The sequence below is a fragment of the Streptomyces sp. NPDC058459 genome (genome assembly GCF_042721685.1).
GTDB lineage: Bacteria > Actinomycetota > Actinomycetes > Streptomycetales > Streptomycetaceae > Streptomyces.
In genome coordinates this window covers 1-55,070 of record NZ_JBHXLV010000006.1, presented here as the reverse complement: position 1 = coordinate 55,070, position 55,070 = coordinate 1, and the positions used below count along the sequence as shown (strand labels likewise).

55 protein-coding genes, 1 tRNA gene and 2 pseudogenes are annotated in these 55,070 nt (G+C 72.9%); 24 read left to right on the top strand and 34 right to left on the bottom strand.

All coding sequences use genetic code 11. The features are described 5' to 3' along the window. Positions 1-117: 117 nt before the first annotated feature. Positions 118-489: a GntR family transcriptional regulator gene (locus ACFWN1_RS02765; protein WP_384357441.1), complete on the top strand. Its 372-nt coding sequence runs from the start codon at positions 118-120 to the stop codon at positions 487-489. A gap of 10 nt (positions 490-499) precedes the next feature. Here ACFWN1_RS02765 and ACFWN1_RS02760 read toward each other — a convergent pair whose 3' ends face one another. Continuing rightward, entirely contained in the window at positions 500-1,270 is a 771-nt protein-coding gene (locus ACFWN1_RS02760; RefSeq protein ID WP_384357439.1) for a DUF72 domain-containing protein, read from the bottom strand. A gap of 63 nt (positions 1,271-1,333) precedes the next feature. Further along, positions 1,334-2,452: a DUF5925 domain-containing protein gene (locus ACFWN1_RS02755; protein WP_384357437.1), complete on the bottom strand. Its 1,119-nt coding sequence runs from the start codon at positions 2,450-2,452 to the stop codon at positions 1,334-1,336. A gap of 110 nt (positions 2,453-2,562) precedes the next feature. Here ACFWN1_RS02755 and ACFWN1_RS02750 point away from each other — a divergent pair, with 110 nt between their 5' ends. Further along, positions 2,563-3,978, top strand: a complete 1,416-nt coding sequence (locus tag ACFWN1_RS02750; RefSeq protein WP_384357435.1) for a xylan 1,4-beta-xylosidase — start codon at positions 2,563-2,565, stop codon at positions 3,976-3,978. Between the two features lie 15 nt (positions 3,979-3,993). Here the strand turns inward: ACFWN1_RS02750 and ACFWN1_RS02745 are convergent, their stop codons facing one another. The 5 genes from ACFWN1_RS02745 to ACFWN1_RS02725 all read right to left on the bottom strand — a co-directional run bounded on the left by ACFWN1_RS02745 (position 3,994) and on the right by ACFWN1_RS02725 (position 10,919). Then, positions 3,994-7,491 carry a lipopolysaccharide biosynthesis protein gene (locus tag ACFWN1_RS02745; protein ID WP_384357433.1) on the bottom strand — a complete coding sequence of 1,166 codons (3,498 nt, stop codon included), beginning with the start codon at positions 7,489-7,491 and terminating at the stop codon, positions 3,994-3,996. After that, positions 7,484-8,284: a polysaccharide deacetylase family protein gene (locus ACFWN1_RS02740; RefSeq protein WP_384357431.1), complete on the bottom strand. Its 801-nt coding sequence runs from the start codon at positions 8,282-8,284 to the stop codon at positions 7,484-7,486. The genes ACFWN1_RS02745 and ACFWN1_RS02740 overlap by 8 nt, the downstream gene beginning before the upstream one ends. Continuing rightward, positions 8,281-9,282 (bottom strand): glycosyltransferase family 2 protein, encoded by a 1,002-nt coding sequence (locus ACFWN1_RS02735; protein ID WP_384357429.1) that lies wholly within the window; start codon positions 9,280-9,282, stop codon positions 8,281-8,283. The genes ACFWN1_RS02740 and ACFWN1_RS02735 overlap by 4 nt, the downstream gene beginning before the upstream one ends. Further along, on the bottom strand, positions 9,279-10,097 hold the full coding sequence (locus ACFWN1_RS02730; protein WP_384357427.1) for a glycosyltransferase family 2 protein: 819 nt from the start codon (positions 10,095-10,097) through the stop codon (positions 9,279-9,281). The genes ACFWN1_RS02735 and ACFWN1_RS02730 overlap by 4 nt, the downstream gene beginning before the upstream one ends. 375 nt (positions 10,098-10,472) lie before the next feature. Further along, positions 10,473-10,919 (bottom strand): hypothetical protein, encoded by a 447-nt coding sequence (locus tag ACFWN1_RS02725; protein ID WP_384357425.1) that lies wholly within the window; start codon positions 10,917-10,919, stop codon positions 10,473-10,475. A gap of 276 nt (positions 10,920-11,195) precedes the next feature. On the opposite strand from ACFWN1_RS02725, the gene ACFWN1_RS02720 reads away from it, so the two are divergent. Continuing rightward, positions 11,196-11,990: an SGNH/GDSL hydrolase family protein gene (locus ACFWN1_RS02720; protein WP_384357423.1), complete on the top strand. Its 795-nt coding sequence runs from the start codon at positions 11,196-11,198 to the stop codon at positions 11,988-11,990. Between the two features lie 88 nt (positions 11,991-12,078). On the opposite strand, the gene ACFWN1_RS02715 is transcribed toward ACFWN1_RS02720, so the two are convergent. The 4 genes from ACFWN1_RS02715 to ACFWN1_RS02700 form a co-directional block, all read right to left on the bottom strand. After that, a complete protein-coding gene (locus tag ACFWN1_RS02715) occupies positions 12,079-12,249 on the bottom strand; it encodes a hypothetical protein (RefSeq protein WP_384357421.1) in 171 nt (56 codons plus the stop codon). Positions 12,250-12,460: 211 nt separating this feature from the next. Then, entirely contained in the window at positions 12,461-14,182 is a 1,722-nt protein-coding gene (locus ACFWN1_RS02710) for a nickel transporter (RefSeq protein ID WP_384357419.1), read from the bottom strand. Next, complete coding sequence (locus ACFWN1_RS02705; RefSeq protein WP_384357417.1) at positions 14,179-15,558, bottom strand: tetratricopeptide repeat protein; 1,380 nt, start codon at positions 15,556-15,558, stop codon at positions 14,179-14,181. Before ACFWN1_RS02705 ends, ACFWN1_RS02710 begins: the two co-directional genes overlap by 4 nt. Positions 15,559-15,659: 101 nt before the next feature. Further along, positions 15,660-17,195: a DUF4331 domain-containing protein gene (locus tag ACFWN1_RS02700; protein ID WP_384357415.1), complete on the bottom strand. Its 1,536-nt coding sequence runs from the start codon at positions 17,193-17,195 to the stop codon at positions 15,660-15,662. Between the two features lie 156 nt (positions 17,196-17,351). On the opposite strand from ACFWN1_RS02700, the gene ACFWN1_RS02695 reads away from it, so the two are divergent. The 3 genes from ACFWN1_RS02695 (at position 17,352) to ACFWN1_RS02685 (ending at position 19,158) form a co-directional block, all read left to right on the top strand. Further along, entirely contained in the window at positions 17,352-17,942 is a 591-nt protein-coding gene (locus ACFWN1_RS02695) for a sigma-70 family RNA polymerase sigma factor (protein WP_384357413.1), read from the top strand. Next, positions 17,939-18,760 carry an anti-sigma factor domain-containing protein gene (locus ACFWN1_RS02690; protein ID WP_384357411.1) on the top strand — a complete coding sequence of 274 codons (822 nt, stop codon included), beginning with the start codon at positions 17,939-17,941 and terminating at the stop codon, positions 18,758-18,760. Before ACFWN1_RS02695 ends, ACFWN1_RS02690 begins: the two co-directional genes overlap by 4 nt. Before the next feature lie 128 nt (positions 18,761-18,888). Beyond that, positions 18,889-19,158 carry a hypothetical protein gene (locus ACFWN1_RS02685; protein WP_384357409.1) on the top strand — a complete coding sequence of 90 codons (270 nt, stop codon included), beginning with the start codon at positions 18,889-18,891 and terminating at the stop codon, positions 19,156-19,158. 73 nt (positions 19,159-19,231) lie between these two features. Here ACFWN1_RS02685 and ACFWN1_RS02680 read toward each other — a convergent pair. The 4 genes and pseudogenes from ACFWN1_RS02680 to hmgA all read right to left on the bottom strand — a co-directional run. Next, positions 19,232-19,446 (bottom strand): annotated as a pseudogene (locus ACFWN1_RS02680) (CoA transferase); the annotation flags it as partial. 67 nt (positions 19,447-19,513) lie between these two features. Continuing rightward, positions 19,514-20,665, bottom strand: a complete 1,152-nt coding sequence (locus ACFWN1_RS02675; protein ID WP_384357471.1) for a type ISP restriction/modification enzyme — start codon at positions 20,663-20,665, stop codon at positions 19,514-19,516. A 44-nt stretch (positions 20,666-20,709) separates the two neighbouring features. Continuing rightward, the gene (locus ACFWN1_RS02670; protein ID WP_384357407.1) at positions 20,710-21,459 is read right to left on the bottom strand and encodes a GntR family transcriptional regulator; all 750 of its coding nucleotides are present in this window, start codon (positions 21,457-21,459) and stop codon (positions 20,710-20,712) included. An 82-nt stretch (positions 21,460-21,541) separates the two neighbouring features. Next, positions 21,542-22,855 (bottom strand): homogentisate 1,2-dioxygenase, encoded by a 1,314-nt coding sequence (hmgA, locus tag ACFWN1_RS02665; RefSeq protein ID WP_384357405.1) that lies wholly within the window; start codon positions 22,853-22,855, stop codon positions 21,542-21,544. A 171-nt stretch (positions 22,856-23,026) separates the two neighbouring features. Between hmgA and ACFWN1_RS02660 the strand changes: the two genes are divergently transcribed. The 3 genes from ACFWN1_RS02660 (at position 23,027) to ACFWN1_RS02650 (ending at position 27,167) form a co-directional block, all read left to right on the top strand. Then, entirely contained in the window at positions 23,027-23,635 is a 609-nt protein-coding gene (locus ACFWN1_RS02660) for a TetR family transcriptional regulator (RefSeq protein ID WP_384357403.1), read from the top strand. 103 nt (positions 23,636-23,738) lie between these two features. Next, a complete protein-coding gene (locus ACFWN1_RS02655; RefSeq protein WP_384357401.1) occupies positions 23,739-26,006 on the top strand; it encodes a molybdopterin oxidoreductase family protein in 2,268 nt (755 codons plus the stop codon). A 78-nt stretch (positions 26,007-26,084) separates the two neighbouring features. Next, complete coding sequence (locus ACFWN1_RS02650; protein ID WP_384357399.1) at positions 26,085-27,167, top strand: Zn-dependent alcohol dehydrogenase; 1,083 nt, start codon at positions 26,085-26,087, stop codon at positions 27,165-27,167. A gap of 61 nt (positions 27,168-27,228) precedes the next feature. Here ACFWN1_RS02650 and ACFWN1_RS02645 read toward each other — a convergent pair whose 3' ends face one another. From ACFWN1_RS02645 to ACFWN1_RS02635, 3 genes are all read right to left on the bottom strand, one after another. After that, on the bottom strand, positions 27,229-28,161 hold the full coding sequence (locus ACFWN1_RS02645) for a DMT family transporter (protein ID WP_384357397.1): 933 nt from the start codon (positions 28,159-28,161) through the stop codon (positions 27,229-27,231). A 96-nt stretch (positions 28,162-28,257) separates the two neighbouring features. Next, on the bottom strand, positions 28,258-28,971 hold the full coding sequence (locus ACFWN1_RS02640) for an ArsR/SmtB family transcription factor (RefSeq protein ID WP_384357395.1): 714 nt from the start codon (positions 28,969-28,971) through the stop codon (positions 28,258-28,260). Between the two features lie 40 nt (positions 28,972-29,011). Beyond that, positions 29,012-29,653 carry a TetR/AcrR family transcriptional regulator gene (locus tag ACFWN1_RS02635; RefSeq protein ID WP_384357393.1) on the bottom strand — a complete coding sequence of 214 codons (642 nt, stop codon included), beginning with the start codon at positions 29,651-29,653 and terminating at the stop codon, positions 29,012-29,014. Positions 29,654-29,758: 105 nt separating this feature from the next. Here ACFWN1_RS02635 and ACFWN1_RS02630 point away from each other — a divergent pair, with 105 nt between their 5' ends. The 3 genes from ACFWN1_RS02630 (at position 29,759) to ACFWN1_RS02620 (ending at position 31,981) form a co-directional block, all read left to right on the top strand. Then, the gene (locus ACFWN1_RS02630; protein ID WP_384357469.1) at positions 29,759-30,910 is read left to right on the top strand and encodes an acyl-CoA dehydrogenase family protein; all 1,152 of its coding nucleotides are present in this window, start codon (positions 29,759-29,761) and stop codon (positions 30,908-30,910) included. A gap of 77 nt (positions 30,911-30,987) precedes the next feature. After that, positions 30,988-31,296 (top strand): YiaA/YiaB family inner membrane protein, encoded by a 309-nt coding sequence (locus ACFWN1_RS02625; protein ID WP_384357391.1) that lies wholly within the window; start codon positions 30,988-30,990, stop codon positions 31,294-31,296. Between the two features lie 61 nt (positions 31,297-31,357). Then, complete coding sequence (locus ACFWN1_RS02620; RefSeq protein WP_384357389.1) at positions 31,358-31,981, top strand: TetR/AcrR family transcriptional regulator; 624 nt, start codon at positions 31,358-31,360, stop codon at positions 31,979-31,981. A 22-nt stretch (positions 31,982-32,003) separates the two neighbouring features. Here ACFWN1_RS02620 and ACFWN1_RS02615 read toward each other — a convergent pair whose 3' ends face one another. Further along, a complete protein-coding gene (locus tag ACFWN1_RS02615) occupies positions 32,004-32,465 on the bottom strand; it encodes a MaoC family dehydratase (protein WP_384357387.1) in 462 nt (153 codons plus the stop codon). A 106-nt stretch (positions 32,466-32,571) separates the two neighbouring features. On the opposite strand from ACFWN1_RS02615, the gene soxR reads away from it, so the two are divergent. Both soxR and ACFWN1_RS02605 read left to right on the top strand, forming a co-directional pair. Continuing rightward, on the top strand, positions 32,572-33,048 hold the full coding sequence (gene soxR / locus ACFWN1_RS02610; protein WP_384357385.1) for a redox-sensitive transcriptional activator SoxR: 477 nt from the start codon (positions 32,572-32,574) through the stop codon (positions 33,046-33,048). Positions 33,049-33,157: 109 nt separating this feature from the next. Further along, entirely contained in the window at positions 33,158-33,301 is a 144-nt protein-coding gene (locus tag ACFWN1_RS02605; RefSeq protein WP_384357383.1) for a hypothetical protein, read from the top strand. On the opposite strand, the gene ACFWN1_RS02600 is transcribed toward ACFWN1_RS02605, so the two are convergent. Then, positions 33,286-34,008, bottom strand: a complete 723-nt coding sequence (locus ACFWN1_RS02600) for a 3-keto-5-aminohexanoate cleavage protein (RefSeq protein WP_384357381.1) — start codon at positions 34,006-34,008, stop codon at positions 33,286-33,288. The genes ACFWN1_RS02605 and ACFWN1_RS02600 overlap by 16 nt on opposite strands. A gap of 24 nt (positions 34,009-34,032) precedes the next feature. Next, positions 34,033-34,635, bottom strand: coding sequence for a hypothetical protein (locus ACFWN1_RS02595; RefSeq protein ID WP_384357378.1), 603 nt, complete (start codon positions 34,633-34,635; stop codon positions 34,033-34,035). Between the two features lie 256 nt (positions 34,636-34,891). On the opposite strand from ACFWN1_RS02595, the gene ACFWN1_RS02590 reads away from it, so the two are divergent. Next, the gene (locus ACFWN1_RS02590; RefSeq protein WP_384357376.1) at positions 34,892-37,684 is read left to right on the top strand and encodes a penicillin acylase family protein; all 2,793 of its coding nucleotides are present in this window, start codon (positions 34,892-34,894) and stop codon (positions 37,682-37,684) included. 42 nt (positions 37,685-37,726) lie between these two features. Here ACFWN1_RS02590 and ACFWN1_RS02585 read toward each other — a convergent pair whose 3' ends face one another. Beyond that, complete coding sequence (locus ACFWN1_RS02585; RefSeq protein ID WP_384357373.1) at positions 37,727-38,968, bottom strand: exo-beta-N-acetylmuramidase NamZ domain-containing protein; 1,242 nt, start codon at positions 38,966-38,968, stop codon at positions 37,727-37,729. Positions 38,969-39,154: 186 nt separating this feature from the next. Here ACFWN1_RS02585 and ACFWN1_RS02580 point away from each other — a divergent pair, with 186 nt between their 5' ends. Together ACFWN1_RS02580 and ACFWN1_RS02575 are read left to right on the top strand one after the other, a co-directional pair. Beyond that, a complete protein-coding gene (locus tag ACFWN1_RS02580; protein WP_384357371.1) occupies positions 39,155-39,925 on the top strand; it encodes an SDR family oxidoreductase in 771 nt (256 codons plus the stop codon). 113 nt (positions 39,926-40,038) lie between these two features. Beyond that, complete coding sequence (locus tag ACFWN1_RS02575; protein WP_384357369.1) at positions 40,039-40,632, top strand: TetR/AcrR family transcriptional regulator; 594 nt, start codon at positions 40,039-40,041, stop codon at positions 40,630-40,632. 52 nt (positions 40,633-40,684) lie between these two features. On the opposite strand, the gene ACFWN1_RS02570 is transcribed toward ACFWN1_RS02575, so the two are convergent. Both ACFWN1_RS02570 and ACFWN1_RS02565 read right to left on the bottom strand, forming a co-directional pair. After that, a complete protein-coding gene (locus ACFWN1_RS02570; RefSeq protein ID WP_384357367.1) occupies positions 40,685-41,899 on the bottom strand; it encodes an acyl-CoA dehydrogenase family protein in 1,215 nt (404 codons plus the stop codon). A gap of 6 nt (positions 41,900-41,905) precedes the next feature. Beyond that, positions 41,906-42,928, bottom strand: coding sequence for a phosphotransferase family protein (locus ACFWN1_RS02565; RefSeq protein WP_384357365.1), 1,023 nt, complete (start codon positions 42,926-42,928; stop codon positions 41,906-41,908). A 180-nt stretch (positions 42,929-43,108) separates the two neighbouring features. Here ACFWN1_RS02565 and ACFWN1_RS02560 point away from each other — a divergent pair, with 180 nt between their 5' ends. Continuing rightward, entirely contained in the window at positions 43,109-44,065 is a 957-nt protein-coding gene (locus ACFWN1_RS02560) for an NADP-dependent oxidoreductase (RefSeq protein ID WP_384357363.1), read from the top strand. Positions 44,066-44,096: 31 nt separating this feature from the next. Here ACFWN1_RS02560 and ACFWN1_RS02555 read toward each other — a convergent pair whose 3' ends face one another. The 4 genes from ACFWN1_RS02555 to ACFWN1_RS02540 are packed head-to-tail and all read right to left on the bottom strand — an operon-like array spanning position 44,097 to position 46,283. Beyond that, positions 44,097-44,420, bottom strand: a complete 324-nt coding sequence (locus ACFWN1_RS02555; protein ID WP_384357361.1) for a DUF202 domain-containing protein — start codon at positions 44,418-44,420, stop codon at positions 44,097-44,099. After that, positions 44,408-44,794: a YidH family protein gene (locus tag ACFWN1_RS02550; RefSeq protein ID WP_384357359.1), complete on the bottom strand. Its 387-nt coding sequence runs from the start codon at positions 44,792-44,794 to the stop codon at positions 44,408-44,410. The genes ACFWN1_RS02555 and ACFWN1_RS02550 overlap by 13 nt, the downstream gene beginning before the upstream one ends. A gap of 21 nt (positions 44,795-44,815) precedes the next feature. Next, positions 44,816-45,337: an NUDIX domain-containing protein gene (locus ACFWN1_RS02545; RefSeq protein WP_384357357.1), complete on the bottom strand. Its 522-nt coding sequence runs from the start codon at positions 45,335-45,337 to the stop codon at positions 44,816-44,818. Between the two features lie 34 nt (positions 45,338-45,371). Then, entirely contained in the window at positions 45,372-46,283 is a 912-nt protein-coding gene (locus tag ACFWN1_RS02540; RefSeq protein WP_384357355.1) for a DMT family transporter, read from the bottom strand. A 327-nt stretch (positions 46,284-46,610) separates the two neighbouring features. Between ACFWN1_RS02540 and ACFWN1_RS02535 the strand changes: the two genes are divergently transcribed. From ACFWN1_RS02535 to ACFWN1_RS02525, 3 genes are read left to right on the top strand one after another with little or no spacing between them, the layout of a single operon-like run. Then, a complete protein-coding gene (locus tag ACFWN1_RS02535) occupies positions 46,611-47,585 on the top strand; it encodes a hypothetical protein (RefSeq protein ID WP_384357467.1) in 975 nt (324 codons plus the stop codon). Positions 47,586-47,634: 49 nt separating this feature from the next. Then, on the top strand, positions 47,635-48,381 hold the full coding sequence (locus ACFWN1_RS02530; RefSeq protein ID WP_384357353.1) for a molybdopterin-dependent oxidoreductase: 747 nt from the start codon (positions 47,635-47,637) through the stop codon (positions 48,379-48,381). Beyond that, positions 48,365-48,991, top strand: a complete 627-nt coding sequence (locus tag ACFWN1_RS02525; RefSeq protein WP_384357351.1) for a cytochrome b/b6 domain-containing protein — start codon at positions 48,365-48,367, stop codon at positions 48,989-48,991. The genes ACFWN1_RS02530 and ACFWN1_RS02525 overlap by 17 nt, the downstream gene beginning before the upstream one ends. 69 nt (positions 48,992-49,060) lie before the next feature. Here the strand turns inward: ACFWN1_RS02525 and ACFWN1_RS02520 are convergent. The 3 genes and pseudogenes from ACFWN1_RS02520 to ACFWN1_RS02510 all read right to left on the bottom strand — a co-directional run. Then, positions 49,061-49,171, bottom strand: a pseudogene (locus ACFWN1_RS02520) (gluconate 5-dehydrogenase); the annotation flags it as partial. Positions 49,172-49,238: 67 nt separating this feature from the next. Further along, complete coding sequence (locus ACFWN1_RS02515) at positions 49,239-50,636, bottom strand: GntP family permease (protein WP_384357349.1); 1,398 nt, start codon at positions 50,634-50,636, stop codon at positions 49,239-49,241. A 111-nt stretch (positions 50,637-50,747) separates the two neighbouring features. Beyond that, positions 50,748-51,266 carry a gluconokinase gene (locus ACFWN1_RS02510; protein ID WP_384357465.1) on the bottom strand — a complete coding sequence of 173 codons (519 nt, stop codon included), beginning with the start codon at positions 51,264-51,266 and terminating at the stop codon, positions 50,748-50,750. A gap of 141 nt (positions 51,267-51,407) precedes the next feature. Between ACFWN1_RS02510 and ACFWN1_RS02505 the strand changes: the two genes are divergently transcribed. After that, on the top strand, positions 51,408-52,109 hold the full coding sequence (locus ACFWN1_RS02505) for a FadR/GntR family transcriptional regulator (protein WP_384357347.1): 702 nt from the start codon (positions 51,408-51,410) through the stop codon (positions 52,107-52,109). Positions 52,110-52,112: 3 nt separating this feature from the next. On the opposite strand, the gene ACFWN1_RS02500 is transcribed toward ACFWN1_RS02505, so the two are convergent. The 3 genes from ACFWN1_RS02500 to ACFWN1_RS02490 all read right to left on the bottom strand — a co-directional run bounded on the left by ACFWN1_RS02500 (position 52,113) and on the right by ACFWN1_RS02490 (position 53,129). Beyond that, a complete protein-coding gene (locus ACFWN1_RS02500; RefSeq protein ID WP_384357345.1) occupies positions 52,113-52,526 on the bottom strand; it encodes a YchJ family protein in 414 nt (137 codons plus the stop codon). A gap of 34 nt (positions 52,527-52,560) precedes the next feature. Continuing rightward, on the bottom strand, positions 52,561-52,746 hold the full coding sequence (locus ACFWN1_RS02495) for a hypothetical protein (RefSeq protein WP_384357343.1): 186 nt from the start codon (positions 52,744-52,746) through the stop codon (positions 52,561-52,563). A gap of 295 nt (positions 52,747-53,041) precedes the next feature. Continuing rightward, positions 53,042-53,129: transfer RNA gene (locus ACFWN1_RS02490), tRNA-Leu, on the bottom strand. Positions 53,130-53,317: 188 nt separating this feature from the next. On the opposite strand from ACFWN1_RS02490, the gene ACFWN1_RS02485 reads away from it, so the two are divergent. Next, positions 53,318-54,643, top strand: a complete 1,326-nt coding sequence (locus ACFWN1_RS02485; protein ID WP_384357341.1) for a M20/M25/M40 family metallo-hydrolase — start codon at positions 53,318-53,320, stop codon at positions 54,641-54,643. 147 nt (positions 54,644-54,790) lie between these two features. Next, entirely contained in the window at positions 54,791-55,024 is a 234-nt protein-coding gene (gene chpH, locus ACFWN1_RS02480) for a chaplin ChpH (protein ID WP_350903157.1), read from the top strand. Positions 55,025-55,070 lie beyond the last annotated feature (46 nt).

Here is a 55,070-nt window from a genome sequence, read left to right as displayed (position 1 = left end):
CGGTGCCGCCGCCGTGCCTCTCATTTTCCAGCCCCCCGTCTCCGCCCACCCTCCGCCGCCCGTTTCCACCTCCCCGTCCACGCCTCCGCTTCCCGCCCGGTGCGGGAGAATCGGCCTGTGAGCCTGAAGATCCACATTGATGACAGCGCGCCGCCGTACGAGCAGGTCCGGGCGCAGATCTCCGAGCAGGCGCGGTCGGGCGCCCTCCCGGCCGGGTACCGGCTGCCCACCGTGCGCGGACTCGCGGAGTCCCTCGGCCTCGCCGTGAACACCGTCGCCAAGGCGTACCGGGCGCTGGAGGCGGACGGCGTGATCGAGACCCGGGGACGCAACGGCACGTTCGTGGCCGCCGCCGGTCCCGCCGCGACCCGAGAGGCGAGCACGGCCGCGCAGGCGTACGCGGAGCGCGCCCGGCGCCTCGGCCTGGACCACGACGAGGCGCTGGCCACCGTCCACGACGCGCTGCGCGCGGCCTACGGCACCGACTGAGGGCCGGCGCTCACCGCCGTGCCCACGGCTCCGGCGTCCGGGTCACCTCCAGCCCCGCCCGCCGTGCCAGGTTCCCGAACTCCGCCGCGTCCTTCACCGCCGCGCCCCCCGGGTCGTTGTTGAAGTAGGCGTACACGTCCTGCCCGTCCGGCCAGGCCGAGGAGACGCGCTCCACCCAGGACTCCAGCGCCTGGGTGCCGTAGCGCGGCCACGGCTTGGCCCGGCCCCGGTGGAAGCGGACGTACCCCCACTCGGCGGTGCGCCACAGCGGGCCGGCCGGGCGGCCCAGCTCGTCCGCCCAGCACAAGGCGGCCTTCCGGGCCTTGAGCACCCCGCGGGTCTTCGAGGTCCACCAGGAGTCGTGACGCGGCTCGACCACCACCCGCGTCCCGGCCGGGAAGCAGGCCAGACACGCGTCCAGCAGCGGCGGGTCCGCGCGCAGGGTCGGCGGGAGCTGGAGCAGGACGGGCCCCAGGTGGGGGCCCAGCCCCTCGGCGTGGCTCATCAGCCGGTGCACCGGCTCCTCGGGGTCCCGCATCCGCTTGATGTGGGTCAGATAGCGACTCGCCTTCACCGCCACCACGAAACCCTCGGGCAGCCGCTCCCGCCACGCCTCGAAGTTCTCGCGCGACGGCAGCCGGTAGAACGCGTTGTTCAGCTCCACCGTGGCGAACTGCTTCGCGTACTCCTCCAGCCACAGCCGCACCGGCACGCCCGCCGGGTACAGCACGTCCCGCCAGCTCCGGTACTGCCACCCCGACGTACCGACGAACAGGGTCATACCCCTATGAAAACATCCGGGCGCGGGCCGAACCCGGTCTGTCCGGTCCACACTCCGCCCGGTTCAGAGATACAGCCCCGCGTCCGCCCCGTCCCGCGCGCCCGGCACCGAGGTCGGCGTCGTGCCCCGGCGCAGCGCGTACAGTTCGGCCAGCGTCGAGCCCTCCCGGCCCAGCTCGCTCTCCAGCTCCGCCGCCTGGTCGCCGAGCCAGCTCACCGCCTCCGGGCGGGTCAGCGGGCCCACCTCGATCCGCGCCAGACAGCGGCCGGGCCGGACCACGGCCGGGTGCAGCCGCTCCAGGTCCTCGTTGGTGGTGACCCCCACCAGCACATTGCGGCCCTGGCCGAGCAGCCCGTCGGTCAGGTTCAGCAGCCGGGACAGCGCCTGGCCCGCGGTGTGCCGGGCCTCGCCCCTGATCAGCTCGTCGCAGTCCTCCAGCAGGAGCAGCCGCCAGCGGGCCTTGCCCGTGCCGTCCTCCTCGCCGATGGCGATGTCCATCAGATAGCCCACGTCGGAGAAGAGCCGCTCCGGGTCCAGTACGCAGTCCACCTGGCACCACTCGCGCCAGGACCGGGCCAGGGTGCGCAGCGCGGAGGTCTTGCCGGTGCCCGGCGGGCCGTGCAGCAGCAGGAGCCGGCCCGCGATGTCCTCCGGTGTGGTCTTCATCAGGCGGTCCATCGCCCCCGCCACCGGCGCCGTGTAGTTCGCGCGCACCTCCTCCCAGGTGCCGGCCGCGATCTGGCGGGTGGTGCGGTGCGGGCCGCGCCGGGGCGAGACGTACCAGAACCCCATCGTGACGTCGTCCGGCTGCGGGGCGGGCTCGTCGGCCGCGCCGTCGGTGGCCCGCCCGAGGACCTCCGTGGCCAGCTCGGCGGTGGTCGCGGTCACCGTGACGTCCGCGCCCCGGTTCCAGCGGGAGACCAGCAGGGTCCAGCCTTCGCCCTCCGCGAGGGTCGCGCTGCGGTCCTCGTCCCGGGCCACCCGCAGCACCCGGGCGCCGTCGGGCAGCAGGGTCGCCCCGGAACGGACCCGGTCGATGTTGGCCGCGTGCGCGTACGGCTGCTCACCCGTGGCGAAACGGCCCAGGAACAGCGCGTCGACGACGTCGGAGGGCGAGTCGGAGTCGTCGACGTTCAGCCGGATCGGCAGCGCGTCGTACGGGTTCCGCGGGTTCTGGGACATGCCGCCATGATCGGGCACCGGCGCACCGCGCGCACGGCAATTCCGCCGCTTGTCCCCAGGTGTTCCCAACTCGCGCCCGACGCCGGGATTCCACCGTTACTGTGAACCTGATGAGACGTCATCGGTGGTGTACGGGGGCACGGCGGTGGCGGCTGACCGCCCTGCTCGGCGTGGGCGTGACCGCGCTGGCCCTGCTGGTGACCCTGCTGAACACGCTCCCCGGGCGCGGCGCCGACATAAGCGGCACCTCCCGCGACGGCGCCCAGGCGCACGGCACGCCCGCCGCTCCCGCCGGGCCCGTCCGCCCCGAGGTGGGCTGGGGTTTCACCCACACCCAGTACAGCGCCGACCAGGGCGGCGGCAGCGACCGGGTGGCGCGGCTGCTGAAGGCGGACGGCGGGCTCCCGCAGGACCAGGCCGTCATGGGCTGGGGCGCCGACAACCCCGAACCGGTGAAGGGGCACTACGACTTCGGCGCCCTGGACCGCAGGGTCGACTTCATCCGTGCCTCCGGCGGCACCCCCGTGATCACCCTGTGCTGTGCCCCGGACTGGATGAAGGGCGGCCGGTCCGGCGTCGGCACCACCGACTGGAGCAAGGACTCGCTGGAGCGCGCGCCCGACCCGGCGCACTACCAGGACTTCGCCGACCTCGCCGGCACCGTCGCCCACCGCTACCCCGACGTACGGCACTTCGTCGTATGGAACGAGTTCAAGGGGTTCTGGAACGAAGGGGAGGGCCGCTGGGACTACGAGGGGTACACCAAGCTGTACAACCTGGTGCGGGCGGCGCTGAAGAAGGCCGACCCGGACAACCTCGTCGGGGGCCCCTACCTGCCCATGGACAGCGTCGACCCCCGCGCCGACCACGCCTCCGCCCAGGTGCGCGGGCCCTGGGGAGCCATGGACCAGCGCGTGCTGGACGCCTTCGACCACTGGAACGCCCACAAGTCCGGCGCCGACTTCGTCGTGGTCGACGGCTCCAGCTACACCGACGACGACGAGCTGCTCCCCGACGAGTTCGCCGCCACCGCCAAGTTCACGGCCGTGGGTGAGTGGGTGCGCGAGCGCACGCACGGCCTCCCGCTGTGGTGGGCCGAGTACTACGTGGAGCCCGCCGACTCCCAGGACCGCCGCGGGAGCTGGTCCGAGGACCGCCGGATCGCCGTGCACGCCGCCGGCCTGATTGCCATGGCCGAGGGCGGCGCCGGGTCCGGCTTCTACTGGAACCCGGAGAACAAGACCGGCGCCGACTGCCCCGGCTGCCTGTGGACCCCGGCCGGTGACACCGACGGCGGCCGGAAGCTGCCCATGTACGACCTGGTCTCCCGCTTCGGCCGGGCGTTCCCGCCCGGCACCCGGTACCAGAGGGTGTCCGTCGCCGCCGACGACCGGCCGAACCTCCGCGTCCTGGCGAGCCGGGACACCGTCCTGGTGGTGAACACCCTGGACCGCCCGGTCAGCGCCCGCGTAGACGGCAGACGGTTCGAGCTGCGCGGCTACGAGGTGAGGTGGCTCGACCGCTGAGCCGCTCCACCCCCATCAGCTCAAGGTGAGGAACCGCTGCACCAGCGAGGCCAGCACCACCGCCAGCAGCGGCAGCGCGAACCAGAACGAGCCCTGCAGCCGGCGCAGCCGCCCCACGCTCGGCCGGCCCGCCACCCGGATCACCTCACGCCCGGCCAGCAGCAGGATCAGCACCCCGGCGGCCAGCGCCCCCATCACCGACCACGGCGTCCAGGTGATCCGCGGCCCGACCGGACCGGGGTCCGGCTCGGGCACCGGCGCCGACCCGCCCCCGCGCAGCGCGTACACGGCCGCGTCCTCGTTCACCAGCACCTTGGACAGCTCGCGTCGGCCGTCCAGCGTCCGGTTCAGCCGGGACTCCCACGTCGCCGGATAGCCCGCGTCCAGCTCCAGATAGCGGACCTGGCTCTCGTTGACGATCAGATACGAGTTCGGCCCCGCGTCCTTGAGCGCCTTCACCAGCCCGGACACCAGCACCGGGTCACCGGGCGCGAGCGTCGGCACATAGCTCACCCGCTCCATGTCCCGCGCCCCCCAGGGGAGTGCCGGAGTCACGTCGTTCACCGTGTCCGTGGTCAGCCACAGCAGCCGTACCGTCGGCTTGTCATGGGCGTACACCCAGTCCATCGCCGCGACCTCGCCGGGCCGGGTCCGCTCGAACGGCTCGTTGCCCCAGCGGGCCACCAGGAACCCGCCGATCAGCAGCAGCCCCGCCAGCAGTGCGGCCGGCGCGGCCAGGCCCACCCGGTCCCGCTGCCGTTCCTCCAGGGTCACCCCGGTACGCGGGAACAGAGCGAGCGCGCCCAGCAGGGCGGCACCCGGCAGCGCGAACATGAAGACCCGCAGCGCCATCTCACCGCCGTACGACTGCATGCCGAAGCCCAGGAACGGGACGAACGCCAGGACCGGCAACGAGCGTTCGCGGTAGCCGTGCGCGCGCCGCCGCCACCAGCCCCAGCAGGCCAGCGCCAGCACCGAACCGGCCAGCAGCACCCGCGTGTACAGCACCAGCTTATGGGTCGAACTCCCGCCCTCGATACGGCCGGAGACCGAGGTCGACACATTGCCGCCGACCCCGCCGAGCCCGCCGAACAGCTCGTCGAAGTGCCCCGACCAGTACGGCTCGGCCATGAAGCCGACCCACACCGCCACCACCACCGCGAACAGCAGCGGCAGCCCGCGCAGTTCGCACCGGCCGAGCAGCACCAGCGCCGTGAGCACCCCCAGCATCACGAACGGGGTCAGCTGATGCGCCGGGACACACGCTAGGAACAGGGCGATCAACACCAGCAGCAGCACCACCCGTTGGCGCCGGTCCGTGGGCTCCACCTCGGCCTCGCCGGGCCGCGACCGGGTCCAGATCATGCGCGGGGCCCGGAACCACACCAGCAGGACCGCCGTGAACACCAGGTACAGCAGATAGGTGAAGCCCTGCGGGGAGAAGTAGTCCTGGCCGACCCAGCCGCTCAGCGCGAACAGCCACACCCCGGTCCAGCGGGCCCGCCAGCTCGCGCGCAGCGACCGGGTCAGCAGGAACATCGGTGCCAGATAGGCGAGTTGGATGGCCGTCGGCCACCAGCGGATCACCTCGGTGAAGTCGGACACCCCGCACGCCTTCGCGGCGAACGCGGTCACCGCGAAGAAGCCGGGCCAGCTCCAGCGGGCGTCCAGATCGGGCACGGTCGAGCCGGTGCGGTCGAGATGGTCCAGGAAGCCCAGGTGCTGCCAGGCCGTGGGGAACCTCGGCGCGCTCTCGATCACGGCGGGCAGCGCGTGCAGCGAGACCACCGTCGCCACCAGGGTGAGCAGCAGCAGCACCCGGTGTTCCCGGCGCGCCCACAGCAGCGCGGCGAACACCGTCACCAGCAGCGCGGCTCCGGCCAGCGTCGGCGCCGGCAGCACCGAGATGAGGCCGAGGCCGCCCATCCCGTCCAGGTCGGCATCGGTCAGGCGCAGCGCGGGGACCCAGTAGAGAAGCAGCGCGGCGACGAGGAGGCAGCCGAGGACCGGACCGGGGCGGGTCAGGGTGCGGCGGGGCGCGGGGCTCTTCGCGGGCGGCGGCTCCTCCGCCGGCGGGACCGCGGCCGAGGACACCTGCTCCGCCCCCTTGACCCAGGACGGCGCCGGCCGGGCCGCCTCGCGTGGGCCCAGGTCGGCCAGGTCGCCGTCCGGGGCCGGGGTCACCGGGCCGGGCCGGATGATCTGCCACAGGCGGGGCGCCGCGACGGCCACGATCACCGCCAGGCTGGAGATCTCCGCGACCCCGGCCCCGGTCAGCCCCATCCGGGGCAGGAGCAGCAGCGTCAGACCCAGCACCAGGACACACAACAGCCCCTGGAGCCAGGCGAGTCCGGCGGTCCGGCTCTGTGCCCGGAGCACCGCGAAATACGTCTCCATCACCACCCGCAGCACTGCGCCGACCGCGAACCAGCGCAGCAGCGGGGTCGCCGCGTCCGCGTACCCCGCACCGAACACGCCGAGTATCCAGGGGGCGCCGACGAAGAGGACGCCCGCGACCGGCAGCATGATCCGGGCCATCCGCTTCAGCGCCGCCCGGGTGTTGGCGGCCAGCCGCGCCGGGTCGTGCGAGCCCTCCACGGTGAGCGAGGCGCCCATGTTGATGGCGAGCAGATTGGTGGTGCCGCCGATGGTGGTGGTGATGTAGAAGTACGCGTTGTCCTCGGCGCTGACCTGCGCGGCGATGATCACCGGGACGAGGTAGACCACCCCGAGCGAGAACAGCGAGCCGGTGTAGTCGCCCGCCAGGAACCGGCCGATCTCCCGCAGCGTCGGCGGACGCGAGCGCCCCTCGGTGGCGGCCGTGTGCCGGGGGACCAGCCGCCGGAACACCAGCCAGCCCAGCGGGAGCACCGAGGTGGCGATGGCCGCGCCCCAGGACACGAACACCCCGGCGGCCGGCACCGCCACCGCCAACGCCACCAGCAGCCCCAGCTTCACCGCCGAGAACACGGTGTTGCCCACCGGCACCCAGGGCGCGCTGCGCAGCCCGGTCAGCACCCCGTCCTGGAGGGTGAGCACGTTCCATGCCACCACCGCCGCGACGAAACCGAGCCCGCCCACCGGCCCGTGCAGGAACCGGTACGAAGGCCCCCACACGTCCAGCGTCAGCAGGAACACCCCCGCCGCCACCGCCACCACCAGCGAACTTCCGGCATAGACACGGAAGATGAGCCGGGCCGTGGCACGCCCCGCGACCGGGATGAACCGGGCCAGGGCGCCCGTCAGGGTCACCGCGGTCAGCCCCGCCAGGAGCTTCATCGCGGCGATGGCGGCCGAGCCCTGCCCCACCGCCGACTCCGAGTAGTAGCGCGCCGCCGCCAGCCAGAAGCCGAGACCGAGGACGGCGGAGATGCCGGTGTTCAGCATCAGCGCGTAGGCGTTGCGGAACAACGGGCTGCCGCCGGACGCGCGGCCCAGTACGGGCAGTCGCGGGCGGCGCCCCGGCGCGGACACGGCCGGGGCGGCCTCTTGGGCGGTGGTCGTGTCAGACACGGGAGCGAAGGGCCTTCCGGCAGACCTGGCGTGCTCTGCGCACGAGTGCGTATCCCTTGGTCAGCGCCCGGTCCTTCGCGAAGTCCCGGGCGACGAAACGGCTTTGGAGCAGCCGCTCGAACTCTTTCACGCCCGTGACCCGCCGTACGGTGACCCGTCTGAGCGCGTACGGACCCTGCGCGCGCCAGGCCAGCGTGTTGCCGACCGCCAGCGCCTGGGTGTACCCCGCCGTGCGCACGGCCTGGCGGACCTGACGGCTGGAGTAGCCGTAGGGGTAGGCGAACGACACCGGGTGCGCGCCCAGTTCGTCGGTGAGGATGCCGGTGCTGTGCGCCAGCTCGGCGGCCAGCGCGGTGTCGTCCAGCTGGTCGAGCTGGGGGTGGCTGTGGCTGTGGCCGCCGATCTCCACACCGCCGGCGGCCAGTTCGCGCACCTGGTCCCAGTCGAGCATGGCGTCCGGGCCGCCGCCGGTGTCGTGAGGACCCCTGATCCAGCCGGTGGAGGTGAACAGGGTGGCTGGGAAGCCGTGCTTGGCGAGCACCGGCAACGCGTGCCGGTGGACGCCCTCGTAGCCGTCGTCGAAGGTGATCAGCACCGGCCGGGCGGGCAGCGGGCGCCGGTGGCGCCAGTGCGCCGCGAGCGTCGCGGTGGTGAGCGGGGTCAGGCCCAGGTCGCCGATGAGCGCCATCTGCTCCGCGAACGCCCGCGGCGCGACCGACAGCGCGCGGGTCGCTCCGTTGGGCGCGGCCGCCACCGAGTGGTACATCAGGATCGGTACCGGCGTCCCGGTCATCCGCCCACCTCCACCGGCGGCACCGCGAACCGGGTCCCGCCGCGCCGGGCGCGCACGCTGCCGACGGCATAGCCGCCGGCCGCGCCGAGCACGCCCGCCACGATCGCGCCCGCGCGCCCCGCGCCGCCCGGCCGGGCGAACAGCGCGTCCCGCAGCCCGCGCACGATCCCGGCGGGCAACACCCGTGTGGCGTAGCGGCGTTCGGACTCCAGCCCCTTCGCCGCGCCCACACTCCGGGCCACCAGAGCCTTGGACAGGCCCTCGGCGTACGTCCGGGTGCGGAAGTAGGCGAACCGCTCACGGGCCTCGGGCACCCGGTGGTGGATCACCGCGCGGTCGTCGATGAGGAGCACGGCGTCGGGGCGGGCCCGGCTGAGGCGGATGCACAGCTCCGTCTCCTCGCAGCCCAGCGGGCGCCGGTCGCCGTCCCGGCCGATCCCGGTGGCGAACCCCCCCGCCACCTCGAACGCGGCACGCCGGAAGGAGGCGTTGCCGCCCAGCACGTTGCGCACCCGGACCCGGCCGGGCGGCAGGCCACGGTAGGTGCAGCCCACCACCCAGTCGAACTCCTCCGGGAACCAGGCCGGCCGCCGCCCCGACGCCCACACGGGCTCGGTCCGGCCGCCGACCGCCAGCACACGCGGGTCGGCGTACCCCTCGGCGAAACGGCGCAGCCAGTCCCGTTCGGCCACGGCGTCGTCGTCGAGGAAGGCGATCACCTCGCCCCCCGACGCGGCGACCCCGGTGTTGCGGCCCGCTGACAGGCCCCGCGGACCGGCGTTGGGCAGCACCCGGACCGGGCCGCCCGGTTCCTTGTACTGGGCTTCCTTGTACTCGGCGGCCAGCCGGTCCAGCAGGGCGGCGTTGTGGTCCACCACCAGCAGGGTCTCCAGCGCCGGATGGGACTGGGCGCCCACCGAGGCGACCGCCGCGAGGATGTCCTCCCAGCGGTCCTCGGTGTACACACAGATCACGACGGAGATGTCCGGCGCGGTCAAGACGCCGCTCCCCGCCGGGAGTCGGTCAGCGGTGAGCGCCTTCCCCGGCGCAGCGCACGGCGGTTGGAGCGCTCCTGGAGGATCACTCTGAGCACCCGCAGCCCGTCCCGCACGGCGCGCAGATTGCTCGTGCCGTGGATGCGGAGGTACTCGTGGCTGGGGATCTCCTGCACCTTCAGCCCGGCCTTGACCACTCTGATGTTCATCAGCGTCTCGACCTCGAAGCCGGTGCAGTCCAGGTCGATCTTGTCCAGGCAGTGCCGCCAGAAGGCGTTGTAGCCGTAGCAGAGGTCGGTGTAGCGGGCGCCGAACTTGCGGTTGACGACCGTGCACAGCGCCCAGTTGCCCAGCTTGCGGATGAAGGTCATGTCGTCGGTGCCGCCGCCGTTGGCGAAGCGGGAGCCCTTGGCGAAGTCGGCGCCGGAGACCAGCGCGGAGACGTAGGAGACGATCTCGGTGCCGTCGGCCGAGCCGTCCGCGTCGACCATCACGATGATGTCGCCGGAGGCCGCCTCGAACCCGCTGATCAGGGCGTCCCCCTTGCCCTTGCCGCGCTGGGCGACGACCTTCACTCCCGGCCACAGCGAGCGGGCCACCTCCACGGTGTCGTCGCTGGAGTTTCCGTCGACCAGGACCACTTCGTGGACCCAGTCCGGCAGCGTCTTGAAGACGTACGGCAGGTTCTCCGCCTCGTTCATGGCGGGGATGACCACGCTCACCGGCGGCGTGATCGCCAGATGCGAGGAGATGGGCCGGTACTGGGCCGAGAGCAGCGGCTCGTGGTCCGGACCCGGCGTGCGCAGAACAGAACTCATGACAGTGGTCCCTCTCGTCCGGTGGACCGCCCGCCCCCGGGCGGCCCGGCTGTGTTTCCGGTTCGAAAGGGGGGTTCCCGTCCCTGGTCGCGGCACGGCGACACACACGCCTGGCCGGAGAAGACGAGCTGGCAAAGCAGACCGGGCCCCCACGGGTTCAGGGACAGCCGGTCGCGCGGCACGGCCCGGTCACCTGGTACGGCCACCGGGCACGGCACCCCCCTACCGCGCCTCACCCCGGTCCGTCACGGCTCCGAGCCCTCCCCTGAACCGTATGGCGGCGGACCGACGCGGGTGAGATGTACGACGGTATTGACGATAGAAGCAGAATCGCAAGACCTGGACATGTTCCTCACGATTCAGTTGGTTCGGCCGTTACGAAACTTCGGCCTGTTTCCCTCCCCCCGGCGGCCGTTCCCGCGCACCCGGCCGCTGTCGCACATGGACGGCCAGCAGGAGGAGCAGGCTCAGAACGGCCACGGCGACGATCCCACCGGTCACCGACCAGCGATGCACGGTCAGCATGGCCTGGACGAGCAGCATGTCGACCGCCACCGCGCCCGCGAGCGCGGTGATCAGCCGGCCGAAGGGGTCCAGCCCGCGCAGCGCCAGGGCGATGCCCAGGGCGGGTGCGGCGAGCAGGAAGAACAGCGCGCACGGCCCGCGCAGCGGTGAGCCGGAGTCCATGAGCGCGAGCAGCGCGCCGCACGCGGCGGTGCCGGTCGCGGCTCCGGCGAGCAGTGCCGACAGGTCCCTCCCCGGACCCGCCCGCTCTCTGCCTTCACCATCTGCCGTGGATCTGTTGCCAGTTGAGGACCGCATGGGCCGACTTTGCCCCCCGACGCGCCGGATGCCGGGCTTCAATGTGGCCCAGCAGCTCCGAGGCCGTCAAGACGACCTCTGTCCCCGCACCCCTTCTGGGGCGATGAGCTCCAACCCGGCTACGTCATGTGCTATGTGGCGAGTCGTCAGCCAAGGTGAGCCATGCCCGCGACGCGCGGAATGTCGGGCGCGAAATAGTTTTGGCATGGACACTTCCCGTCAACGCGCGTAGCTGCTACCACAGTTGTGGCAGACATCCTGCTAAAGGGAGGTTCCATGAGACGTAACCGAATTGCGGCATACGTGGCTTCACTCCTCCTCGCCACCGGCTTCACCTTCGCCGGCGCCGGACAGTCGCAGGCCGCCACCGGCGGCTATGTGGCGCTCGGCGACTCCTACTCCTCGGGAGTCGGAGCCGGCAGCTACATCAGCTCCAGCGGCGCCTGCGACCGCAGCACCAAGGCGTACCCCTACCTGTGGAACGCCGCGCACGGACCGTCCTCGTTCGCCTTCAACGCCTGTTCGGGCGCCCGCACGGACGACGTGCTCTCCGGCCAGCTCGGCTCGCTCGACGCCGCCACCGGCCTGGTGTCCATCACCATCGGCGGCAACGACGCCGGCTTCGCCGACGTCATGACCACCTGCGTCATCCAGTCCGACAGCGCCTGTCTGTCCCGGATCAACACCGCCCGCGCCTACGTCGACTCCACGCTGCCCGGCAAGCTCGACGCCGTGTACGACGCGATCAGCGCCAAGTCCCCCTCCGCCCGCGTGGTCGTCATCGGCTACCCGCGCTTCTACCTCCTCGGCCAGAGCTGCCTCGGCCTCTCCGGGACCAAGCGATCCGCCATCAACAGCGCCTCCGACTACATGAACAACGCCATCCAGAAGCGCGCCCAGGCCCACGGCTTCGTGTTCGGCGACGTCCGCACCACCTTCACCGGCCACGAGATCTGCTCCAGCGACTCCTGGCTGCACAGCGTCAGCTGGACCAACATCGGCGAGTCGTACCACCCGACCGCGGCCGGACAGTCCGGCGGCTACCTCCCGGTGCTCACCGACGCCGCCTGAGCCACCCGGTCCCCTCGGGTGAACCCGTCAACAAGAGCCGTACGGGACTCACTCGCGCGAACGAGATATCAGCGGGTGCCCCGGACATTCAGGGTGTGCCCGAGGGTGAAGCGGAGGCCCCGTCCGACGGGGTCTCCGTCGTCTCGTCGCACGTCACGGTGAACGGCACCTCGTCCGACGTGACCCGCACCGGCTCGCGTACCTCCACGCCGACCACGTTCCCCGGCGTGCCGTCCTCGTCGTTCGTCCGCACGGCCACCCGCGCCCGCCTCGTCTTCCCCCTCGCCCTCCGGGAACGACAGCGTGCGCCACTCCTCGCCCTCGAGAGAGCCGCGCCTCAGCTTCCACCGGTAGCGCACCTCGTCTGGCAGCAGGCCCACGGTGCGGCCTCTCGGCGTAGGCGCGCCACACCGTGCCCATGCAGCCCTCGCCCAGCGGGGACAGCAGACGGTATTCATGAACGAAGCAGCTCAGCCGAGGGCCGTCGCGACCCCCTTGAGCATCAATCCGGCGCCCAGGACCAGTACGGCCAGTGCCGAGGCCAGAGGGATCGTGCGGCGGAGCAGCGCGGCCAGGGGGTGCGCCCCGCGCGCCGGGTCACGGTCCAGGAGCCGCCCCGCCACCGAGCCGAGCCGCACCACGGCGAAGCCGGCCGCCGTGAGCGTCAGGGCGAGACCGGTGCCGTACGCCACGACCAGCAGGAGACCGAACCACGCCTGCCCGAGCGCCGCCGCACCGACCAGTACGACCACGGCGGAGGGGCTGGGGACGAGGCCGCCCGCGAAACCGAGCAGGATCGTGCCCTTGAGGGTGGGGGCGGTGGGGTGGGAGTGGGTGTGGCCGCCGTGGGTGTGGACGAGGGTGTGTTTGTGGGGGTGCGGGTGGGGGTGGGAGTGCCCGTGCTCGTGACCCTGGCTGTGCCCATGGCCGTGCCCGTGCCCGTGCCCGTGCCCGTGCCCGTGACCCTGGCTGTGGACGTGGTTGCGGGTGGGGGCGTCGTCGTGGGAGTGGCTGTGCTGGTGGTGGTGGTCGGGCCCATGGGGTCCGTCACCGTGGCCGCCCCCCACCAGTGCCGGCGCACGTACCTCCACTTCCTCCGCCCCGGCGTGACCGCCGCCGGACTCCGGGCCGTGCTCGTGGTCGTGCGTGTGCGCGGCCTCGGCCGCCCGCACCCGCCAGGCCCGGCGTACGAGGTTCGCGCCGGCGCCGAGGACCAGGGCGCCGCTGGCCACTCCCAGCCAGGCCACCACCGAGGGCGTGGCGGCGGAACCTGCCGTCACGAGCAGGCCCAGCGCTACCACGCCGAGGGTGTGGGTGACGGTGACCGAGGCCGCCAGCGGGAACACGTCCCGCATCCGGGCCCGCCCACCGCGAGCGGCGGCGGCGGCGGCCATCAGCGTCTTGCCGTGCCCCGGCGCGAGCGCGTGGGCCGCGCCCAGGCCGACCGCGATGAGCAGCGCGAGCGTGGCGAAGCCGAGGGTGAGGTCGCGCCGGGCGACCAGATCGTTCAGGGCCTGGGTCCAGCGGTCGGCGCCGCGCGGCAGCACCGAGGCGCCGGGCGCGTCCCGTTCCGCGGCCAGAGCGGTGCCGCCCGGCCGGAGCGTGAGGCGGGCGGTGGAGGTGTCGGCGGGAGAGGACAGCAAGTCGGCCGGGTAGGTGGTGAGTTCACGCGAGACGGACTTCCGTGGCACATCGGACCGGCTCAGCGTCATGCGGTCGCCGCGCGCGGTGATCTCCCGCCACCCCGGCCCGGAGGACACCCCCGCGCCACGGAAGCCGACGCGCACCGACGCGCCCTCGGGCAGCGGGGCCGACTCCGCGCACTCCAGGCGCAGGGTGTCCAGCCCCGCCTGGCCGGGCCGCAGCATGGCCCGCGCGGAGGAGACGGTGAGCGCGACCCGGCGCCCGTCCACGGTGACCTCGCTGCCCCGCGCCGCCTCGGCACAGCGCAGCCCGGCCCACCGGGCGGTGCCGAGCCGTTCCAGCTCCGGCTTGGCCTGCGTCGCCGGGATCTCCGCCAGGTCCTCCACATGGGTGACCCGGAGCTGTCCGGGGGCGGCGACCAGGCCGTCGTACCGGTTGACGGTGAAGTTGCCCAGGGGATGCGCGTCCGCCGCCTGGGCGGGGCCGAGCAGCACGGCGCAGGCACCGGCGAGGACGGCGAGGGAACGGTGGAGCCGCACGAGCCTCACTCGGCCGCCCCCAGCGCCTTGCGGGCCTCGGCCGCGCCGAGCGGGGAGAAGCCGGGGTTCAGTTCCAGTGCCGCCGTCAGCGAGGCCCGGCCCTCCTTCGCGTGGCCGGTGGCGCGTTCGATCACACCCCGGTGGTAGAGGAAGGCGGCGTTGCGGTAGCCGGTGGCGGTGGCCTCGCGGGCGTGCGCCAGCGCCTCCGTGTCGTGACCGCCCCTGTGCAGCGCCCAGGCGAGGGCGTCGGCCGTGTGGACGGTGTGCCTGCGGGCCCACTCGGCGCGGGCCGCGCGCAGGGCGGCCGCCTTGTCCCCGTGGTCGGCGGCGGCGAGCGCGGTGTCGAGGTCGGCGTCGACCCCGTTGGCGCGGGCCAGCGCGATCCACGCCTGGACCAGCGTGTACTGCTCGCGCGCCTTCTCCCGGTCGCCGGTGCCGCCGCGGGCCTCGTACAGCTCCCCGAGCGCGACCAGCGGGCCGGGCAGCGGTGCGCGGGCGACCAGCGCCTCGAGTCCCTTGATCGCCGGACCGCGCTGCCCGCTCGCCGCCTGGGCGCGGGCCCGGCCCTCCAGTGCGGGGAGGTAGGTGTCGTCGGCGGCGAGGGCGCGGGCGTAGAAGGTGAGAGCGGTCCTGTAGTCGCCCTGGTTCCAGGCGAGCTGGCCGAGCTGGCTGGCCACGTAGGCGATGTCTCCGGGGGAGGCCGCGCCGGTGAGCGCCTGCTGGAGGACGCGCCGGGCCGTGGTGACGTCGCCGCGCAGCTCGTGGACATAGGCGTACCGGGTGAAGACGGGGGTGCCCGGCCTGCGCGCGTCGGCGGTGTCGGCGGCTCGTGCCGCCTCGCTGTAGCGGCCGAGTTCCACCAGGGCGTCGATCCGGGAGCACAGGGCGCGTTCGTCGTAGGGGTCGCGCCTCAGGACACGGTCCGCGTCGGCGAGGGCGCCCGTGAAGTCGTGGCGGGCCGCGGCGAGGGCCGCGCGTCCGGCCAGCGCCTTGTCGTTGCCGGGCGCGAGGGCGAGGGAGCGCTCCAGGGCGGCCTGCGCCTGCGGGTACCGGGCCGGGTCGCCCTTGGTGCGGGCCTGCTCCACATAGGCGAGGCCGAGCGTGGCCCAGCCGTCGTGGTCCCTGGGCTGCGCCTTCAGGTGGGTCTGGAGCGCTGCGACGGCCGCGTCCGGGTCGCCGCCCGCCAGCGCGCCGGGGTCCATGGCGGCGGCGGAGGCCGGAGCCACCCGCCCGCCGTCCCGGGCGGCCCCGAACGCGACCGCGCCGCCGGTCAGCGCGACGGCCAGCAGCGCGGCGGAACACACCCGCCACGCCGTCCGGCGGCCCCGGACGCGACCGCCCGGCGTGCCGCCGCTCTCCTCGTCACTACTCGTACGCGGGCCCATCGCCCTCTCCTGGTTGCCTGATGGTGGTCGGGGGGAAGACCGGCGCGGCCCGCCGTGGGGGAAGGGGATACGGGCCGTGCCGGTCGTCTGGGGGGGTGTCGTCAGTACGCGCGCCGCATCCGGCGGCGCCACCAGCCGACGACGGTGCCGAGCAGCAGGATTCCGGCCGCGCCCGCTGCCGCCGAGCCAGCGACCAGCGTGGTGTTGTCCGTGCCGCCCGCCGCCGAGGCAGGGCTCAGCGCGTCACCGAGCTGGCTCTTCACATCGGCGCCCGCGGTCGTGCCCTTGGCCAGCGCGCCCCGCGAACCCTCCGTGGGCTGGGCCACGTAGGGGAAGGTCTTCTCGAACTTCTTGTCGTTGGCGTCGACCGCGTCACCCAAGTCGTTCTTGGACCCCAGGAGTTCACCCTCGACGACCTGGAGGGCCTCGTCGATCACGTCGTCGGTGAGCCGCCGCCCGTTGGGGAAGCCCGCGGTGTCACCGTCCAGCACACCGAGCCGCTTGGGGTGCATGGCGGGCTTGATCGAGGTGTTCAGCCGCAGCTGCTCCGAAGGACGCACGTTCGGGGGCTGGTTGAGCCCCTTGACGCCCTTGAGGAAGACGTCGACCAGGTCGTTGCGCGGCTCGGCGGGGGCGTCGATCTTGTAGATGCCCTCGATGAGCTTGGGCAGCTCGGGGTTGGTGACGTTCTTCAGGAACTGGGCGTCGTGCGAGGGCTTGGACGCGTTGAACCGGTCCTTGTCGCCCTGCGGGTTGACCACCTCGTTGACCAGCGGGTTCCCGAGGCGGGAGACCTGGCTGTAGTAGCCCTGCGCGTTGCGGCGCTGGGTGGTGGACCAGATGCCGACGACCGGCTGGCCCGCCGACTGGCGGATCAGGTCGTTGGGGACCTGGAGGGCGATCGTGTTGACGTTGTAGCCCTTGAGGGTGTCCCGGCCGACCTCGCTGAGGTTGCCGCCGTACAGCAGGTCGAAGACGCGGAGGTCCAGGAAGAACGGGTCGTCCGCCTGCCCCGCGAAGGTCGCCGCACCACCCGCCGTCCTGTACACGGCCTGCGAACGGAGCTTGCCGTAGTCCGGCATGGACGCCTTGCCCACGTTGGACGGCGCCACCGGCACATCGTCCGCCACCTTGGTCCGGGACATCGCGTGGCCGCCCTTCAGGCGGACCAGTTCGAGGTCGTAGGTCTGGGTGATGTTGAGGTCGGGGTCGTCCAGGCTGGTGACGGGGCCGGTGTTGTACAGGAACGTCTTCTTGTTCTTCGTCCTCGTCTTGAACGTGTAGCGGAAGAGGAGGTCGTCCTTGGCGTCGCCGTCGCTGTCGATGTGGAGGTCGTACTGCGCGTCGTCCGCGAAGGTGTAGAAGTTCGGGCCGCCCGCCGGCTCCTCGAACGGTATCCAGTCGGCCACGATCGTCGTCGTGTCCGGCTTGTCGGGGCTGACGAACGCGTACAGGTCCGTGTTGTCGTACTGCGGGGTGCCCGAGATGAGCGGGGCCTCCCGGTGGGAGGAGGCGGAGGCCGCCCCCGGCTCCAGCGTCGCGGCACCGGCGGCCGCGAGCCCACCGGCGGCCAGCGCGCCGCAGATGAGCGGGACCAGCCCGTTGCGTGCCGTACCGCTTCTGGCGAAGAGAGTCATGCCGTCCGTCCTCGAATCCGACTTGCTTGACGGACGGGTATACGGAGCGACCGGCCGATCCGGATTGGCCGCGGAGGAACTTTCTTTTTCCGGTTTCCGACCCGCGTTTTCGGCCCGCCGATCCGTATCAACCGCCGGAGGTGTGCGTTCGTGCGGATGCGAGGGGTCACAGGCAGGGCCGGATGCGGCCACGGCAGCCGGGGTGAGGGGGCCGAAACACTGCTGGTAAGCGTGGCGGGCGGCGACCACCAGGCGTTCGAGGAGCTGTACGCGCTGGTGTCCGGCCCGGTGTTCGGACTGGTCCGGCGGGTCGTGCGCGACCCCGCCCAGTCCGAGGAGGTCGTGCAGGAGGTACTGCTCGAACTGTGGCGCTCCGCCGCCCGGTTCGACCCGGCCCGGGGCAGCGGCCTGTCCTGGATACTCACCCTCGCCCACCGCCGCGCCGTCGACCGGGTGCGCAGCGCCCGCGCGGCCGGCGAGCGCGAGCAGCGCGAGGCCCTGCGCGCCGGGGAACCCGCCTTCGACCACGTCACCGAGGAGGTCGAGGCCGGACTCGAACGCGAGTGGGTGCGCCGCTGCCTGAGACGGCTGACCGACCTCCAGCGCCAGTCCGTCACCCTCGCCTACTACGACGGCTACACCTACCGCGAGGTTGCCGAACGGCTGTCCCTGCCGCTCGGTACCGTCAAGACCCGGATGCGCGACGGCCTCACCCGGCTGCGCGGCTGCCTCGGAGGTGCCGCGTGAGTCTCTTCGCCCGGCTGACGCACCGCCAGGACCCGCACTCGCTGGCCGCTCCCTACGCGCTCGACGCCCTCGACCCCGGTGAACGGCGCCGCTTCGAGAAGCACCTCGCGGGCTGCGGCCGCTGCACGGCCGACGTCCGCGAACTGTCCGAGGACGCCGTACGGCTGGCCTGGTCCACCGCCGCCCCGGCCCCGGCCGGTCTGCGCGAGCGGGTGCTGGCCGCCGCCCGCACCACACCGCAGGACCCGGCACCCCGGCCCGCCGGCCGGCAGCGGACCGCCCAACTGCCCGCGCACGTATGGGGAGTCCAGCCACCGCCCGTCCGTGGCCGGCGCGCCGGACGGCGCCCCCTGTTCGTACCGTTCGCCACCGCGACCGCCGCGGCCGCCCTGGTCGTCGCCTCGCTCTTCGCGGTCCAGGCGCACCGCACGGAGGGACGGCTCGCCGCCGAGCAGGCGCGGGCGCGTGACATCGCCCACGTCCTCGCCGCTCCCGACGCCCGGAGGGCCGGCGGGACGGACGCCCGCGGCCGCGCCCTCGCGGTGATCGCCTCTCCGTCGCAAGGCCGCGCCGTCGTCACCCTGAGCGGATACGGCACCCCTCCGGGCGGCCGGGTGCATCAGCTCTGGCTCACCCGCCCCGGCGCACAGCCCCGCTCCCTCGGGCTTCTCGCGGGCGACACGCCCTTGGCCGTCAAGGGGCTCCAGAAGTCAACGGCGTCACTCGCGGTGACGGTCGAGCCGAAGGGCGGTTCGACGCACCCCACTGGCCAGCCGCTTGTCCAACTCACCCTGAAATCAGTCGGATTCGGAGAGTAGTCAAAAAGGGATGATCAACCGCCTTGTGGGGAAGGTGAATCCCGTTGCTGAGATACACGCATGCCCTAAAGGGACGATAGGGTTACTCTGCCCGTGGGCCGGGTGGATTCGTACGGGTGGGGAGTGACATGGAGCAGATAGCGATGCGCAGCAGGGCCAGGGTTCCTGCGATCACCTGCGGAAGCGGTGCGACCAGCAGGCGTCTGGACCGCCACCTCGCGGTGCTCGGCGGACCCGCCATACCGCAGCGGGAGACGGTCGAGGCGACGTCGCTGATGCGTGAGCTGACCGCGCGGGACACCGTGCGTCAGCGCAGCGACCGGCGCGCCCGCGTCAGCCGGGTCTCCCTCTTCGCCCCCCTGCGCCGCCTGCGCCGGTCGCTCTTCGGCAGCCACTGAGCCGCACCGAGCGGGTTTCCCCGAGTCCCGCCCGGTGCCGGACGCATCGGCGCCCCACCCTGTAGTTCCGCGCTCAGGCCGCCACACCGTCCCGGCGCGACGCCGCGATCCCGTCGTCCGTCATCCCCACGGCACGGAGCAGCGCGTCGGTGTGCCGGCCGAGCGCGGGGACGTCCCCCGACCGTGGCTCCGCCCTGCCCCGCCCGGCAGCGTGAGGGGCGGCAGCGGCGCGCGCGGCGCTCCCACCGGCCGCCACCGCAGCCGCGCCGCGAGCCACGGACGCTCGGCCGGGCTCCGCCAGATCCATTGTCCGCGATGATCTCCCGGCGGGCGTCCGCTGTCCCCCGTCACTCCACTAGAGCAGGGCGAACTGGCCCTCCGGGCCCTCCTCCTGGTGGTCCAGCACGGAGGCGGGACGGCGGGAGCGGGGTGCGGGCGGGAGAACTCCGGCCGCGCGCAGGGATGTCGCGGTGATCGGGTCGGGGATCGGGTCGGGGATCTGGTCCGCGCCGGTTCGCGTGTCCGCCAGAAGAGTCAGCACCGTGATCAGCTCCAGCAGCTCCGAGGTCCGGCTCTGGGGCCAGGCCCCGGGCCCGATCGCGGCCAGCGTGCCGGGGGCGCCGGGTGTCGTACGGGCCGTGAACCACGCCTCCAGGGTGCGCACCCCGGCCGCCTCGTGCTCCCACGCCGCGCGCGGTACGGGGGAGACGCGGCCCTCGTCCAGATACAGGGCCTCCTCCTCCGGGTCGTAGCGCAGGGTGCGCGGGTACGGGGGCAGCGGCGCGCGTACGTACGGGCGGCGGCCGCCGGGCAGCTTGGGGCGCTCCCCGTCCCGGCGCATCAGCCACAGCGCGCGCCGGCCCGACTCCACGCCCCGCGCCCACACCTCGGGGTCCCCGGTGAGCGGCACGGTCAGGTCCTCGCGGACGGCGGCCAGTATCCACGCCAGCACGTCCGCCGCCGCGGGCCGGGAGCCGAGCCGCGCCGCCAGCTCGTCCGACAGCCCCGGCGCCAGGTTGGGTTCGGCGCCGCCGGGACGCCGGTACAGCGGGCGGATGCGCCCCGCCGCGAGGGTCGGCGGCAGCGAGGTCGCCAGTACTCCGGTGCCCGCCTCCACCACGAACACCTGCCGCTCGTCCGCCACCCGCCACAGCTCCGGGCGGGCGGTGTCGATCAGCCGGTGGTCCGGGATCAGCCACCGCTCGTCGAACGGCGCCGCCAGCACCCGCACCGGCTCCGGGCACGGCCCCGAGGCGCGCGCCAGCCGCTCCGTGCCGCTTCGCCGGCCGGGCAGCTGGGCCACCGCCGACCTCGGCGTCCGCGACCGGGTCGGCTCGAACAACGCCTCCCGCTCCGCCCCCTCGGCCGCCAGCAGGGCCGCCCAACGGGCCCTCAGGGACGCCGGGTCGGGTGCCGTCGGCCAGGCGCGGCCCAGCCGCAGCGGTGCGACGGACCACGGCATGAGGTCCGCCAGCGGCGGCGCGTCCTCGTACGTCACGCCCGGAATGCTACGGCCTCGGCCCGGACGGGGCCCGGGAACGGGCGCGGTACTCAGGTGGCCTCCAGGGTGACGGTGAAGGAGAAGCGGTCGCCCCGGTAATGGATGACGGCCACGTCCAGCACCCGGCCCGCCGAGTCGTAGGTGACGCCGGTGTAGCGCAGGATCGGGCTCAGCAGCGGTACCTCCAGCAGCCGGGCGGTCTCCGGGTCGGCGAGCCGGGCCTCCACCGTGTCGGTGATCCGCCTGATGTCGGCGCCCACCATGTCCCGCAGCACCTTCGTCATCGGCCAGCGGGCCAGATCGGCCGGGTCGATCCGGTCGGCCAGCTCCGGGCGCACATGGTTGACGGCGTGGTTGGTGGGCTCGCCGGTCTTCGCGTCCCCGCGCAGCCGGTGGTAGACGGCCACCTCGGCGAGGTCCGGGAAGTGTTCGGCCAGCGCGGGTGGCACCGGCACACGTGCCTGGTCCAGCAGTTCGGCCGTCATCCCGGACTGCTGGGCCACGATCGCGTCCACCGAGCCCAGCAGCCGCACCGGCGCCCCCCGCCGCGCCGCCGGCTCGATGAAGGTGCCGCGCCGCCGGTGCCTGCTGATCAGCCCCTCGTCCTCCAGCTCCTTCAGCGCCTGCCGCATCGTCAGCACGCTCACCCCGTAGTGCCCCGCCAGCCGCTCCTCGGTGGGCAGCCGCAGCGGGTCCTCGGGGGAGCGGCCCAGGATGGAGGCCCGCAGCGACTGCGACACCTGGTACCAGAGCGGCAGCTTGCGGTTCAGGACGATCGAGTCCGGGGCGAAGGAGGTCACGCGGCTATCCGTACCCGTCGTGGCCCGGTCGGCGCAACGGATCGGCCGTGCATCGGAGTTGTGATGACGTGCATCGGAGTCGTCATGACGTGCGGAAGTGCGGCTCCAGTCCCTGCCACACGTCGTCGTAGCCCTGCTGGAGGTGGTCCGCGCGGGCCGCCTCCGGGGTGAGGGTCAGCGGCCAGCGGGTCTCGAACATGAACGCCAGCCCGTCGTCGATCCGCTGCGGGCGCAGCTCGGCCCCGCTCGCCCGGTCGAAGGTCTCCAGGTCCGGGCCGTGCGCCGACATCATGTTGTGCAGCGAGCCGCCGCCCGGCACGAAGCCGTCCGCCTTGGCGTCGTAGGCGCCCTCGATCAGGCCCATGTACTCGCTCATCACGTTCCGGTGGAAGTACGGCGGCCGGAAGGTGTCCTCGCCGACCAGCCAGCGCGGCGCGAACACCACGAAGTCGGCGCCCGCCAGGCCCGGGGTGTCCGAGGGGGAGGTCAGGACGGTGAAGATCGACGGGTCCGGGTGATCGTAGGAGATGGTGCCGATCACGTTGAACCGGCGCAGGTCATAGGTGTACGGCACATAGTTGCCGTGCCAGGCGACGACATCGAGCGGGGAGTGGTCGTAGGTCGCCGTCCATAGGTTGCCGCAGAACTTGTTGACCACCTCCACCGGGCCATCGACGTCCTCGTACGCGGCGACCGGCGCCCGGAAGTCGCGGGCGTTGGCGAGGCCGTTGGCGCCGATGGGGCCCAGGTCGGGGAGGCGGAAGGGCGCCCCGTAGTTCTCGCACACATAGCCGCGCGCCGCACCGTCCAGCAGCTCCACCCGGAAGCGGACCCCGCGGGGGATGAGCGCCACCTGTGCGGGCTCCACCAGGAGGCGGCCGAACTCGGTGTGCAGCAGCAGTCCGCCCCGCTCGGGGACGATCAGCAGCTCCCCGTCGGCGTCCGAGAAGACCCGCTCCATCGAGGAGTTGGCGTGATAGAGGTGCACGGCCATACCGCTGCGCTGGGTCGCGTCGCCGTTGCCGCCCAGCGTCCACAGGCCCGCCAGGAAGTCCGTGCCCGGCAGCGGCTCGGGGAGCGGGCTCCAGCGCAGCCGGTTGGGGTCAGGCACGGTCTCGGTGAAGGGCGCGGTACGGATCGAGCCGTTGGCGGTGCGGGTGAAGGCGGGGTGCGCGGCCGAAGGGCGGACGCGGTACAGCCAGGAGCGGCGGTTGTGCGCGCGGGGCTCCGTGAACGCCGTGCCGCTGAGCTGTTCCGCGTACAGGCCGAGCGGGGCGCGCTGCGGTGAGTTGCGGCCCTCGGGCAGGGCACCGGGCACCGCCTCCGAGGCGTGTTCGTTGCCGAAGCCGGTCAGGTACGCCGGCCCCTCGGCGGTCTTCCGCGCGTCCTCGGTCATGATCGCTCCCTTGCGTCCTGATTCCTATGCAGCACCGTAGGAATGCCGGGGGATGTGCGCAAGAGGCGAACGCGCCCTTCACCCGGGCGGAGTGCCGGAACCGGCCGCTTGTCCTGTGCGGGACACCTCCCCGGCCTCCTCCGGATCGGCGCGGGCGGGCATCATGTGGCCGTGCCCCGTGCGACATCGCTCCGCCGTGCCCCCGTTCAGCGGCGCAGTGCCGAACGGCTGACCGGAATCCTGGATGCCTGTGCCGCGCTGCTCGACGAGGTCGGGTACGACGCCCTGACCACGCGCGCGGTCGCCGAACGGGCCGAGGTGCCGATCGGCTCGGTGTACCGCTTCTTCGGCGACAAGCGGCAGCCGGCCGACGCCCTCGCCCAGCGCAACCCGCGCCACTACACCGAGCACGTCAGCGCGAAGCCGACGGCGGCCCCGCCCGGCGACTGGCGGGCCTCGACGGACGTCGTCCTGGACGAGTACCTCGGCATGAAGCGCACCGCGCCCGGCTTCGCCCTGGTGGACTTCGGCAACCAGATACCGGTCGGCGCCCGTGGCGCCGCGCCCAACACCCGGGTCGCCGACCGGCTCACCGGACTCGTCGCCCGCTACCTCGGCCGCACCCACGACGACGGCCCCCGCCGCGTCCTGCCCGTGGCCGTGGAGAGCGCCGACACCCTCATCCAGCTCGCCTTCCGCACCGACCCGCACGGCGACCCGGCGATCATCCACGAGACACGGGAACTCCTGCGGGCCTACCTCGGCCGCGTCCTGGACTGAGACGGCCGCACGGGCTCCCCCTCATGCCTACCGGTCGGTATGCTCTCCCGGGCCGGCATCCCCGTGCCGGTCCGGCAGCGCCGCCGACCCTCCGGGAGGACCCGTGTCCCGCACCGCTCTGCGCATCTGCCCCCTGTGCGAGGCCACCTGCGGGCTGACCCTCACCATCGAGGGCACCCGGGTCACCGCCGCCCGGGGCGACCGCGACGACGTGTTCAGCAAGGGCTTCATCTGCCCCAAGGGCGCCTCCTTCGGCGCGCTGGACGCCGACCCCGACCGGCTGCGCACCCCTCTGGTCCGCGAGAACGGCGAGCTGCGCGAGGCCAGTTGGGAGGAGGCGTTCGACGCGGTCGCGCGCGGCCTTGGCCCGGTAGTGGAGCGGCACGGCGCCGACGCCCTCGGGGTGGTCCTCGGCAACCCCAACGTGCACACCGTGGCCGGCGGCCTCTACCCGAACGTGCTGCTCGGCGCGGTCCGTACCCGCTCCCTGTTCACCGCCTCCACGGTCGACCAGATGCCCAAACACGTCTCCAGCGGCCTGCTCTTCGGCGACGCCAACGCCATCCCGGTCCCCGACCTCGACCACACCGACCACCTCCTGCTGATCGGCGCCAACCCTCTGGAGTCCAACGGGAGTCTGTGCACCGCTCCCGACTTCCCCGGCAAGCTGAAGGCGCTGAGGGCGCGCGGCGGACACCTCACCGTCGTGGACCCCCGCCGCACCCGCACCGCAAGGCTCGCCGACCGGCACCTCGCCATCCGGCCCGGCGCCGACGCCCTGCTCCTGGCCGCGATGACCACCGTGCTCTTCGAGGAGGGCCTGGCGGACCCCGGCCACCTCGCGCCACACATCGACGGCCTGCCCGAACTCCGCGAAGCTCTCGGCGAGTTCACCCCCGAGGCGGTCGCCGGCGCCTGCGACATCGACCCGGACACCATCCGCACCCTCGCCCGGGAACTCGCCGCCGCCCCCACCGCCGCCGTCTACGCCCGCATCGGCAGCTGCACCGTCCCGCACGGCACCCTGGCCAGCTGGCTGGTCGACGTCCTCAACACCCTCACCGGCAACCTCGACCGCCCCGGCGGCGCCCTCTTCCCCCAGGCCGCCACCGACCGCACCCCCCGCCCGGCCGGCCCCGGCCGTGGCTTCGCCCTCGGCCGCTGGCACTCCCGCGTACGGCGACTGCCCGAAGCCAAGGGCGAGTTGCCGCTCTCCGCGCTGGCCGAGGAGATCGACACCCCCACCCCCGAGGGTGAACCCGTACGCGCGCTGATCGTGATCGCCGCCAACCCGGTGCTCTCCGCCCCCGACGGGAACCGGCTCGACAAGGCCCTGGAGTCGCTGGACTTCATGGTCAGCGTCGACCCCTACCTCAACGAGACCTCCCGCCACGCCGATGTCGTGCTGCCCCCGCCCCCGCCCGCGCAGAGCCCGCACCACGACTTCGCGTTCAACACCCTGGCCGTCCGCAACCAGGTCCGCTACAGCCGGCCCGCGATCCCGCTGGAGCCCGGCAGGATGGCCGAGACCGAGATACTCGCCCGGCTGATCCTCGCCGCGAGCGGCAGGCACGGCACCGACCCGGCCGCCGTGGACACCACGGTCATCGACCAGACCCTGGGCCAGGCCGTCCAGGACCCCCGTTCCCCGGTCCACGGCCGGGACCCGCACGAACTGACCGCCCAGCTCACCGGCGCCGACGGCCCCGAGCGCCGGCTCGACCTGATGCTGCGCCTCGGCCCGTACGGCGACGGCTTCGGCGCCCGCCCCGACGGCCTGACCCTCACCCGGCTGCTGAAGCACCCGCACGGCATCGACCTCGGCCCGCTCCGCCCGCGCCTGCCCCAGCCGCTGAAGACGCCCAGCGGCAAGGTCGAGCTGCTGCCCGCGCCCATCGCCGCCGACCTGCCCCGGCTGCGCGAGGCCCTGCGGGAACGGCCCACCGGGTTCGTCCTCGTCGGCCGCCGCCATCTGCGCTCCAACAACAGCTGGCTGCACAACGTCCCCGCCCTCACCGGCGGCACCAACCGCTGCACCCTGCACCTCCACCCCGAGGACGCCGCGCGTCTCGGGGTGCGCGACGGCGACCCGGTACGGGTCAAGGGCGCCGGGGGAGAGGTGACCGCGCCCGCCGAGGTCACCGACGCCATCCGGCCCGGCGTGGTGAGCCTCCCGCACGGCTGGGGCCATGACCGCCCCGGCACCCGGCAGGCCCACGCCGGACGCGAACCCGGCGTCAACGTCAACCAGCTCCTCGACGGCACCCTCCTCGATCCCCTGTCCGGCAACGCCGTCCTCAACGGCATCCCGGTCCGGCTCGGCCTCGCGAACGCCCCGGCGGCCCTGGCACCGGAAAACCGACGCCGCTAATTTGGTGCGCCGGCAGGCACCCGTCCGCCGGGTGTTTCCAGGCCACCGTCGCCCCAGCTTCCGAGGAGACCGCGCGCGATGACCGTACGAGCCGCCGTCCTGCCCGCCGTCGGGGCACCGCTGGAGATCACCGGGATCGAACTGCCCGAGCCTGGGCCCGGCCAGGTGCGGGTGCGCCTGGCCGCCGCCGGGGTCTGCCACTCCGACCTGTCGCTGTCCGACGGCACCATGCGGGTGCCGGTCCCCGCCGTCCTCGGCCACGAGGGCGCGGGCACGGTGACCGCCGTGGGGGAGGGGGTGGCGGGGCTCGTACCCGGTGTGCCCGTCGTCCTCAACTGGGCTCCCGCCTGCGGAGGCTGCCCGGCCTGTGCGCGCGGCGAGGTCTGGCTGTGCGGGCACGCGCTCGACGGCGCCGGCCGCGTCCACGCGCGTACCGCCGACGGCACCGAACTCCATCCCGGCCTCAACGTCGGCGCGTTCGCCGAGGAGACCGTCGTGCCGGCCGCCTGCGCGCTGCCGCTGCCCGAGGGGGTACCGCTCACCGACGCGGCCCTGCTCGGCTGCGCCGTCCTCACCGGGTACGGCGCCGTCCACCACTCGGCGCGGGTCCGGCCCGGTGAGACGGTGGCCGTGTTCGGGGCCGGAGGGGTCGGGCTCGCCACCCTCCAGTCGGCCCGGATCGCGGGCGCGGCCCGGGTCATCGCCGTGGACGTCTCACCGCGCAAGGAGGAGCTGGCCCGCGCCTGCGGCGCCACCGACTTCGTCCTCGCCGACGAGCAGACCCCGCGCGCCGTCCGCGCCCTCACCGGCAAGCAGGGCGCCGACGTCGCCGTGGAGTGCGCGGGCCGGGCGCAGAGCATCCGCGCCGCCTGGGAGTCCACCCGCCGGGGCGGGCGCACCACGGTCGTCGGCATCGGCGGCAAGGACCAGCAGGTCACGTTCGACGCCCTGGAACTCTTCCACTGGGGCCGCACCCTGACCGGCTGCGTCTACGGCAACTCCGACCCGGCCCGCGACCTCCCGGCCATCGCCGCCCACGTCCGCGAGGGCCGCCTCGACCTCTCGGCGCTGGTCACCGGACACATCACCCTCAAGGAGATCCCGGCCGCCTTCGACGACATGCTCGCCGGGCGGGGCGGCCGGGCGCTGGTGGTGTTCTAGCGGGGCCGCGGGACGGAGGGGCGCCGGCCCGCCGCCCCCGCGCTCACCCGCCCCGGTCCGCTCACCGCACCCAGTCCGGGTCCGGCGCCGTGTCCGCCACCTGCGCCGGTGCCGTACGCCCCCGGGAGCGGGCCACCGCCACGCCCGCCAGGCACAGGACGCCGCCGCCGAGCATGAACGGACCGGGCACCTCCCCCAGGACCAGCCAGGACATCAGCACCACCAGCGCGGGCACGGCGTACGTCGTCGCGCCGAGCCTGGCGGCGCTGGTGCGGGCCAGGGCGTACGCCCAGGCGGTGAAGGCGAGCGCGGTCGGGAAGACACCCAGGTACACCATGCCGAGCGTGGCCGGGAGCGGGGCACGGGAAGCCTCCGACACCAGCTGACCGGCGAAGGGGAGGCAGGCGACCGCGCCGATCAGACAGCCGGACGTCGTCACCTGCAGGGCGCTCGCGCGGGCCACAGCGGGCTTCTGCGCGACCACCCCGGCCGCGTACGCGACCGCCGCCAGCAGGCAGGCCCCCACCCCGAGCACCGAGGAGCCGCCACCCCCGGCCGACATCGACAGACCCACGATCACCGCGCCGGTGAACGACACCGCCATCCCCGCCAGCAGCCGGGGCGGCATCGGGTCACCGAGGAAGCGGGCGGCGAACAGGGCGATCAGCAGCGGGCCGACGTTCACCACCAGGGCCGCCGTGCCCGCGTCCACCCGCTGCTCGCCCCAGTTCAGGGCCACCATGTAGAAGCCGAACCACAGCACCCCGGACACCAGGATGCCCGGCCAGGCCCCGCGCGGCGGCCACCCCGTACGCCGTATCGCGCACAGCGCGACCAGGGTGAGACCGCCCGCGAGCAGCCGGCCGAGGGCCAGCGCGCCCGGCGAGTAGGCGTCCCCCGCGCTGCGGATCACCACGAAGGCGGACGCCCACAGCAGCACGGTGACACCGGCGGCGGCCGCCGGCAGCAGACGATGACGCGGACTGAGGTCCATCGGACTCCTCGGATCGGTGAGGGAAGACAATCGGTGACAGGGAAACAGCGACGGGAACAGGGGACGGTGGCAGGGGACGGAGACAGAGGACAAGGGTCAGGCCAGTGTCCGACCGTCGATGCCCAGCAGGTCGGCCAGCGCGCGCTTCCCGGCGGACGTCACCCGGACCGCCCGCCCCGGACCCAGGCGGACGCACCAGCCGGTCTCCAGCGCGTACCGGCACAGTGCCGCACCCGCACCGCCCCCGAGGTGCGGACGCCGTTCCGTCCAGTCGAGGCAGGCGCGGGCCGGCGGGCGCCGCGTGGAGCGGTCCACGGTGATGCCCGTGTCGGCGAACCAGGCGAGGCCCGCGTCGGTGAGAGCGAACCCGCCGTCCTGGCGCAGCAGTCCGCGCACGGTGAGCGCGTCGGTGACCGCGATGCCCAGCCGGCCGGCCAGATGGTCGTAGCAGGTGCGGCCCCGCGCCAGGGCGGACTGGGTACGGACCTCCCGCAGCGTGTGCGGGACCTGTACCACCACGTCCTGCGGCAGATGCGCGGCCAGATCCTCGACCAGCTGCGCGGCGCGCGCGTCGGCCAGCCTTACGTAGCGGTGCCGCCCCTGGCGTTCCGTCGTGAGCAGGCCGCCCGCGACCAGCCGGTTCAGGTGCCCGCTGAGTGTCGAGGGCGCGACCCGGACGTGCCGGGCGAGTTCCCCGGCGGTCCACGCGCGCCCGTCCAGCAGGGCCAGCAGACAGCCGGCCCGTGTCTCGTCGGCGAGCAGCGCGGCAAGTGAGGCGAGGGCGGCGGCGCACGGTTCCGTGGCGGTCATGTACACAGCTTGCGGCACGGACGCTTCGGCGCCCACCGAATCATGGCCGGGGGTCCGGCTTCCCGTACTGCCCTTCCAGCCCGGCCAGCAGCGCCGCGAGCCCCGTCCCGAACGCCCGCTCGTCGATCTTCTCCTGCTGCTCGGCGAGCAGGTGGGCCTGACCGAGGTGGGGGTAGTCGGCGGGGTCGTAGGCGCTCGCGTCGTCCACGAAACCGCCCGCGAAGGAGCTGAGCGCGGAGCCCATGATGAAGTACCGCATCAGCGCGCCGATCGAGGTCGCCTGCGCCGGGGACCAGCCCGCGTCGACCATCGCCCCGTACACCGCGTCCGCCAGGCGCAGTGCCGCCGGGCGGCGGCCGGGGCCGCGCGCCAGCACCGGGACGATGTTGGGGTGGTCGCGCAACGCGGACCGGTAGGAGACGGCCCAGTCGTGCAGCGCGGTACGCCAGTCGCGGCCGTCCTCGAACATCGACAGGTCGACCTGCGCGCTCACCGAGTCCGCGACCGCCTCCAGGATCTCGTCCTTGGTGCGGAAGTGGTTGTAGAGGGACGGCCCGCTGACGCCGAGTTCGGCGGCGAGCCGCCGGGTGGAGACGGCCTGGAGGCCCTCCGCGTCCACGAGCGCCCGTGCCGTCCGCACGATCCGGTCGGTGCTGAGAAGGGGCTTGCGCGGTCGGGCCATGGCGCACATAGTAGGGCTGCGAGCAGAAACTAGCAGTGCTAATTTAAAGGTACGTCTTTCAGGGGCCTCACGCATTCCCGCGAGGCCGTGTGGGGTGATCGCGTGGTGGACCTGGGCCTGAGCGAGGAGCAAGCGGCCGTACGGCAGCTGGCCCGTGACTTCGTGGCGCGCGAGATCGCCCCGAACGCGACGGCCTGGGACCGCGCCGAGGAGGTCGACCGGGGCATCGTGAAGAAGCTCGGCGAGGTCGGCTTCCTGGGTCTGACCATCGACGAGGAGTACGGCGGTTCCGGCGGCGACCATCTCGCGTACTGCCTGGTCACCGAGGAACTGGGGCGCGGCGACTCCTCGGTGCGCGGGATCGTCTCCGTCTCCCTCGGCCTGGTCGCCAAGTCCGTCGCGGGCTGGGGGAGCGAGGAGCAGAAGCGGCGGTGGCTGCCGGGGCTGACCTCCGGCGAGCTGATCGGCTGCTTCGGCCTCACCGAGCCCGGCACCGGCTCCGACGCGGGCAGCCTCACCACGCGGGCGGTGCGCGAGGGCGACGAGTACGTGCTCAGCGGCACCAAGATGTTCATCACCAACGGCACCTGGGCCGACGTCGTCCTGCTCTTCGCCCGCTCCACCGACGCCCCCGGCCACAAGGGCGTCTCCGCCTTCCTCGTCCCTACGGACACCCCGGGCCTCACCCGCCGCACCATCCACGGCAAGCTCGGCCTGCGCGGCCAGGCCACCGCCGAACTCGTGCTGGAGGACGTCCGGGTGCCCGCCTCCGCGCTGGTCGGCGCCGAGGGCAAGGGCTTCTCCGTCGCCATGTCCGCCCTCGCCAAGGGCCGGATGTCGGTCGCCGCGGGCTGTGTCGGCATAGCCCAGGCCGCCCTCGACGCGGCCGTCCGGTACGCCGGTGAGCGCGAGCAGTTCGGCACCTCCATCGCCCGGCACCAGCTCGTCCAGGAGCTGATCAGCGACATCGCGGTGGACGTGGACGCCGCCCGGCTGCTGACCTGGCGGGTCGCCGACCTGGTCGACCGGGGCGAGCCGTTCGCCACCGAGTCCTCCAAGGCCAAGCTGTTCGCCTCCGAGGCCGCCGTGCGCGCCGCCTCCAACGCCCTCCAGGTGTTCGGGGGTTACGGCTACATCGACGAGTACCCGGTAGGCAAGCTGCTGCGCGACGCCCGCGTGATGACCCTCTACGAGGGCACGACCCAGATCCAGAAGCCGCTGATCGGCCGCGCGCTGACCGGCGTCTCGGCGTTCTGAAGCCCCGTGTCCCCTGAGTACCCGTACTGAGTACGCCGGCGGATGTGGACCGCGCCGCGTCCGCCGACACTCGTTCCATGAGCGACACACCCGTCAAGCAGCAGAGCACGGCCGCCTTCCACGGGCAGGCCGTCGCCTCCTTCGCCGTCGCCATGTCGGCCACCGCGATCGGCATCTACCGGCTGGACGCCAACGCCTGGGTGCGCGGCTTCCTCGCCATCGCCGTCCTCTACCTCGTCACCTCCGCCTTCACCCTCGCCAAGGTGATCCGGGACAGACAGGAGGCGGAGGAGATCGTCAGCAGAGTCGACCAGGCCCGCGTGGAGGAGCTCCTGACCGCGCACGACCCGTACCGGAAGAACCCCGGCCCCCAGCAGCACCGCTAAGCGGGCGCTCACCTTCGGCGGTATGGTGGTGCTCCTGTCACCGAAGAGGGGCGAGCGAGCGATGAGTACGGCGGAGGAGACGGTCGGCGGCGATGCCGACGCGTGGGCCCAGGTCACCCCGGACGCGGCCCGGCGGCTGCTCGTCGCCGCCGTGGAGGCCTTCGCCGAGCGCGGCTACCACGCCACCACCACCCGCGACATCGCGGGCCGCGCCGGGATGAGCCCGGCCGCGCTCTACATCCACTACAAGACCAAGGAAGAGCTGCTCCACCGGATCAGCCGCATCGGTCACGACAAGGCGCTCGGCATCCTGCGCACCGCCGCGCGCGGCGAGGGCACCGCCGCCGAGCGGCTCGCGGACGGGGTCAGCTCCTTCGTCCGCTGGCACGCGGGGCGCCGCACCACCGCACGCGTCGTGCAGTACGAACTGGACGCGCTCGGTCCCGGCGCCCGCGCCGAGATCGTCGCGCTGCGCCGCCAGGTGGACGCCGAGGTGCGCGGGATCATCGAGGACGGCGTCGCCGCCGGCGAGTTCGACGTGCCCGACGTCCAGGGCACCACCCTCGCCGTCCTGTCGCTCTGCATCGACGTGGCCCGCTGGTTCAACGTGGACGGCCCGCGCACCCCCGAGCAGGTCGGCGACCTGTACGCGGGCCTCGTCCTGCGGATGGTCGGGGCGGGCTGACCCCGACGCCCGCGTACCGGGATCAGAAGTAGTACCGGGACACCGATTCCGCCACGCACACCGGCTTGTCGCCGCCCTCGCGCTCCACGGTGAAGGCGACCGACACCTGGACGCCGCCCGTCACGTCCTCCACGCCGGTGATGACCGCCGTGGCGCGCAGCCGGGAGCCGACCGGCACCGGCGCGGGGAAGCGGACCTTGTTGGTGCCGTAGTTGACACCCATCTTCACGCCCTCGACCGCGATGAGCCGCGGTCCGAAGAGGGGGAGCAGGGAGAGGGTGAGATAGCCGTGCGCGATCGTGGTGCCGAAGGGGCCCGCGGCCGCCTTCTCCGGGTCCACGTGAATCCACTGGTGGTCGCCGGTGGCCTCCGCGAACAGGTCGATCCGCTTCTGGTCGACCTCCAGCCAGTCGGTGTGGCCGAGCTGCTCGCCTACGGCCGCCTTCAGCTCGTCGGGGGAGTGGAAGGTCCTCGGTTCTGCCATGATCCCGGCCTCTCGCGTCGTAGGTCTAAGCAACTGCTTAGCATGGTGGGGTGGGGGGTGCCTGTCAACGGCTCGCCCCGCGTGGCGGGTCGGTAGGGTCGGGACGGTGCCCCAGCTTCCCGAGAAGATCCACGAGCTGACCGTAGGCCAGCTGTCCGCGCGCAGCGGCGCGGCCGTCTCCGCCCTGCACTTCTACGAGTCCAAGGGTCTGATCAGCAGCAGCCGTACCTCCGGCAACCAGCGCCGCTACTCCCGCGACACCCTGCGCCGGGTCGCCTTCGTACGCGCCGCCCAGCGGGTCGGCATCCCGCTCGCCACCATCCGCGAGGCCCTCGCCGAGCTGCCGGAGGAGCGCACCCCGACCCGCGCGGACTGGGCCCGGCTCTCCGAGGCGTGGCGCTCGGAGCTGGACGACCGGATCAACCAGCTCAACCGGCTGCGCGACCACCTCACCGACTGCATCGGCTGCGGCTGCCTCTCCCTGGCCACCTGCGTCCTGTCGAACCCGGACGACGTCTTCGGCGAGCGCGGGGTCGGGTCCCGGCTGATGCGGGAGGACCGGGGGCCGCGCGCGCACCCCTGAACTCACGGCCGCGCTCGCGGAGATCGACGTGGCGTTCAAGGCGAGGCGAGCCGCGCCGAGTTCGGCTGCGCCCGCCGCCGCTGCTCCGCCGGGGATGCGGCGTATCTGCGTGACCCCGACTCCCGACTCCCGTGTCCCGTCCCGTGTCCCGGCCGAGCCGGCGAGCCGGTTCCTGTACAAGGGCTCGCACCGCACCGCCCTCCTCGCGCTGCCGTACGACACCCGCTGGAACGACCCCTACCGGTCCCGCTGAGCCCCGTGCTCCACCAGCCCAGCTGCCACCAACCGGGCGTTGGAGAGCGCGCGTTGGCCGTCGGGCAGGAACAGGGTGTCCTCCAGGCCGATGCGCGTCGCCAGGCCCAGTCGTCCCGCCAGGCGCAGTACCGGCCATGCGCTCCCGTCCTCGCCATGCAGCAGGACGGGACGGCCGTGCGCCGGGCCGAGTTCGGTCAGCAGGGTGTGCGCCGACGCCTCGGCGGTGGCCGGGGCGGTGTCCGTCACCTCGGCCAGCACCCGGAGTACGCGCGGGCCCAGCGGCGAGAGCGCGAAGCGCGCGGCGCCCTCGGTGCCGAACCAGATGCCCGCGTCCACGCCGACGCCCCGCGCGAGCAGCAGCTCCGCCAGTTCCTCGGCGCCCGGCTCATGCCAGTTGACCGAGGCGAAGTCCGGCAGCACCGACCAGGACCGCACCCGCTCCAGCCGCTCGGCCGGACCGGGCTCGGCCCAGGCGCCGGTGGTCACCCCGACCGGCACCGCGGCCCGCCTGCGCAGCGCCTCGACCACGGGCCCGACGACCCGTGCGGACAGGCTCTCCCGTCCGCACGGCGTCCGGGGGTGCACATGCACCTCCGTGGCCCCGGCGGCGACGGCCTCCGCAGCCGACCGCGCCGACTCGTCCGGCGTCAGCGGGACTCGCGCCCCGTCCGCCGCCGTTCTGCTCCCGTTCAGACAGACCTGCACCGGGCCATGGTGCCCCACGTCCGGTCAGGCCGACATCAGCAGCCGCTCCCGCCGGGCCGAGGCCAGCGCGCCGTCGGTGAGCACCGGAGGCGGCACCAGGATGCCGCAGTCCGCGCACACCGGTCCGGCGGACGGCTCGTGGTCCAGGCCGTGACTCCACACCAGCCGCTCGCCGTCGCACACCGGGCACACGGACCCCGGCTGCCGCTCAAGGGCGCTGATCAGCCGGTGCAGTACGTCGGCCAGCGGCTCACGGGGGTGCAGCCGCGGGTCGTCGCACCAGGCGACACCGAAGCCGCCCCAGGTCTTCCGGTGCCAGTCGTCGACACTGCCCGGCCTGCGCAGGCCGTCGTACTTCTCCTTCTTCCGGCGCTCCGCGAAATCCGCCTCATAGTTGAGCCACACCGCGCGCGCCTGCTCCAGCTCCACCAGCGCGGCCACGAGCCGCGCCGGGTCCGGAGAGCGGTCCTCCGGGCCGAAACCGGCCCGCCCGCTCAGATGGTCCCAGGTCGCCCGGTGCCCGTACGGAGCGAACCGCTCCAGGCACTTGCGCAGTGAGTAGCGCCGCAGCGCCAGATCGCTTCGCGGATCGCGCACCTGTCTCGCCAGACTTCGGAATCCGGCCATCGCCCTGCACCTCCGTCACACCTGTGTCCGCTCTTCGGTCACCTCGGCGTCGCCGTACGGCTGTCGCGCGACGTCGCCGGATAGACGTGTCGCGGGCCGATCCGGCTCCATCCGCTCTCCGGTGCCCTCCCGTGACGCGCTCCGTCCCGACCGCCGGGCACCGGCCCGAGTGGCCGCCGAACTTGACGCATGTTCATCTTCACTCTCCGGGATACCGGCGGTAACGTCCGGCCCGTCCCCGTCGGGAGGAGCTGCCATGCCACGGCGCACCCCACGTAACGTGTTGTCCGACAGACTCAGAACTCCTCGCACTCTCTCCGGGTTCCTGAAGACGGCCTCGATATGCGTCCTGATCGCGGGTTGTCTCTCACCGCTCGGTCAGGCGGCGGCCGCCAGCAGCGCTCCCACCGCGACGAACGACTACTGTTCCGGCCAGTGTTCGGACATCCTTCCGCCGGGTGAGAACGGCCATGCCACCCTGGCGCAGATCCTGCTCAACCAGGCTTTCGGCACCCAGCCGGCGCACGCCGAGGACCAACTCGGCCCGTACGCCAATCTGGCCACCGGCCATCCCGGCCTGACCGACGCGAAGATCAACAACTTTTTCGACGACGCCTCCTTCGGCGTCCCCGCCGGCCAGGTCGCCTCCACCGAGAAGCCCGCCGGACGCACCGACGTCACGATCGTCCGGGACAAGAGGACCGGGGTGCCCCACATCACCGGCACCACCCGCTACGGCACCGAGTTCGGCGCAGGATACGCGGCCGGGCAGGACCGGCTCTGGCTGATGGACGTGTTCCGGCACGTGGGCCGGGGCCAGTTGACCGGCTTCGCCGGCGGCGCCCCCGCCAACCAGGGCCTGGAGCAGGAGTTCTACCGCCAGGCCCCCTACACCGAGGCCGACCTCCAGGCGCAGATCGACGGCGCCGTGGCCCGTAACGGCGAGCGCGGACAGCAGGCCCTCGCCGATGTCACCGCCTACCTGGACGGCATCAACGCCTATATCGACGCCTCCGACAGCGGCCGTTACTTCCCCGGCGAGTACGTCCTCACCGGCCACAAGGACTCCATCACCAACGCCGGCACCATCGACCACTTCAAGGTCACCGACCTGGTGGCGCTCGCCTCGGTCATCGGCACCCTGTTCGGCTCCGGCGGGGGCGGCGAGGTGAACAACGCCCTCTCCCTGATCGCCGCCCAGTCCAGGTACGGCGTCGAGGAGGGCACCCGGGTCTGGGAGTCCTTCCGGGAGCGGAACGACCCCGAGGCCGTCCTCACCCTCCACGACGGACAGCGCTTCCCGTACGCCGGCCGCCCCGAAAGCCCCAGGGGCCGCGCCCTGCCCGACGCCGGCTCGGTCACCCAGGAGCCGCTGGTCCACGACCGCACCGGCAGCGCGGGCACCGCGAGCGCCAGGAACTCCTCCACCGCCGCCGCCAAGAACACCCTCAGCTCCGCCCGGCGCGGCATGTCCAACGCCCTGGTGGTCAGCGGCAAGCACACCGCGAGCGGCCGGCCGGTCGCCGTCTTCGGCCCGCAGACCGGCTACTTCGCACCCCAGCTCCTGATGCTCCAGGAGATCCAGGGCCCCGGCATCAGCGCCCGCGGCGCCTCCTTCGCAGGCCTGAGCATGTACGTCGAACTCGGCCGCGGCCCGGACTACTCCTGGAGCGCCACCACCTCCGGCCAGGACATCATCGACACCTACGCCGTCGAGCTGTGCCAGGACGACCACCACTACCTCTACCGGGGCACCTGCACCGCGATGGAGCAGGTCGAGCGGAAGAACGCCTGGAAGCCCACCGTGGCCGACGGCACCGCCGCCGGTTCGTACACGATGCGCGTGTGGCGGACCAAGTACGGGCCGGTGCAGTACCGGGCGACCGTCGGCGGCAGACAGGTCGCCTACACCACCCTGCGCTCCTCCTACCTGCACGAGGCCGACTCCATCATCGGCTTCCAGCTGCTGAACGACCCCGGCTACGTCAAGGGCCCCGAGGACTTCCAGAGGGCCGCCCAGCACATCAACTTCACCTTCAACTGGTTCTACGCCGACTCCGCGCACACCGCGTACTACAACAGCGGCGACAACCCGGTGCGTGCCGACGGCGTCGACGCCGAGTTCCCGGTGTGGGCCCAGCCGGCTTACGAGTGGCGGAACTGGGACCCGGCCGCCAACACCGCCGACCACACCCCGGCGAGCGCCCACCCCAACTCGGTCGACCAGGACTACTACGTCTCCTGGAACAACAAGCAGGCCGAGGCGTACAGCGCCGCTCCCTGGGGCGAGGGCTCGGTGCACCGGGGCGACCTCCTGGAGGACCGGGTGAGCAAGCTGGTCGCGCGGGGCGGGGTCACCCGGGCCAGGCTGGTGCAGGCCATGGCGGACGCGGCCCTGGCCGACCTGCGCGCCGAGGACGTGCTGCCGAAGCTGCTGGAGGTCGTCGACTCCGCCCCGGTGAGCGACCCGGCGACAGCGGCGGCCGCGACCAGGCTCCAGACCTGGCTGGACGCGGGTGCCAGGCGCACGGAGACGTCGGCGGGGTCGAAGAAGTACGCCGACGCCGACGCGATCCGCGTCCTGGACGCCTGGTGGCCGCTGCTGGTGAGGGCCGAGTTCGAACCCGGCCTGGGGAGTGACCTGTACGGCGCCTTCACCGCCGACCTCCCCGTGGACGAGGCACCGTCCGCCGCACACGGCCCGACCGGCTCGCACGCCGGAAGCTCCTTCCAGTACGGCTGGTGGAGCTATGTCGACAAGGACATACGGGCGGTGCTCGGCGAACCCGTACAGGGCGGTCTCGCCCGGAAGTACTGCGGTGACGGCAGCCTCTCCGCCTGCCGGGACGCCCTGCTCGGCACGCTGAAGCAGGCCGCCGGGCTCACCGCCGCCCAGGTCTACCCGGGCGACGACCTCTGCGCGGCCGGGGACCAGTGGTGCGCCGACTCGATCCAGCAGCGCACCCTCGGCGGCATCAAGCACGGCAACATCAGCTGGCAGAACCGGCCGACCTACCAGCAGGTCGTGGAGTACACCTCGCACCGCTGACGGCCCCGACGCGGCGGCTCCCCGCGCAGGGGGCCGCCGCGCTCAGCGGTAGATCAGGTACCTCGCCCGCACCCGGCGGAACGCCGCCAGCTCCCCGTGCCAGGCAGCCGCCACCTCGTCCGCCCCGGCGCCGGCGTCGATCATCGTGCGCACCTTCTCCGAACCGGTGAGCCTGTCGATCCAGTTGTCCGGCCGCCACGCGAACCCGTCCCACACCCGCCGTGCCGTCACCAGCAGCGCCACCCCGGTCAGCACCGGGTCGAAGGCCGCCGGATCGTGCACATGGAGCTGCACCCCGCCCACCGTCCTCCCCTGGAACTTGGAGAACGTCGGCGCGAAGTACGCCTCCCGGAACCGCACACCCGGCAGCCTCTCCTGGTTCGCCGCCTCCGCCCAGCGCCCGTCGACGCCCTCCGCGCCCAGGAGTTCGAAGGGGCGCGTGGTGCCCCGGCCCTCGGAGAGGTTGGTGCCCTCGAACAGACCGGTCCCGGAGTACACCAGGGCGGTGTCCGGGGTCGGCATGTTCGGGCTCGGCGGCACCCAGGGCAGAGCGCAGTCGCCGAAGAACATCCCGCGCCGCCAGCCCGTCATCGTCACCGTCTCCAGCGGCACCGGCCTGTCCAGGAACTCCCCGTTGAACAGCCGGGCCAGCTCCGCCACCGTCATCCCGTGCGCCTGCGCGACCGGCCGCCGGCCGGCGAACGTGGCGAACTCCTCGTGCAGCACCGGCCCCAGCGCCGCCCGCCCGGTCACCGGATTCGGCCGGTCCAGCACCACGAACCGCTTCCCCGCGAGCGCCGCCGCCTCCATGCAGTCGTACAGCGTCCAGATGTACGTGTAGAAGCGGGCGCCCGCGTCCTGGATGTCGAAGACGACCGTGTCCACCCCGGAGGCGGTGAAGACGTCGGCGAGCGCCTGGCCGCTCTTCAGATACGTGTCGTACACCGGCAGCCCGGTCGCCGGATCGTCGTACCGCCCCTCCGAGCCGCCCGCCTGGGCGGTGCCCCGGAAGCCGTGCTCGGGGCCGAACACGGCGGTCAGCTTCACCCGGGGGTCGGCGTGCATCACGTCCACGATGTGCCGGACGTCGCGGGTGATCCCGGTCGGGTTGGTGACGATCCCCGCCGTCCGGCCGGCCAGCGGGGCGTAGCCGTCGGCGGCCAGCCGCTCGAACCCGGTGCGCACCCCGCGCCCTCCACCCGCGTCCGAGGCCGGGGCCGGGATCGCGGCCCCGAGCCCGGCGGTGGCGGTGGTGGCGATCAGGCTCCGTCTGGACAGCGTCATACGAGGACCTCCCTGAGCGCGGCGGGTGCCATGACCACGGGGACGCTAGCGCCTGGCGGCCCGCCAGGGAACGCGCCGGACCGGGGGCCCTCGGCGATTCCGCTTCCCTCCGGCATACCGACTGGTTAGTCTGGCGCCGCGGCGGCCGGACCGCCGCACACAGCCACAGCTCGAAGGAGGCCGCCGGTGGAAGCCGTGCAGGACGCCGGAGTCGTCGTCACCGGGGCGGGCGGAGGGATCGGGGCCGCGCTGGCCCGGCGGTTCGCCGCCGAGGGCGCCAGGGTCGTCGTCAACGACCTCGACGCCGGCAAGGCCGAGGCGGTGGCCGAGGAGATCGGCGCCACGGCCGTGCCCGGCGACGCCTCCGGCATCGTCGCCGAGGCCCGCGCGGCACTCGGCGGCACCATCGACGTGTACTGCGCCAACGCCGGCGTCGCCTTCGAGGACGGCACCCCCGGCGGCCCGCTGGACGAGCGCTCCTGGGCGGCGTCCTGGGACGTCAACGTGATGGCCCATGTCCGCGCCGCCCACGACCTGCTGCCCGACTGGCTGGAGAGGGGCGGTGGCCGGTTCGTCTCCACGGTCTCCGCCGCCGGACTGCTCACCATGATCGGCGCGCCCTCCTACAGCGTCACCAAGCACGGCGCGCTGGCCTTCGCCGAGTGGCTGTCCCTCACCTACCGCCACCGGGGCGTCAGGGTGCACGCGATCTGCCCGCAGGGCGTGCGCACCGACATGCTGGCCGCCACCGGCAGCGCGGGCGACCTGGTGCTCCAGCCGACCGCGATCGAACCGGCCGCGGTCGCGGACGCGCTCTTCGCGGGGATGGCCGAGGACCGCTTCCTGGTCCTGCCGCACCCCGAGGTGGGCGAGTACTACCAGGCCCGCGCCGCCCACCCGGACAAGTGGCTGGGCGGCATGAACCGGCTCCAGCGCGCCTGGGAGGACGCCCGCTGACCCGGCCCCGGCCACCCTCGCCCGCCGGGGGGTGGGAAGATCCTCCGGCGGGGACGCGTTCCCCCGCCGGGTGACGACAGTCGGCGGAGACGACGGAAAGGCAGGTGGCGGCAGTGCCCAGAACCACGGACGGAGACGCCACGCCCGTCCCGCGGCGGCTGCTGGACGCCGCGACCCGCCTCTTCGCCGACCAGGGCTACGACCGCACCTCGGTGCAGGAGATCGTCGAGGCCGCCGGAGTCACCAAGGGCGCGCTCTACCACTACTTCGGTTCCAAGGACGACCTCCTGCACGAGGTATACGCGCGGGTACTGCGCCTCCAGCAGGACCGCCTGGACGCCTTCGCGGACGCCGACGAGCCGGTGGAGAAGCGGGTACGGGACGCGGCCGCCGACGTCGTCGTCACCACCATCGAGAACCTCGACGACGCGATGATCTTCTTCCGGTCTATGCACCACCTCAGCCCGGAGAAGAACAAGCAGGTCCGCGCCGAACGCCGCCGTTACCACGAACGGTTCCGCGCGCTCATCGAGGAGGGCCAGCGCGCGGGCGTGTTCTCCACCGCCACCCCGGCCGACCTGATCGTGGACTACCACTTCGGCTCGGTCCACCACCTCTCCACCTGGTACCGCCCCGAAGGCCCGCTCGCCCCGCGGCAGGTCGCCGACCACCTCGCCGACCTCCTGCTGCGCGCCCTGCGCCCCTGACGGCACGCGTAAGGGGCGCCGGCATGGGCAGGCGCCCCTTACCACCGCATCCCTACAGGTACTTCTTCAGCTCCCGCCGGGCCAGCGAGCGCTGGTGCACCTCGTCCGGGCCGTCCGCCAGCATCAGCGTGCGCGCACCCGCGTACAGGTCGGCCAGCGGGAAGTCCTGGCTCACCCCGCCCGCGCCGTGCAGCTGGATCGCCCGGTCCAGGATCTCCACCACCGCGCGCGGAGTGGCGATCTTGATGGCCTGGATCTCGGTGTGCGCGCCCCGGTTGCCGGCGGTGTCCATCAGCCAGGCCGTCTTCAGCACCAGCAGCCTCAGCTGCTCCACCGTCACCCGCGCGTCCGCGATCCAGTTCTGCACCACACCCTGCCGCGCCAGCGGCTTGCCGAACGCGGTACGGGACACCGCCCGCCGGCACATCAGCTCGATGGCCCGCTCGGCCATGCCGATCAGCCGCATGCAGTGGTGGATGCGCCCCGGACCCAGCCGGGCCTGCGCGATGGCGAAACCGCCGCCCTCCTCGCCCACCAGGCTGGCCACCGGCACGCGCGCGTGGTCGAAGACGACCTCCGCGTGCCCGCCGTGCGAGTGGTCCTCGTACCCGAAGACCCGCATGGCCCGCCGCACGGTCACCCCGGGCGTGTCACGCGGGACCAGCACCATCGACTGCTGACGGCGCAGGTCCACGCCGTCCGGGTCGGTCTTGCCCATCACGATGAAGATCCGGCAGTCCGGGTTCATCGCCCCGGAGATGTACCACTTGCGCCCCGTGATGACGTACTGGTCACCGTCCCGCTCGATGCGCGTGGTGATGTTGGTGGCGTCCGAGGAGGCCACCTCCGGCTCGGTCATGGCGAACGCCGACCGGATCTCCCCGGCCAGCAGCGGCTCCAGCCACTGCTTCCGCTGCTCGTCGGTGCCGAACTGCGCCAGCACCTCCATGTTCCCGGTGTCCGGCGCCGCGCAGTTCAGCGCGGTCGGCGCCAGCTGCGGGGACCGGCCGGTGATCTCGGCCAGCGGCGCGTACTGGAGGTTGGTCAGCCCGGCCCCGTACTCGGCGTCGGGCAGGAAGAGGTTCCACAGGCCCTGCCTGCGTGCCTCGGCCTTCAGCTCGTCCACCACCGCCGGGGTGTCCCAGGGTGAGGCCAGCAGCGCCCGCTGCTCCTCGGCGGTCTGCTCCGCCGGGTACACGTAGGTGTCCATGAAGGCGAGGAGCCGGGTGCGGAGTTCCTCGGTGCGCGCGTCGAACGCGAAGTCCATCTGCTCTCAGCCTTCCTGAAGAGTGGTCAGTCCGTGCTCGATGAAGACGGGCACCAGGTCCCCGATGCGGTCGAAGCCGCGTCCCACCGTCTGGCCGAGGGTGTACCGGTAGTGGATGCCCTCCAGGATCACGGCGAGCTTGAACCAGGCGAACGCCGTGTACCAGTCCACGTCCGAGACATCGCGCCCGGAGCGCTCCGCGTACCGCTCGATCAGCTCGGCGGGCTTCGGGTGGCCGGGGGCCTCGGCGGTGGTGGAGACGGGGGAGTGGGTCATTCCGAGCGGCCGGCTGTACATCACCAGCAGGCCGAGGTCCGTGAGCGGGTCGCCCAGCGTCGACATCTCCCAGTCGAGGACGGCCTCGATCCGGTCGCCCTCGCCGATCAGCACGTTGTCCAGGCGGTAGTCGCCGTGCACCACGGCCGGGGCCGGGGAGGCGGGCAGCGAGCGGCCGAGGGCCGTGTGCAGCTCGTCCACACCCGCCAGTTCGCGGTTGCGGGAGGCGTCCAGCTGCTTGCCCCAGCGGCGCAGCTGGCGGTCCAGGAACCCCTCGGGCCGGCCGAAGTCCGCGAGGCCCACCTCGGCGGGGTCCACCGCGTGCAGCTCGACCAGGGTGTCCACCAGCGACAGCACCGCGTTGCGGGTACGCTCCGGGCCGATCGGCAGGAGCTGGTCCGCCGTGCGGTACGGGGTGCCCTCGACGAACTCCATCACGTAGAACGGCGCGCCCAGCACCTCGTCGTCCTCGCACAGCAGCACCGGCCGGGGGACCGGCACCCGGGTGGGGTGCAGGGCGCTGATCACCCGGTGCTCGCGCCGCATGTCGTGCGCGGTGGCCAGCACATGGCCCAGCGGGGGCCGTCGGACCACCCAGCGGGAGGTGCCGTCCGAGACGGCGTAGGTGAGGTTCGACCGTCCGCCCTCGATCAGCCTGCCGGACAGCGGGCCGGTCACCAGGCCGGGGCGCACACGGTCGAGCAGCGCGCGCAGCCGGTCGGGATCGAGTCCGGGCGGGTGGTCGGCACTCATACAGCACTCCTACGAACGGGTGAACAGGAACCCATCACATGATGCCGACCGGTCGGTATGCCGTCCAGTGTGTTCACGGTGACCGTGCCGGGACAAGACCGGGTGCGCGCACACCGGGAACCGCCCATATCGTGGCACAGGGGGTCGCGTGGCGGCTGAACACCCAGGAGGGTCCAGATCATGAAGGCCATCAGCTACCGCCGCTACGGCGGCCCCGAGGTGCTGGAGTACGGCGAGCTGCCCGAGCCGAAGGTCGGACCCGACCAGGTGCTGGTCCGGGTGCGCGCGGCCGCGGTCAACCCGGTCGACTGGAAGTGCCGCGAGGGATATCTCGACCCGATCCTGAACACCGTCTTCCCCGTCATCACCGGCTGGGACGTCAGCGGCGTCGTGGTCCGCTCCGGCCCCTCCGTCACCGAGTACGCGGAAGGGGACGAGGTGATGGGGTACGTACGCGAGGACCTGCTGTCGCTCGGCACCTTCGCCGAGTACGTCGCCGCCCCCGTACGCACCCTCGCCCGCAAGCCCGCCGCGACGTCCTTCGAGGAGGCCGCCGGGCTGCCGCTCGCCGGCCTGACCGCCTACCAGGTCCTTGTGCGGATCCTCAAGGTCAGGCACGGTGACACCGTGCTCATCCACGCCGCCGCCGGCGGGGTCGGCTCCCTCGGCGTGCAGCTCGCCGCCCACCTCGGGGCCCGCGTCATCGGCAGCGCGAGCGAGCGCAACCACGCCTTCGTACGCGCCCTCGGCGGCGAACCCGTCAGCTACGGCGAGGGCCTGGCCGAGCGGGTCCGCGGGATCGCCCCCGAGGGGGTGGACGCGGTCCTCGACACCGTCGGCGGCGAGACCCTGAAGCTCTCCGCCCAGCTCCTCGTCCCCGGCGGCCGCCTCGCCTCCATCGCCGACCCGGCCGTCACCGACTACGGCGGCCGCTACTGGTTCGTCCGCCCCGACCCCGAGGACCTCACCGAGCTGGCCCGGCTGGCCGGCCAGGGAGCCGTCTCCGTCCACGTCGACAGGACGTTCCCGCTGGAGCACACCGCCGAGGCCCAGCGGCTCAGCCAGGAGGGCCGCACCCGGGGCAAGATCGTCGTCACGGTGAGCGGGGACGACGACCAGGGCCCGCCCTCTGGATGACGGCCGGGTCCCGCCTTCCGGTTGAGTCCCGCTAGGCCACCAGCACCGCCGCGCACACCGCCAGCGCCATCGCGCACCCCGTCGCGGCCCAGGCCAGGCGCGGGGACAGCGCGGCCGGTACCGCGCTCCGCGCCAGGGCCCGGATGCGCAGATGGGCCAGCGCGAGGAAGGCCAGCCAGCACGCACAGCACAGCAGTACCAGCACCGCCCCGGTGAGCGGACCCGTGGCGCGCACCGCGGCCCGCACGGCCAGCACCGCGGTCACCGTGCCCGACAGGGTCGTACGCCGCCACGCCAGCCGGGTGCGCTGCGGCTGGAGCCCCAGGTCCCCGGCCGGAGCCGTCATCCCGCCCATCCGGCCAGCACCACCACGACCATCGCCACGGCCACCACCGCCACCAGCAGGCTCAGCACCGCCGGGAACCGCGACACCGGCAGATCCTCGCCCCGCCGCATCGCCTGCTCGCAGCGCATCCAGTGGTGCACCGCGCGCAGCGCGCACAGCACCCCGCCGCCCAGCAGCGCCAGCGCCACCCGCCACGCCCAGCGCAGCTGCGGCAGGAACTGGTCCACCGCGAAACCGCCGCCGATCAGCGCCAGCGCGGTCCGCAGCCACGCCAGAAAGGTCCGCTCGTTGGCCAGCGAGAACCGGTAGTCCGGGGTGGTGCCCTGCTCCCGCACCCGCTCGGGTTCGAACCAGAGCCGGACGTTGCGTACGAATTCGCTCACCCGCCGGACCCTACCGGCGCCTCACCCCGCCGCCCGGAAGGCCCTCAGCCGCTCGTACGCGGCCATGCCGTCCGGCACCCACTCCCACTCGGGAAGCCGCGCCGCGACCTCCTCGTCGGTGAGGAAGGCATGCCACTGCACCTCCTCCGCCTGCGGGCGCACCGGCAGGTCGCAGCGCACCTCGTACACCGCCGACCACCAGCCGAGCCCTGCCTCACCCCCGTCCTGGTAGAGGAACTTGAAGAGGAAGGCCGGCTCGGGCAGCCCGCTCACCCCCAGCTCCTCCTCCGCCTCGCGCAGCGCCGCCTCGTCGTAGGACTCGCCCGCGCCCACCACCCCGCCCACGAACAGGTCGTACAGCGCGGGGAAGACCAGCTTGGTCGCGGTGCGCCGGTGCACGAAGAGGCGGCCCTGCGCGTCGCGGACCTGGATGAAGACGCAGCGGTGGCGCAGCCCCTCGGCGTACGCCTGGCCGCGCGGGGCCTGAGTGACGACACGGTCGTGCTCGTCCACGATGTCGAGGATCTCGTCGGCGGGGTTCATGCCCGCCATCCAAGCAGCCCCGGCCGCCGGCGGCTCAGTTCCGCTGGAGATCCCGCACCGGCCGCTCCTCGGCCGTGCCGCACGGCATCGCCGGGTGCAGCCCCAGCAGCACGATGCCCGCGACGACCGCCGCGAGCCCGGCCGCCTCCCAGGCCAGCGCCCCGGTGCCGGTGTGCAGCCGGTCGCCCAGGAAGCCCACCCCGCACAGGATGCCCGCGAGCGGCTGGGCGGCCGTCAGCGCGGGCAGCGACATCCGCAGCGGCGCCGCCTCGAACGCGCTCTGCACCAGCAGCAGCCCGGTCACCCCGAGCGCCAGTACCGCGTACGGATGCCCGCCGGTGAACAGCTCCGTGAAGCCGCCCTCCCGGAAGCGGATGCCGCTCACCCGGGTCAGCGCGTCCTGCACGCCGTAGAGAAGCCCGGCGGCCGTCGCCAGCAGCACCGGGCTCCAGGAGATCCGTGAGCGTTTCGCCCAGCCGGCCAGCGCCAGTGCCACCCCCACCATCACGCCGAGGATCAGCCAGTGCCGCACCGGGTCGGTGACCGCGGTGCCGCCGCGCGGACGGCCCGCCAGGATGAACGTGCTCACCCCGCCCGCCAGCAGCACCAGACCGGCCCAGCCCTGCCGGCCCAGCGGCTGGCCGGTCTGCCGCCGGGACAGGGCGAGCGCGAACAGCAGATTGGTGGCGAGCAGCGGCTCGACCAGCGAGATCTCACCGTTGCCGAGCGCCACCGCGCCCAGCGCCATGCCCGCCACCATCAGTGCCGTACCGCCCAGCCAGCGCGGCACCCGCATCAGGTCCAGCAGCAGCCGGAAGGAGAGGAAGTCGCCGGGGGGCGCGTTCCGCGCCACGTTCTGCTGAAGCACGAACCCGAACCCCAGGCACGCCGCGGCACTCACGGCGAGGAGGAGAACCAGAACGGACACGCTGCGTACCTCGATCATCGGCCGGGCCACGATTGCGTAGTGGTCGACTGTAACGCCCCTCGCGGACGGCACTGTGGAGAGTGCCCTGAAGTGAGCACGTTTCGGGTGAAACGTCCTTCATGTTCCGTCCCCCGGCCGCCCGGCGCCATGGCGTACGCCACACGCGGCGCCTCCCGGACCTGCCTACCCGGCCCCGACCTGGGCACCCGTACCCCAAGTTCCCCAGCAGACGCGGTGGTTGAACCGAGCAACACCCTGATTCCGCTTGACGCAAACCGAGGCGGGGAGTTTGCTGTGAGTGATCGGCCGATGGCAGCCCGAAAAACAGGAAGTCCTGCGGTGCCCCTGACCCCGCCCCCGCCCGTCACCGACCGGGCCCCCTCGGACCCGCCCGGCGGCACCGCCCCCGCGCACTCCGGCACCTTCGACGCCGCCCTGGGCGACGCCGAACTCCTCTCCGCGCGCGCCGCCCTGGCCCAGGGACGCTGGCAGTCCGCCCGCTCCCTGCTGCCGCACACCGGCGACGACTGGGACCGCCGGGGCCACCGCGTCACCGTGCTCGCCGCCGAACCCGGCGCCCACACCGCGGCCGGGCGGTGGCTGCTCGCCGAACCCGGCTCCGCCGACGCGGCCACCCTGCTCGCCCTGGCCCTGGTCCACCGCGCCCTGCGCGGCCAGGAGGACCCCGAGCACGCCCGCGCCTCCTGCCACACCGCCGCCGGACTCGCCCCCGCCGACCCCACCCCCTGGCTCGGCCTGCTCCTGCTGACCCGCGCCGACGGCCCCGCGCCGGAGCCGACGGCCGTCTTCAAGGAACTGCGCGCCCGCCACCCCGAGCACCACCACGCCCACCATCTGCTCATCGCCGGCCTCGCCGAACGCCCGCCCGGCGGGCGCGAGTCCCACGAGGCTTACGACGCCGCCGAACGGGCCGCCGCCGAGGCCCCCGCCGACTCCCCGCTCGCCGTCCTCCCGGTCGTCGCCCGCGCCGAACGCCACCGCGTCCTCGCTGCCGCCGGCCTCGCCCCGGCCGTCCCCGGCCCCGCCCCCTGCGCCCACTGGACCGGCCCCCGGGCCCGCCGGGTGCTGCGCGCAGCCTTCGACTGGTGGCTGGAGTGGGAGCACGACGAACACCCCAGACGGCACATCGACCTCAACCACCTCGCCTTCGCCATGTCCGCGGCCGGCCGCGGCGCCGAGGCCGCGGCCCTCTTCCACCGCATCGGCCCGCACGTCACCCCCGCCCCCTGGTCCTACACCAACCAGGACCCCTGGACCGCCTTCCACCAGGCCCGCGCCCACGCCCTCGCCACCGGCTGATCCCCGGCGACACTGGCCCCGAAGCCCCCGGACGTGCTCGAATGACGACGTGACCCCCGACGACCCGGACCGGCAGACCGCCGATCCCGACACCCACGGCAAGCCCATCGGCCGCCGCCTCTTCCTGGGCACCCTCGGCCTCGGCGCGCTCGGTGTCGCCACCGCGCCCTGGCTGCAACGCGGCGCGGAGAGCGTGCTCGGCGCCCTCTCCGGCCAGGACCCCACCGGACTGAGCGGACTGCTCCCCAACGGCGGCGGCTTCCGCTACTACTCCGTCGCCGCGTCCGTCCCTCACAAGGGCCCCGCCGACTACCGGCTCACCGTGGACGGCCTCGTCGACCACCCCCGCGCCTACACCCTCGCCGACCTGCGCGCCCTGCCCCGCACCCGGCTGACCAGGGACGTCCAGTGCGTCACCGGCTGGCGGGTGCCCGGAACCCCCTTCGAGGGCGTCCGCCTCGCCACCCTGCTCGACGCGGCCGGCGTACGCCCCACCGCGAAGGCCATCCGCTTCACCTGCTTCGACGGCACCTACACCGAGAGCCTCACCCTCGACCAGGCCCGCCGCCCCGACGTCCTGGTCGCGCTGCGCATGCAGGGCAAGGACATCGGCCACGACCACGGCGGCCCCGTCCGCCTCTACGTCGCCCCGATGTACTTCTACAAGTCGGCCAAGTGGCTCTCCGGCATCACCGTCAGCGACCATGTCCAGCCCGGCTACTGGGAGAGACTCGGCTACGACGTCGACGCCTGGGTCGGCCGCTCGAACGGACGGACCGATGACCCTACGAGCTGACACCCCGGCCCCGCCGAGCGCCCGCGTCCGCCGCTTCACCCCGGCCGAGCGCTGGGTCCACCGCACGAGCGCCGCCCTCATGGCCGTCTGCGTGGCGACGGCCGCCTGCCTCTACGTGCCCCAGCTCGCCGTCCTGGTCGGCCGCCGCGAACTCGTCGTACGTATCCACGAATGGGCCGGACTCGCGCTGCCGGCGCCCGTGCTGCTGGGCCTGGTCTCCCGCGCGTTCCGCGCCGACCTGGGCGCGCTCAACCGGTTCGGCCCGCACGACCGGCGCTGGCTGCGTGCCGCCCTGCGCCGGGACCGGCGGTACGCGGAGCGCCCCGCGGGCAAGTTCAACGCCGGGCAGAAGGTCTACACGGCGTGGATCGCCGGAGCCGTGCTGGTGATGCTCGGCACCGGCCTGATGATGTGGTTCACCCATCTCACCCCGCTGCTGTGGCGCACCTCGGCCACCTTCGTGCACGACTGGCTGGCCCTCACCGTCGGCGTGGTCCTCGCCGGACACATCGGCAAGGCCCTCGGCGACCCGGAGGCCCGGCGGGGACTGCGTACCGGCACCGTGAGCCGGAAGTGGGCGGAGCGGGAACACCCGCTGTGGCGGCCCTGAGCCCGCTCGTCACGGCGCCGTCGACGCGGAGCGCCTGGCCGGCGGCGGGGGAGACCCTCGGCGCGGCCCCAGCGAGCGGTGCCGGTCGGAGTCGGTGAACTCCGGCAGCGGCTCCCGCGTCAGCGTCCCCGCGTCGTCGACCAGGACGCCCAGCGGGCCCACCCGCTCCTCGATCCCGGCCCGGCGATCCCGCCGCCGACGTCGAGGAGGGGGTGAGCCCTCAGCGCGGTAGCGCTCCTAGACCCTCCTAGACCACCAGGGACAGCAGGAGGACCAGGCCGCCGGCGACCACCGAGATGATGGTCTCCATCACCGACCAGGTCTTCACCGTCTGGCCGACGCTCAGGCCGAAGTACTCCTTGACCAGCCAGAAGCCCGCGTCGTTCACATGGCTGAAGAAGAGCGAACCGGCACCGATGGCCAGCACCAGCAGGGCCGTGTGTGCCGTCGACATGTCAGCCGCGAGCGGCGCGACCAGACCGGCCGCCGAGACCGTGGCCACCGTCGCCGAACCGGTCGCCAGCCGGATCGCCACCGCGATCAGCCAGGCCAGCAGCAGCGCCGGGATCGACCAGTCCTTGGAGACGTCCAGGATCATCTGGCCCACACCGCAGTCGATCAGCGTCTGCTTGAAGCCACCGCCCGCGCCGACGATCAGCAGGATGCCCGCGATCGGCATCAGGCCCTGCTCGACGGTCTGCTGGAGCCGGCCCTTGGTGAAGCCCGCGGGCCGGCCCAGCGTGAAGAAGCCGACGAGCACCGCGACGAGCAGCGCGATCAGCGGGGAGCCGACCACGTCGAAGACCCGCTGCGTCATGTTCGCCGGGTCGTCGATGACGATGTCCACCAGGGCCTTCGTCAGCATCAGCGCCACCGGCAGCAGCACCGTGGCCAGCGTGGCACCGAAGCCCGGACGACGCTCCAGGCTCTCCGACGCGCGCTCCGGGATCATCCGGTCCGGCGCCTGGACGTCCACCCAGCGGGCGGCCACCTTCGAGAACAGCGGACCGGCGATGATCACGGTCGGAATGGCGACCACGATGCCGAGCGCCAGGGTCACCCCCAGGTTCGCCTTCACCGCGTCGATCGCGACCAGCGGGCCGGGGTGCGGCGGGATCAGACCGTGCATCACGGACAGGCCGGCCAGCGCCGGGATGCCGATCCGCATCAGCGAGTAGTTGCCGCGCCGGGCGACCATCAGCACCACCGGGATCAGCAGCACGATGCCGACCTCGAAGAACAGCGGCAGACCGATCACGGACGCGATGAGCACCATGGCCCACGGCATCGCACGGCCGCCCGCCCTGGCGAGGATCGTGTCGACGATCTGGTCCGCGCCGCCGGAGTCGGCGAGCAGCTTGCCGAGGATCGCACCCAGCGCGATCAGCACACCGACACCGGCGACCGTACTCCCCAGGCCGGTCGTGAAACTCACGATCGCCTTGTCGAGCGGCGCACCGGCCACCGCGCCCAGCACCAGCGAACCGATGGTCAGGGCCAGAAAGGGGTGGAGCTTGAACTTGGTGATGAGAAGAACGATGACGGCGATGCCCGCCAGGACGGCTATGCCCAACTGGGTGTGGCCGGCCGAGGTGATCGGCTGGACGGTGTCCGCTGCCAGCATCTCGACGCTGAGTCTGGTCACGGGGTTTCCTTGCGATTACGGGGATTCGGGGGACATGAGGGGGAGTGCAGAAAGAGGGGTACTGCGGCGCCGCGGTACTGGTAGCGCGGCAGGGGACTACGCGGAGAGGGACTACGCGGAGGCGGCGCCGAACGCGGCCAGAGCCTCGGCCGCCCGCTCGGTGATCTCCTCGGGGGACCCGCCGACGTCGACGGCGACACCCGCCTCGTCGGCCTGGAGCGGCTGGAGCGTGGCGAACTGCGAGTCCAGCAGCGCGGTCGGCATGAAGTGATCCTGCCGACGGGACATCCGGCTCTCGATGAGTTCCCGGCTGCCCGTCAGGTGCACGAACACCACTCCGGGAGCCTCGGCCCGCAGCCGGTCGCGGTACGACCGCTTCAGCGCCGAGCTGCTCACCACCCCGCCGAGCCCCGCCCGGCCGTGCGCCCAGCGCCCGATGGCATCGAGCCACGGCCACCGGTCGGCGTCCTCCAGAGGGGTCCCCGCCGACATCTTGTCGATGTTGGCCTGCGGGTGGAAGTCGTCGCCCTCGGCGTACGGAACGCCCAGCCGGGCGGCGAGCAAGGGACCGATCGTGGTCTTGCCCGTCCCGGCGACGCCCATCACGACGACGACCTGGGGGCTGCGCATGACTGCCTCGCTGTCTTCCTCGACGTCGACGCCGTACTCCGGCGTCGCCACACTGAAACCCATTAGGTATGACAAATTCAAGTGCGTGTGACATATAAGTCTGACTATTTACGGCTGTGATCCAGGCCGTACGCTGAGTGCATGAGCACACCGGGCCGGGGGCTGCACGGCCGCGTACTGGACACCCTCGGCCCCGCGATCACGGCGGGCGCGTACCCGCCGGGCAGTGTGCTACGCACCGACGAACTCGCCCAGCGCTTCGACGTGTCCCGCTCCGTCATGCGCGAGGCGGTGCGCGTACTGGAGTCCATGCACCTGGTCGCCTCCCGCCGCCGCGTCGGCGTCACGGTCCGCCCCAAGCACGAGTGGAACGTCTACGATCCGCAGGTCATCCGCTGGCGCCTCGCGGGCGCCGACCGCCCGCACCAGCTGCGCTCGCTGACCGTGCTGCGGTCCGCGATCGAACCCGTAGCGGCCGGCCTCACCGCCCGCAACGCCACCGCCGAGCAGTGCGCCGAACTCACCGCGTGCGCGCTCGGCATGGTCGCCAACTCACGCGGCCACAAGCTGGAGCAGTACCTGATCCACGACATCGCCTTCCACCGGATCATCCTCACGGCGTCCGGCAACGAGATGTTCGCCCGCCTCGGGGACGTGGTCGCCGAGGTCCTCGCGGGCCGCACCCAGCACGACGTGATGTTCGCCGACCCCGACCCGCCGGCGGTCACCCTGCACGTCCGCGTCGCCGAGGCCGTCCGCGCCGGTGACAGCGCCCGCGCGGAGGAACTGACCCGGGAGATCACGGTGGGCGCGCTCCAGGAACTGGACATCCTGGTGCCGTAGGTCTCAGTCTTCGGGGAACTCCCCGTCGGCATACACCCACGCCCCGTCCACCCGCTCGAACCGGCTCCGCTCATACAGCGAACCACCGCGGTAGGACGCCCGGAACGTCACGGTCCCCGTGGAATGGAAGGCGGACCCGCCCTCGGTCTCCAGGATCTCCAGCCCCGTCCACCGCATCCCCGGATCGAACTCCAACTGGCCGGGCCGCGTCCGCGGATGCCAGGTCCGCCCCAGATACTCCACGTCCCCCACGACGAACGCGCTGTACCGCGAGCGCATCAACGCCTCCGCACTCGACGCGGCAGCCGCCCCCGCGTGGAACCGCCCACAACAGTCGGCGTAACCGCTCGGCAGCCCACATGGGCAGGCGGCGGAAGCGGTGTTACGGGAAGGCGTACGAGAGGTGCGACGAGCCATGTGCGCCATTGTGCCGGACGGTGCCCGTACCTCATCAGTCCAGGGACGCCAACGCGCTCGCCACCAGAGACCGCGCCGCAGCTCCCCGCGCGGCACCCTGGGACAGCCGCTCGAAGGCTCGGGCGTACAGCTCGACTCGGCAGGGCTGCGTGAGGGTGGAAGCAGCGTCCCACGTGTCCGCGTGCACTCTGGTGTCGTCGAAGATCGTGAAGGTGGGCATCGGCCACACGGCCCGTCGCCCGGAGCACGGGAGGATGCCCACGGCCCCCGGGTGAGTGCAAGCGATGTCGTGGCCGAGCTGTTCTGCAGGTCGTCGCCCTCGGAGGAGCGTCAGCCCTCGGCCGAAGAGTCTGCTGCCCAGACGGCTGAGAGTTGCGGCCCGTTCGGGAGCGGGTGCGGTGGTGCTGCCGAGCGGGGTGGTTCGGCGGACATCGGCCCCCATGGGTGGATGGGTCCCACCTGCAGACTCGGGGGTAGGAAAAGCAGAAAACCCCGCACGGAGCGGGGTCTGTCGCTGGTGTCCGAGGGGGGACTTGAACCCCCACGCCCGATAAAGGGCACTAGCACCTCAAGCTAGCGCGTCTGCCATTCCGCCACCCGGACAAGGTGTCTGACGTGCGGGGTGTTCCCCGCAGCGACGAAGGAAACATTACCAGGCTTTCCAGGGCGTCCGATCACCCCCCGGTCCAGGCCCCCGCTGTGTGAACGGCCTGTGGCGGGGTGGACGGGAACGGGCCGGGCGGGGGGAGGATGGGGGTGACCCACGAGCAGTGACAGCGGGAGGAAGCAGCGTGAGTGAGACGGACACGGCCAAGGGCGTCACCGGTGAGGACGAGGTCGTGGACCTCTGCCGCGAACTGATCCGGTTCGACACCAGCAACTTCGGCGACCACTCAGGACCCGGCGAGCGCGCCGCCGCCGAGTACGTCGCCGGGAAGCTCGCCGAGGTCGGCCTGGAGCCGAAGATCTTCGAGTCGCATCCGGGGCGCGCCTCCACGGTCGCCCGTATCGAGGGCGAGGACCCGTCCCGGCCGGCCCTGCTGATCCACGGCCACCTGGACGTCGTTCCGGCCAACGCGGACGACTGGACCCACGACCCCTTCTCCGGCGAGATCGCCGACGGGTGCGTATGGGGGCGCGGGGCCGTCGACATGAAGGACATGGACGCGATGACCCTCGCGGTCGTCCGCGACCGGCTGCGCAGCGGGCGCAAGCCCCCCCGCGACATCGTCGTCGCCTTCCTCGCCGACGAGGAGGCGGGCGGCACCTACGGCGCCCGGTACCTGGTCGACAACCACCCCGAGCTGTTCGAGGGTGTCACGGAGGCGATCAGCGAGGTCGGCGGCTTCTCCTTCACGGTGAACGAGCAGCGCAGGCTCTATCTGATCCAGACGGCCGAGAAGGGCATCCACTGGATGAAGCTGACCGTGGCCGGCACCGCCGGGCACGGCTCGATGATCCACCGCGACAACGCCATCACCGAGCTGTCCGAGGCCGTTGCCCGCGTCGGCCGCCACAAGTTCCCGGTACGGGTCACCAAGACCACCCGCGCCTTCCTGGACGAACTCGGCGACGCGCTCGGCACCGAACTCGACCCCGAGGACATGGAGTCGACCCTCACCAGGCTGGGCGGCATCGCCAAGCTCATCGGCGCCACTCTCAGCAACACCGCCAACCCCACGCAGCTGAATGCCGGTTACAAGGTCAACGTCATCCCCGGCGAGGCCACCGCGCACATCGACGGCCGCTTCCTGCCGGGCCACGAGGAGGAGTTCCTCACCGACCTCGACCGGCTGCTCGGCCCGAACGTGCGCCGCTCGGACGTCCATGCGGACAAGGCTGTCGAGACCAGTTTCGACGGAGCCCTCGTGGAGGCCATGCAGTCCGCGCTGCTGGCCGAGGACCCGATCGCGCGTGCGGTGCCGTACATGCTCTCCGGCGGCACGGACGCCAAGTCGTTCGACGACCTCGGCATCCGGGGCTTCGGCTTCGCGCCGCTCAAGCTGCCGCCGGACCTGGACTTCGCCGGGATGTTCCACGGCGTGGACGAGCGAGTGCCGGTGGACGGGCTCCAGTTCGGCGTACGGGTGCTGGACCGGTTCATCGACGCCTCCTGAAGCCCCCGGTCAGGGGTAATCAGGCAGGCGTACGAGACCGACTGAGAAGAGTGAATGCGCCGATAAGCTCGTAGCCCGATTACTTCCTCCTCGTTACCCGTGATGTGACCCCGCACCTTGGGGCCGCGTTTCCAACTAGGAGGAACAATGATCAAGAAGGTCGTCGCTGCCGCGGTTGCCACCGGTGGACTCGTTCTCGCGGGCGCGGGCATCGCCGCCGCCGACGCGGGTGCCAGCGGTGCGGCCGTCGGTTCGCCCGGTGTCCTGTCCGGCAATGTCGTCCAGGTACCGGTGCACGTTCCGGTGAACGTCTGCGGCAACACGGTCAACGTGATCGGGCTCCTGAACCCCGCCTTCGGCAACACCTGCGTCAACGACTGACGTCAGCAGTTCGAGGGGCGTTCTCAGCGAACCGTCGGCCCCGGAG

Bases quoted from the DNA above. Each gene is read 5' to 3' on its own strand.
- ACFWN1_RS02760 (WP_384357439.1), bottom strand. From the start codon at position 1,270: ATGACCCTGTTCGTCGGTACGTCGGGGTGGCAGTACCGGAGCTGGCGG.
- ACFWN1_RS02755 (WP_384357437.1), bottom strand. From the start codon at position 2,452: ATGTCCCAGAACCCGCGGAACCCGTACGACGCGCTGCCGATCCGGCTG.
- ACFWN1_RS02750 (WP_384357435.1), top strand. From the start codon at position 2,563: ATGAGACGTCATCGGTGGTGTACGGGGGCACGGCGGTGGCGGCTGACC.
- ACFWN1_RS02740 (WP_384357431.1), bottom strand. From the start codon at position 8,284: ATGACCGGGACGCCGGTACCGATCCTGATGTACCACTCGGTGGCGGCC.
- ACFWN1_RS02730 (WP_384357427.1), bottom strand. From the start codon at position 10,097: ATGAGTTCTGTTCTGCGCACGCCGGGTCCGGACCACGAGCCGCTGCTC.
- ACFWN1_RS02725 (WP_384357425.1), bottom strand. From the start codon at position 10,919: ATGCGGTCCTCAACTGGCAACAGATCCACGGCAGATGGTGAAGGCAGA.
- ACFWN1_RS02720 (WP_384357423.1), top strand. From the start codon at position 11,196: ATGAGACGTAACCGAATTGCGGCATACGTGGCTTCACTCCTCCTCGCC.
- ACFWN1_RS02705 (WP_384357417.1), bottom strand. From the start codon at position 15,558: ATGGGCCCGCGTACGAGTAGTGACGAGGAGAGCGGCGGCACGCCGGGC.
- ACFWN1_RS02700 (WP_384357415.1), bottom strand. From the start codon at position 17,195: ATGACTCTCTTCGCCAGAAGCGGTACGGCACGCAACGGGCTGGTCCCG.
- ACFWN1_RS02695 (WP_384357413.1), top strand. From the start codon at position 17,352: ATGCGAGGGGTCACAGGCAGGGCCGGATGCGGCCACGGCAGCCGGGGT.
- ACFWN1_RS02685 (WP_384357409.1), top strand. From the start codon at position 18,889: ATGGAGCAGATAGCGATGCGCAGCAGGGCCAGGGTTCCTGCGATCACC.
- hmgA (WP_384357405.1), bottom strand. From the start codon at position 22,855: ATGACCGAGGACGCGCGGAAGACCGCCGAGGGGCCGGCGTACCTGACC.
- ACFWN1_RS02650 (WP_384357399.1), top strand. From the start codon at position 26,085: ATGACCGTACGAGCCGCCGTCCTGCCCGCCGTCGGGGCACCGCTGGAG.
- ACFWN1_RS02645 (WP_384357397.1), bottom strand. From the start codon at position 28,161: ATGGACCTCAGTCCGCGTCATCGTCTGCTGCCGGCGGCCGCCGCCGGT.
- ACFWN1_RS02640 (WP_384357395.1), bottom strand. From the start codon at position 28,971: ATGACCGCCACGGAACCGTGCGCCGCCGCCCTCGCCTCACTTGCCGCG.
- ACFWN1_RS02635 (WP_384357393.1), bottom strand. From the start codon at position 29,653: ATGGCCCGACCGCGCAAGCCCCTTCTCAGCACCGACCGGATCGTGCGG.
- ACFWN1_RS02625 (WP_384357391.1), top strand. From the start codon at position 30,988: ATGAGCGACACACCCGTCAAGCAGCAGAGCACGGCCGCCTTCCACGGG.
- ACFWN1_RS02620 (WP_384357389.1), top strand. From the start codon at position 31,358: ATGAGTACGGCGGAGGAGACGGTCGGCGGCGATGCCGACGCGTGGGCC.
- ACFWN1_RS02615 (WP_384357387.1), bottom strand. From the start codon at position 32,465: ATGGCAGAACCGAGGACCTTCCACTCCCCCGACGAGCTGAAGGCGGCC.
- ACFWN1_RS02595 (WP_384357378.1), bottom strand. From the start codon at position 34,635: ATGGCCGGATTCCGAAGTCTGGCGAGACAGGTGCGCGATCCGCGAAGC.
- ACFWN1_RS02590 (WP_384357376.1), top strand. From the start codon at position 34,892: ATGCCACGGCGCACCCCACGTAACGTGTTGTCCGACAGACTCAGAACT.
- ACFWN1_RS02585 (WP_384357373.1), bottom strand. From the start codon at position 38,968: ATGACGCTGTCCAGACGGAGCCTGATCGCCACCACCGCCACCGCCGGG.
- ACFWN1_RS02570 (WP_384357367.1), bottom strand. From the start codon at position 41,899: ATGGACTTCGCGTTCGACGCGCGCACCGAGGAACTCCGCACCCGGCTC.
- ACFWN1_RS02565 (WP_384357365.1), bottom strand. From the start codon at position 42,928: ATGAGTGCCGACCACCCGCCCGGACTCGATCCCGACCGGCTGCGCGCG.
- ACFWN1_RS02560 (WP_384357363.1), top strand. From the start codon at position 43,109: ATGAAGGCCATCAGCTACCGCCGCTACGGCGGCCCCGAGGTGCTGGAG.
- ACFWN1_RS02555 (WP_384357361.1), bottom strand. From the start codon at position 44,420: ATGGGCGGGATGACGGCTCCGGCCGGGGACCTGGGGCTCCAGCCGCAG.
- ACFWN1_RS02545 (WP_384357357.1), bottom strand. From the start codon at position 45,337: ATGAACCCCGCCGACGAGATCCTCGACATCGTGGACGAGCACGACCGT.
- ACFWN1_RS02540 (WP_384357355.1), bottom strand. From the start codon at position 46,283: ATGATCGAGGTACGCAGCGTGTCCGTTCTGGTTCTCCTCCTCGCCGTG.
- ACFWN1_RS02525 (WP_384357351.1), top strand. From the start codon at position 48,365: ATGACCCTACGAGCTGACACCCCGGCCCCGCCGAGCGCCCGCGTCCGC.
- ACFWN1_RS02510 (WP_384357465.1), bottom strand. From the start codon at position 51,266: ATGCGCAGCCCCCAGGTCGTCGTCGTGATGGGCGTCGCCGGGACGGGC.
- ACFWN1_RS02505 (WP_384357347.1), top strand. From the start codon at position 51,408: ATGAGCACACCGGGCCGGGGGCTGCACGGCCGCGTACTGGACACCCTC.
- ACFWN1_RS02500 (WP_384357345.1), bottom strand. From the start codon at position 52,526: ATGGCTCGTCGCACCTCTCGTACGCCTTCCCGTAACACCGCTTCCGCC.
- ACFWN1_RS02495 (WP_384357343.1), bottom strand. From the start codon at position 52,746: ATGCCCACCTTCACGATCTTCGACGACACCAGAGTGCACGCGGACACG.
- chpH (WP_350903157.1), top strand. From the start codon at position 54,791: ATGATCAAGAAGGTCGTCGCTGCCGCGGTTGCCACCGGTGGACTCGTT.